Annotated in this window: 55 protein-coding genes and 1 pseudogene; 34 read left to right on the top strand and 22 right to left on the bottom strand. The window is 69.5% G+C overall.

The genetic code is table 11. The features are described 5' to 3' along the window. The 4 genes and pseudogenes from EIZ45_RS43110 to EIZ45_RS43095 form a co-directional block, all read left to right on the top strand. A pseudogene (locus EIZ45_RS43110) lies at positions 1 to 1,160 on the top strand (RNA polymerase subunit sigma); the annotation flags it as partial. A 10-nt stretch (positions 1,161 to 1,170) separates the two neighbouring features. Continuing rightward, the gene (locus EIZ45_RS43105) at positions 1,171 to 1,671 is read left to right on the top strand and encodes a GtrA family protein (RefSeq protein WP_134669369.1); all 501 of its coding nucleotides are present in this window, start codon (positions 1,171 to 1,173) and stop codon (positions 1,669 to 1,671) included. A 37-nt stretch (positions 1,672 to 1,708) separates the two neighbouring features. Continuing rightward, positions 1,709 to 2,233 carry a GtrA family protein gene (locus EIZ45_RS43100; RefSeq protein ID WP_037816006.1) on the top strand — a complete coding sequence of 175 codons (525 nt, stop codon included), beginning with the start codon at positions 1,709 to 1,711 and terminating at the stop codon, positions 2,231 to 2,233. Next, a complete protein-coding gene (locus EIZ45_RS43095) occupies positions 2,230 to 2,934 on the top strand; it encodes an HAD family hydrolase (protein WP_167756714.1) in 705 nt (234 codons plus the stop codon). The genes EIZ45_RS43100 and EIZ45_RS43095 overlap by 4 nt, the downstream gene beginning before the upstream one ends. Here the strand turns inward: EIZ45_RS43095 and EIZ45_RS43090 are convergent. Together EIZ45_RS43090 and EIZ45_RS43085 are read right to left on the bottom strand one after the other, a co-directional pair. Continuing rightward, the gene (locus EIZ45_RS43090; RefSeq protein WP_037816408.1) at positions 2,858 to 4,141 is read right to left on the bottom strand and encodes an ATP-binding protein; all 1,284 of its coding nucleotides are present in this window, start codon (positions 4,139 to 4,141) and stop codon (positions 2,858 to 2,860) included. The two genes, EIZ45_RS43095 and EIZ45_RS43090, sit on opposite strands and share 77 nt — an antisense overlap. A gap of 12 nt (positions 4,142 to 4,153) precedes the next feature. Continuing rightward, positions 4,154 to 4,855 carry a response regulator transcription factor gene (locus EIZ45_RS43085; RefSeq protein ID WP_009072764.1) on the bottom strand — a complete coding sequence of 234 codons (702 nt, stop codon included), beginning with the start codon at positions 4,853 to 4,855 and terminating at the stop codon, positions 4,154 to 4,156. 42 nt (positions 4,856 to 4,897) lie between these two features. Here EIZ45_RS43085 and hisN point away from each other — a divergent pair, with 42 nt between their 5' ends. After that, entirely contained in the window at positions 4,898 to 5,689 is a 792-nt protein-coding gene (gene hisN / locus EIZ45_RS43080) for a histidinol-phosphatase (RefSeq protein ID WP_037816009.1), read from the top strand. Here hisN and EIZ45_RS43075 read toward each other — a convergent pair. The 6 genes from EIZ45_RS43075 to EIZ45_RS43050 all read right to left on the bottom strand — a co-directional run bounded on the left by EIZ45_RS43075 (position 5,683) and on the right by EIZ45_RS43050 (position 9,802). Next, positions 5,683 to 5,946 (bottom strand): hypothetical protein, encoded by a 264-nt coding sequence (locus tag EIZ45_RS43075; protein ID WP_037816012.1) that lies wholly within the window; start codon positions 5,944 to 5,946, stop codon positions 5,683 to 5,685. The genes hisN and EIZ45_RS43075 overlap by 7 nt on opposite strands. Beyond that, entirely contained in the window at positions 5,943 to 6,752 is an 810-nt protein-coding gene (locus EIZ45_RS43070; protein ID WP_238608550.1) for a TNT domain-containing protein, read from the bottom strand. The genes EIZ45_RS43075 and EIZ45_RS43070 overlap by 4 nt, the downstream gene beginning before the upstream one ends. Positions 6,753 to 6,834: 82 nt before the next feature. Next, positions 6,835 to 7,362, bottom strand: a complete 528-nt coding sequence (locus EIZ45_RS43065; RefSeq protein ID WP_238608551.1) for a GNAT family N-acetyltransferase — start codon at positions 7,360 to 7,362, stop codon at positions 6,835 to 6,837. A gap of 40 nt (positions 7,363 to 7,402) precedes the next feature. Then, a complete protein-coding gene (locus tag EIZ45_RS43060) occupies positions 7,403 to 8,332 on the bottom strand; it encodes a hydroxymethylglutaryl-CoA lyase (protein WP_037816016.1) in 930 nt (309 codons plus the stop codon). A gap of 1 nt (position 8,333) precedes the next feature. Continuing rightward, entirely contained in the window at positions 8,334 to 8,909 is a 576-nt protein-coding gene (locus EIZ45_RS43055; RefSeq protein ID WP_037816017.1) for a PH domain-containing protein, read from the bottom strand. An 83-nt stretch (positions 8,910 to 8,992) separates the two neighbouring features. Further along, positions 8,993 to 9,802: a biotin--[acetyl-CoA-carboxylase] ligase gene (locus EIZ45_RS43050; protein WP_037816018.1), complete on the bottom strand. Its 810-nt coding sequence runs from the start codon at positions 9,800 to 9,802 to the stop codon at positions 8,993 to 8,995. Positions 9,803 to 9,882: 80 nt separating this feature from the next. Between EIZ45_RS43050 and EIZ45_RS43045 the strand changes: the two genes are divergently transcribed. Both EIZ45_RS43045 and EIZ45_RS43040 read left to right on the top strand, forming a co-directional pair. Beyond that, positions 9,883 to 10,989, top strand: a complete 1,107-nt coding sequence (locus EIZ45_RS43045; RefSeq protein WP_037816020.1) for a C40 family peptidase — start codon at positions 9,883 to 9,885, stop codon at positions 10,987 to 10,989. A 130-nt stretch (positions 10,990 to 11,119) separates the two neighbouring features. Then, positions 11,120 to 11,623 (top strand): hypothetical protein, encoded by a 504-nt coding sequence (locus EIZ45_RS43040; protein ID WP_238608552.1) that lies wholly within the window; start codon positions 11,120 to 11,122, stop codon positions 11,621 to 11,623. On the opposite strand, the gene EIZ45_RS43035 is transcribed toward EIZ45_RS43040, so the two are convergent. Beyond that, a complete protein-coding gene (locus tag EIZ45_RS43035) occupies positions 11,583 to 14,510 on the bottom strand; it encodes a BTAD domain-containing putative transcriptional regulator (protein ID WP_134669362.1) in 2,928 nt (975 codons plus the stop codon). The genes EIZ45_RS43040 and EIZ45_RS43035 overlap by 41 nt on opposite strands. A 70-nt stretch (positions 14,511 to 14,580) precedes the next feature. Between EIZ45_RS43035 and EIZ45_RS43030 the strand changes: the two genes are divergently transcribed. The 3 genes from EIZ45_RS43030 to EIZ45_RS43020 all read left to right on the top strand — a co-directional run bounded on the left by EIZ45_RS43030 (position 14,581) and on the right by EIZ45_RS43020 (position 17,351). After that, positions 14,581 to 15,441 (top strand): alpha/beta fold hydrolase, encoded by an 861-nt coding sequence (locus EIZ45_RS43030; protein ID WP_134669360.1) that lies wholly within the window; start codon positions 14,581 to 14,583, stop codon positions 15,439 to 15,441. A 134-nt stretch (positions 15,442 to 15,575) separates the two neighbouring features. Next, positions 15,576 to 16,412 carry an alkaline phosphatase family protein gene (locus tag EIZ45_RS43025; RefSeq protein WP_134669358.1) on the top strand — a complete coding sequence of 279 codons (837 nt, stop codon included), beginning with the start codon at positions 15,576 to 15,578 and terminating at the stop codon, positions 16,410 to 16,412. A 111-nt stretch (positions 16,413 to 16,523) separates the two neighbouring features. Further along, positions 16,524 to 17,351 (top strand): NBR1-Ig-like domain-containing protein, encoded by an 828-nt coding sequence (locus tag EIZ45_RS43020; protein ID WP_134669356.1) that lies wholly within the window; start codon positions 16,524 to 16,526, stop codon positions 17,349 to 17,351. Between the two features lie 126 nt (positions 17,352 to 17,477). Here EIZ45_RS43020 and EIZ45_RS43015 read toward each other — a convergent pair whose 3' ends face one another. Beyond that, positions 17,478 to 18,461 carry a GlxA family transcriptional regulator gene (locus EIZ45_RS43015; protein WP_106961292.1) on the bottom strand — a complete coding sequence of 328 codons (984 nt, stop codon included), beginning with the start codon at positions 18,459 to 18,461 and terminating at the stop codon, positions 17,478 to 17,480. Positions 18,462 to 18,531: 70 nt separating this feature from the next. On the opposite strand from EIZ45_RS43015, the gene EIZ45_RS43010 reads away from it, so the two are divergent. Together EIZ45_RS43010 and EIZ45_RS43005 are read left to right on the top strand one after the other, a co-directional pair. After that, complete coding sequence (locus EIZ45_RS43010; RefSeq protein ID WP_134669354.1) at positions 18,532 to 19,233, top strand: NAD(P)H-dependent oxidoreductase; 702 nt, start codon at positions 18,532 to 18,534, stop codon at positions 19,231 to 19,233. A 31-nt stretch (positions 19,234 to 19,264) separates the two neighbouring features. Continuing rightward, the gene (locus EIZ45_RS43005) at positions 19,265 to 20,140 is read left to right on the top strand and encodes an SRPBCC domain-containing protein (RefSeq protein ID WP_134669351.1); all 876 of its coding nucleotides are present in this window, start codon (positions 19,265 to 19,267) and stop codon (positions 20,138 to 20,140) included. Here EIZ45_RS43005 and EIZ45_RS43000 read toward each other — a convergent pair. Then, positions 20,137 to 20,955 (bottom strand): GNAT family N-acetyltransferase, encoded by an 819-nt coding sequence (locus tag EIZ45_RS43000; protein WP_240690927.1) that lies wholly within the window; start codon positions 20,953 to 20,955, stop codon positions 20,137 to 20,139. The genes EIZ45_RS43005 and EIZ45_RS43000 overlap by 4 nt on opposite strands. A gap of 83 nt (positions 20,956 to 21,038) precedes the next feature. Here EIZ45_RS43000 and EIZ45_RS42995 point away from each other — a divergent pair, with 83 nt between their 5' ends. The 6 genes from EIZ45_RS42995 to EIZ45_RS42970 all read left to right on the top strand — a co-directional run bounded on the left by EIZ45_RS42995 (position 21,039) and on the right by EIZ45_RS42970 (position 26,673). After that, complete coding sequence (locus EIZ45_RS42995; protein WP_134669347.1) at positions 21,039 to 22,592, top strand: hypothetical protein; 1,554 nt, start codon at positions 21,039 to 21,041, stop codon at positions 22,590 to 22,592. A 14-nt stretch (positions 22,593 to 22,606) separates the two neighbouring features. Further along, complete coding sequence (locus EIZ45_RS42990; protein WP_043831873.1) at positions 22,607 to 24,244, top strand: acyl-CoA carboxylase subunit beta; 1,638 nt, start codon at positions 22,607 to 22,609, stop codon at positions 24,242 to 24,244. 7 nt (positions 24,245 to 24,251) lie between these two features. Further along, positions 24,252 to 24,464 (top strand): acyl-CoA carboxylase epsilon subunit, encoded by a 213-nt coding sequence (locus tag EIZ45_RS42985; protein WP_134669344.1) that lies wholly within the window; start codon positions 24,252 to 24,254, stop codon positions 24,462 to 24,464. A 97-nt stretch (positions 24,465 to 24,561) separates the two neighbouring features. After that, positions 24,562 to 25,167: a transcriptional regulator gene (locus tag EIZ45_RS42980; protein WP_240690926.1), complete on the top strand. Its 606-nt coding sequence runs from the start codon at positions 24,562 to 24,564 to the stop codon at positions 25,165 to 25,167. 8 nt (positions 25,168 to 25,175) lie between these two features. Further along, complete coding sequence (locus EIZ45_RS42975) at positions 25,176 to 25,559, top strand: RidA family protein (RefSeq protein ID WP_134669342.1); 384 nt, start codon at positions 25,176 to 25,178, stop codon at positions 25,557 to 25,559. Then, a complete protein-coding gene (locus tag EIZ45_RS42970) occupies positions 25,546 to 26,673 on the top strand; it encodes an alanine racemase (protein WP_240690925.1) in 1,128 nt (375 codons plus the stop codon). Before EIZ45_RS42975 ends, EIZ45_RS42970 begins: the two co-directional genes overlap by 14 nt. A 1-nt stretch (position 26,674) precedes the next feature. Here EIZ45_RS42970 and EIZ45_RS42965 read toward each other — a convergent pair whose 3' ends face one another. Both EIZ45_RS42965 and EIZ45_RS42960 read right to left on the bottom strand, forming a co-directional pair. Next, on the bottom strand, positions 26,675 to 27,079 hold the full coding sequence (locus EIZ45_RS42965; protein ID WP_037816039.1) for a hypothetical protein: 405 nt from the start codon (positions 27,077 to 27,079) through the stop codon (positions 26,675 to 26,677). 12 nt (positions 27,080 to 27,091) lie between these two features. Next, positions 27,092 to 27,703: a TetR/AcrR family transcriptional regulator gene (locus EIZ45_RS42960; protein WP_134669338.1), complete on the bottom strand. Its 612-nt coding sequence runs from the start codon at positions 27,701 to 27,703 to the stop codon at positions 27,092 to 27,094. A gap of 73 nt (positions 27,704 to 27,776) precedes the next feature. Between EIZ45_RS42960 and EIZ45_RS42955 the strand changes: the two genes are divergently transcribed. Beyond that, the gene (locus EIZ45_RS42955) at positions 27,777 to 29,081 is read left to right on the top strand and encodes an MFS transporter (protein WP_134669336.1); all 1,305 of its coding nucleotides are present in this window, start codon (positions 27,777 to 27,779) and stop codon (positions 29,079 to 29,081) included. On the opposite strand, the gene EIZ45_RS42950 is transcribed toward EIZ45_RS42955, so the two are convergent. Both EIZ45_RS42950 and EIZ45_RS42945 read right to left on the bottom strand, forming a co-directional pair. Beyond that, a complete protein-coding gene (locus tag EIZ45_RS42950; protein WP_134669334.1) occupies positions 29,071 to 29,775 on the bottom strand; it encodes a tyrosine-protein phosphatase in 705 nt (234 codons plus the stop codon). The two genes, EIZ45_RS42955 and EIZ45_RS42950, sit on opposite strands and share 11 nt — an antisense overlap. A 40-nt stretch (positions 29,776 to 29,815) precedes the next feature. After that, positions 29,816 to 30,727 carry a LysR family transcriptional regulator gene (locus EIZ45_RS42945; protein WP_037816045.1) on the bottom strand — a complete coding sequence of 304 codons (912 nt, stop codon included), beginning with the start codon at positions 30,725 to 30,727 and terminating at the stop codon, positions 29,816 to 29,818. Between the two features lie 132 nt (positions 30,728 to 30,859). Between EIZ45_RS42945 and EIZ45_RS42940 the strand changes: the two genes are divergently transcribed. From EIZ45_RS42940 to EIZ45_RS42915, 6 genes are all read left to right on the top strand, one after another. Continuing rightward, the gene (locus EIZ45_RS42940) at positions 30,860 to 31,459 is read left to right on the top strand and encodes a hypothetical protein (RefSeq protein WP_037816047.1); all 600 of its coding nucleotides are present in this window, start codon (positions 30,860 to 30,862) and stop codon (positions 31,457 to 31,459) included. Beyond that, positions 31,456 to 32,232, top strand: a complete 777-nt coding sequence (locus EIZ45_RS42935; RefSeq protein ID WP_134669332.1) for an SDR family NAD(P)-dependent oxidoreductase — start codon at positions 31,456 to 31,458, stop codon at positions 32,230 to 32,232. The genes EIZ45_RS42940 and EIZ45_RS42935 overlap by 4 nt, the downstream gene beginning before the upstream one ends. Positions 32,233 to 32,564: 332 nt before the next feature. Further along, positions 32,565 to 33,173, top strand: a complete 609-nt coding sequence (locus tag EIZ45_RS42930) for a PadR family transcriptional regulator (RefSeq protein WP_134669330.1) — start codon at positions 32,565 to 32,567, stop codon at positions 33,171 to 33,173. Beyond that, entirely contained in the window at positions 33,154 to 34,773 is a 1,620-nt protein-coding gene (locus tag EIZ45_RS42925) for a DHA2 family efflux MFS transporter permease subunit (protein WP_134669328.1), read from the top strand. Before EIZ45_RS42930 ends, EIZ45_RS42925 begins: the two co-directional genes overlap by 20 nt. Positions 34,774 to 35,153: 380 nt before the next feature. Beyond that, positions 35,154 to 35,765, top strand: coding sequence for a nucleoside triphosphate pyrophosphatase (locus EIZ45_RS42920; RefSeq protein ID WP_134669326.1), 612 nt, complete (start codon positions 35,154 to 35,156; stop codon positions 35,763 to 35,765). A 103-nt stretch (positions 35,766 to 35,868) separates the two neighbouring features. Next, positions 35,869 to 37,215, top strand: coding sequence for a dicarboxylate/amino acid:cation symporter (locus EIZ45_RS42915; RefSeq protein WP_167756713.1), 1,347 nt, complete (start codon positions 35,869 to 35,871; stop codon positions 37,213 to 37,215). 3 nt (positions 37,216 to 37,218) lie between these two features. Here EIZ45_RS42915 and EIZ45_RS42910 read toward each other — a convergent pair whose 3' ends face one another. Then, a complete protein-coding gene (locus EIZ45_RS42910; RefSeq protein WP_037816055.1) occupies positions 37,219 to 37,938 on the bottom strand; it encodes a hypothetical protein in 720 nt (239 codons plus the stop codon). 29 nt (positions 37,939 to 37,967) lie between these two features. Here EIZ45_RS42910 and EIZ45_RS42905 point away from each other — a divergent pair, with 29 nt between their 5' ends. The 6 genes from EIZ45_RS42905 (at position 37,968) to EIZ45_RS42880 (ending at position 43,150) form a co-directional block, all read left to right on the top strand. After that, positions 37,968 to 38,288: an SAV_915 family protein gene (locus EIZ45_RS42905; RefSeq protein ID WP_106961290.1), complete on the top strand. Its 321-nt coding sequence runs from the start codon at positions 37,968 to 37,970 to the stop codon at positions 38,286 to 38,288. A gap of 102 nt (positions 38,289 to 38,390) precedes the next feature. After that, positions 38,391 to 40,184 carry an acetyl/propionyl/methylcrotonyl-CoA carboxylase subunit alpha gene (locus EIZ45_RS42900; protein WP_134669324.1) on the top strand — a complete coding sequence of 598 codons (1,794 nt, stop codon included), beginning with the start codon at positions 38,391 to 38,393 and terminating at the stop codon, positions 40,182 to 40,184. 54 nt (positions 40,185 to 40,238) lie between these two features. Further along, positions 40,239 to 40,793, top strand: a complete 555-nt coding sequence (locus tag EIZ45_RS42895; RefSeq protein WP_037816059.1) for a DUF1707 domain-containing protein — start codon at positions 40,239 to 40,241, stop codon at positions 40,791 to 40,793. An 8-nt stretch (positions 40,794 to 40,801) separates the two neighbouring features. After that, on the top strand, positions 40,802 to 41,182 hold the full coding sequence (locus tag EIZ45_RS42890) for a DUF1707 domain-containing protein (RefSeq protein ID WP_067589759.1): 381 nt from the start codon (positions 40,802 to 40,804) through the stop codon (positions 41,180 to 41,182). After that, entirely contained in the window at positions 41,167 to 42,444 is a 1,278-nt protein-coding gene (locus tag EIZ45_RS42885) for a sensor histidine kinase (RefSeq protein WP_134669322.1), read from the top strand. The genes EIZ45_RS42890 and EIZ45_RS42885 overlap by 16 nt, the downstream gene beginning before the upstream one ends. Before the next feature lie 172 nt (positions 42,445 to 42,616). Continuing rightward, a complete protein-coding gene (locus tag EIZ45_RS42880; RefSeq protein WP_205670288.1) occupies positions 42,617 to 43,150 on the top strand; it encodes a GNAT family N-acetyltransferase in 534 nt (177 codons plus the stop codon). A 33-nt stretch (positions 43,151 to 43,183) separates the two neighbouring features. On the opposite strand, the gene EIZ45_RS42875 is transcribed toward EIZ45_RS42880, so the two are convergent. Then, the gene (locus EIZ45_RS42875) at positions 43,184 to 44,953 is read right to left on the bottom strand and encodes a glycerol-3-phosphate dehydrogenase/oxidase (RefSeq protein WP_106961289.1); all 1,770 of its coding nucleotides are present in this window, start codon (positions 44,951 to 44,953) and stop codon (positions 43,184 to 43,186) included. A 201-nt stretch (positions 44,954 to 45,154) separates the two neighbouring features. Here EIZ45_RS42875 and EIZ45_RS42870 point away from each other — a divergent pair, with 201 nt between their 5' ends. Next, positions 45,155 to 45,904 (top strand): MIP/aquaporin family protein, encoded by a 750-nt coding sequence (locus EIZ45_RS42870; RefSeq protein WP_037816065.1) that lies wholly within the window; start codon positions 45,155 to 45,157, stop codon positions 45,902 to 45,904. 22 nt (positions 45,905 to 45,926) lie between these two features. Further along, positions 45,927 to 47,435, top strand: coding sequence for a glycerol kinase GlpK (glpK, locus tag EIZ45_RS42865; RefSeq protein ID WP_134669320.1), 1,509 nt, complete (start codon positions 45,927 to 45,929; stop codon positions 47,433 to 47,435). A 754-nt stretch (positions 47,436 to 48,189) separates the two neighbouring features. Here glpK and EIZ45_RS42860 read toward each other — a convergent pair. From EIZ45_RS42860 to EIZ45_RS42840, 5 genes are all read right to left on the bottom strand, one after another. After that, the gene (locus tag EIZ45_RS42860) at positions 48,190 to 48,987 is read right to left on the bottom strand and encodes a VOC family protein (protein ID WP_134669318.1); all 798 of its coding nucleotides are present in this window, start codon (positions 48,985 to 48,987) and stop codon (positions 48,190 to 48,192) included. An 84-nt stretch (positions 48,988 to 49,071) separates the two neighbouring features. After that, complete coding sequence (locus tag EIZ45_RS42855) at positions 49,072 to 49,662, bottom strand: class F sortase (RefSeq protein WP_134669316.1); 591 nt, start codon at positions 49,660 to 49,662, stop codon at positions 49,072 to 49,074. Positions 49,663 to 49,724: 62 nt separating this feature from the next. Further along, a complete protein-coding gene (locus EIZ45_RS42850) occupies positions 49,725 to 50,366 on the bottom strand; it encodes a hypothetical protein (RefSeq protein ID WP_205670287.1) in 642 nt (213 codons plus the stop codon). Between the two features lie 198 nt (positions 50,367 to 50,564). Further along, positions 50,565 to 51,017, bottom strand: a complete 453-nt coding sequence (locus tag EIZ45_RS42845; protein ID WP_043831840.1) for a hypothetical protein — start codon at positions 51,015 to 51,017, stop codon at positions 50,565 to 50,567. Positions 51,018 to 51,095: 78 nt separating this feature from the next. Then, complete coding sequence (locus tag EIZ45_RS42840) at positions 51,096 to 52,499, bottom strand: NAD(P)H-quinone dehydrogenase (RefSeq protein ID WP_134669312.1); 1,404 nt, start codon at positions 52,497 to 52,499, stop codon at positions 51,096 to 51,098. Between the two features lie 131 nt (positions 52,500 to 52,630). Here EIZ45_RS42840 and EIZ45_RS42835 point away from each other — a divergent pair, with 131 nt between their 5' ends. Further along, entirely contained in the window at positions 52,631 to 53,083 is a 453-nt protein-coding gene (locus EIZ45_RS42835; protein WP_183124553.1) for a gamma-glutamylcyclotransferase, read from the top strand. Positions 53,084 to 53,182 lie beyond the last annotated feature (99 nt).

Genomic DNA, 53,182 nt, shown 5'->3' with positions numbered 1-53,182 from the left:
CTGCCCAGCCCGCGCCTCCGGCTGTGCCGCCGCCCGCGGCACCACCGGCCGCTCCGCCGGCGCAGCCGCCTGCCCAGAACCCGCCTGCCGCGCCGCCGCAGCTGTCCGCGTCCATGCCGCCGAGCGGGGTCGAACTCCAGCCGGGCGGCGGACCGGTCGCGCTGCCGATCACCGTGCGCAACAACGGTGGTTCCGTGTCCGAACCGGTCCAGGCGACGCTGAACCTGCCGCCTGGTGTCCGAGCCGTTCAGGCGAACGGCGGCGGCGCGGCTGGCGCGTACTCCAGCGAGGCGGCCGCGCAGTCGGGGCCGATGCAGGTCGCGTGCCCGGGTGGAGAGGGCACGGTCACCTGCAAGACTGGCAGCGGATTGCAGCCTGGGCAATCTGCGGTGCTGATGTTCCGCTTGCAGGCGGACGACAGCGCCAAGGGCGGCGAGGTGACCGGTTCGGTCACTGCGGGTGCTTCGGTCAACGTCAACGTCACCGTGCAGGTGAAGGTCAAGGCCCCGAAGGACGCTCTGTCGCTGTCGGCCAAGGCAATCGGAGGGATGTGGCGGCTGCAGCCGCTCATCGACGCTGAGGTGCAGAACACCGGGGAGAGCACGAAACCCGTGACCATCACCTTTGACCACCGCGTCGAGGGACAGGTCAGCTTCAAGCAGTTCAAGTGCACGTCCGGCGCTTCGAGCACGAGCTGCACCAGCGCCAAACCGCTGGCTCCCGGCGAGCAGGCGTCGCTGTGGGTGCTCGTGAACCGCAAGCCGTTCGACGGTCCGCTCACCGTCACGGTCAACGCCTCGCTCGGCAGCGCCTCGGCGCAACCGGTCGCGGTGGAGCTCGGCTGCTGGTGGAACATGTGCCACGACCCGACGCTCGGGCCGATGTCGTCCACGTCGGTGCCGACGCTGCCGACGCCGTCGATCCCGACCTCGAAGAGCCACCCGCCGAACTCGTCCAAGCACCCGAAGCCGAGCACCACCCTGCCGACTTCGACATCGCCTGACGACGAGACCCCGGACCCGACGTCGAGCAGCCCGGCCGCCACCACGAGCGCGCCGCCGAACCCCGGTTCGGACAGCAAGCCGGGCAAACCCGATAACCACGGCAAACGTCCGCCGTCGGTCGAGCCCCGGGGGTTCTTCGGCTGGGTCACGGAGTAGCGTCCACGAGGTGCGCGAACTCGTGGCGAAGCACCGCGAACTGGTCCGCTTCGCCCTGGTCGGCGGGACGAGCTTCGTCATCACGATGACGATCACGTACGCACTGAAGTTCACCGTGCTGCGGACCCATCCGGTCACGGCGCTGATCGTCGGTGTGCTGATCGCCACGATCTTCTCCTACGTCGCGAATCGCGAATGGTCGTTCCGCACCCGTGGCGGCCGTGAACGTTCCCACGAGGCGGCGCTGTTCTTCCTGCTCAGCGGGGTCGCGCTCGCGCTGAACGCGTTGCCGCAGTGGGTTTCGCGCTACGTGCTGCAGTTGCAGGTGCCGCACGTGAGCCTGGTCGGGCAGGAGACGGCCGACTTCGTCAGCGGGATGATCATCGGCACTCTGCTCGGGACGCTGTTCCGCTGGTGGGCCTTCAAGAAGTGGGTGTTCCCTACGGAGGGCGCCCGGACGGAACCAGCGCGGAATGACAATCCGGATATTCCGGACCGTAAGGCCGCCTGAGACCTGCCGTGACCTCGAATTCTCTAGACTGCGTTACGTGACCGTCGTCGAAACCGTGCTCGCCCGCACGCCCGAGCCGTTGCGCTCCGTGCTCGTGAGGCACCGGGAGCTGCTGAAGTTCGCGATCGTGGGCGGCACGACCTTCCTGGTCGACAACGGCGTCTGGTACCTGCTGAAGCTCAGCGTGCTGGAGTCGAAACCGACCACGGCGAAGGCGATCGCGATCATCGTCGCGACGATCGTGTCGTACGTGCTCAACCGCGAATGGTCGTTCCGCACCCGCGGCGGCCGCGAACGCGCCCACGAGGCCACGCTGTTCTTCGTGATCAGCGGGGTCGCGGTGGTGGTGAACCTGATTCCGCTGCTGATCTCGCGCTACTGGCTGCACCTGGAAGTGCCGCACGTGTCGCGGTTCGTGCAGGAGGTCGCGGACTTCGCGAGCGGGTCGATCATCGGCATGCTGCTGGCGATGGTGTTCCGGTTCTGGGGCTTCAAGAAGTGGGTGTTCCCGGACGAGCTGGGGGAACGGCGGAAGGACGGGGTCACCCGGCTTCCCCGGTGACCCGGCTGGCGCTGGTCGATCTGGACGACACGCTGACCGATCTCAGCGGCGCGTTTTCCCGCTGGGCGGCGGAATTCGCCTCCCAGCACCGGCTTCCCGAGGACGCGGCGGCCTGGCTGATCTCGGCGCGGCGCGGCGGGCCGATGGACCGGTTCTTCGCGGAGGTCCAGCAGCGATTCGACCTGGCCGAGCCCGCTGAACAGCTGTGGGCGAGTTACCGCACGAGGATTCCGCAGTTGGTGCAGCTCTACCCCGGCGTGCTGGACGATCTCGGCACCCTGCGCGCCGCGGGATGGCGAATCGGCATCGTCACCAACGGCATGCAGGACAACCAGCTGGCAAAACTCCACCGAACCGGCCTCGCCAACGCAGTCGACGGTTATTGCATTTCCGCCGCTGTCGGCCTGCGCAAGCCCGATCCGCGCATCTTCCAGCTCGCCGCGCAAAACTGCGGAACCACGCTGACCCCCGACGATTGGGTCATCGGCGACAGCCCTGATCTGGACATCGCGGGCGGGCATAACGCCGGACTGCGCACACTCTGGATCAGCCACCACCGCACGTGGCCGCAAGGTCAACCACCGCACCGGATCGCGGCTGACCTGCGGGAAGCTGTCCAGATCCTCAGCGAGGAACCGGCTCCGCGGGCCACCGCAATTCGCCCACCTCGTCCGGGCGCGGCACCTTCAGGAACAGACTGAAAATCGCCGGACGCTTATTCGACAGTTCCAGCCGTCCGCCGTCCGCCTCGACCAGTGCGCGGGCCAGAGCCAAACCCACGCCGGTCGAACCGCCGCCCGAAAAACCGCGTTCGAAAATGTGCGGCGCGATTTCGTCCGGCACTCCGGATCCGGTGTCCGCGACCTCGATCACCACAGTCCCCTCCGCGTCACCGCGGCGGGCGGACAGCGTGACCGTCCCCGCTCCGTGGCGGAGGGCGTTGTCCAGCAGCACGCCGATCACCTCGCGCAGCCGCGCCGGAGTCACGCGCACCATCAAGCCGTCCGCGACCTTCAGACGCAAATTCCGTCCCTCGACGCGCAGCAGCTGACGCCATTCCTCCGCGACAGCGGGCAACGCCACCGGCAGATCGACCGGTTCGGCGTCTACCTCGCGGGCAGCGCGCGCGGCGGCCAGCAGTTCGTCCAGGGCCTGCGCCAGGCGGTCGGCTTGTTCCTGCGCGGCTCGGGACTCCTCGACGACATCCGGGTCCTCGTGGCCGGTCAAGGGCTCCAGCCGCAGCTGCAGCGCGGTCAACCGGCTGCGCAGCTGGTGCGAGACATCCCCGACCAGCTGTCGTTCCCGCTGCACGAGCTGCGCCAAGGCGGACCCCGACGTGTCCAGGGCTTCCGCGACCATGTCCAGTTCGGCCACGCGGTAGCGGCTCGGATCCGGCCGGAAATCGCCGCCGCCCAGGCGGGACGCGCGGTCTGCGACGTGCCGGAGCGGTTTCGCCAGGCGGCGCGCGGTCACTGTCGCCACCACGGTGCCGGTGCCGACCGACAGGACCACCAGCAGCACGACCAGCAGCGTCACCTGCGTCTGCTTCGTGCGGACCGGACCGCTGGGGATCGCCAGCATCACCGTGCCGCTTCGCGCGGTCGGCACCGATTCGACCACCGGGTCCGGGCCGGGGTTCGCGCCGAGGTGTTTTTCGCTGAAGCCCTCGGCGCGCACGATCAGCATGCCGCCCTCGGGAACGCCGACCCGGAACTGCTCCAGGTCGATCTCCTGGCCGTTCGCGACCTGCGTGTCGACCGTCGCGGCGATGTTGCGCGCCCGTTCGGCCAGGCTTTCCCGGTTGAGGTTCTCCACCAGCCGCCACGCGGTGACGCCGAGCGGGATGCCCAGCACGGCCGCGGTGACCAGCACGGCGAGGAGGATCGCCAGCAGGATCCGGCGGCGCATGCTCATCGGCGGCTACTCGACATTGAACCGGAACCCGACGCCGCGCACGGTCGCGATGCGCCGTTCGGCGTCGGAGTGCGCGGGCTTCGCTTGCCTGCCCGCCGCCTCGTCGGCGGCGACCGCGAGTTTGCGGCGCAGCCAGGACATGTGCATGTCGAGGGTCTTCGACGTCTTGGACTCGAGGTCGTTCCACACCTCGGCGAGGATCTCGTCGCGGCTGACGACCTGCCCGGCCCGGCTCATCAGCACGCGCAGCAGCTCGAACTCCTTGTTCGCCAGCTGCACCTCGTGCGAGTCCACAGTGACCAGTCGCGCGCCGAGGTCCATCCGGACGCCGCCGGCCTCCAGCACCTCCGGCACCCGGCGGCGCAGCAGCGCGCGGATCCGCGCGAGCAGTTCGGCCAGCCGGAACGGCTTGGCCACGTAATCGTCCGCGCCCGCGTCGAGGCCGACGACGAAATCGACCTCGTCGGTGCGCGCGGTGAGCATCAGCACCGGCAGTTCGGTGCCGCTCGCGCGCAGTCTGCGGCACACCTCCAGCCCGTCCATCCCGGGCAGCCCGAGATCGAGCACGAGCAGGTCGACCCGGTGCGCGGCGGTCGCGGCCAGCACCGCCGGGCCGTCGGTCACGACCTCGATCTCGTACCCCTCCCGGTGCAGCGCGCGGGACAGCGGCTCGGCGATGGCCGGATCGTCTTCGGCAAGTAGGACCATGCTCACCTGGCCAACCTTACGGCGAACGGGCGTGAAACCATCGTGACCGTGCCTGCCTACTCGGATGACCTCGTTCTCGCCACCCGGCTGGCGGACGCCGCCGACGCGCTGACCACTGCCCGTTTCCGTGCGCTCGACCTCGCGGTGTCCGCGAAACCGGACCGCACGCCGGTGACCGACGCCGACACCGCGGTCGAGGACGCGATCCGCGAAATCCTCGCCGCGCAGCGGCCCGGCGACACGGTCGCGGGCGAGGAACGCGGCGGCTCGGCGGGCAGCGAGGGCCGGGCGTGGGTGATCGACCCGATCGACGGGACCAAGAACTTCCTGCGCGGACTCCCGGTGTGGGCGACGCTGATCGCGCTGGTCGAGGACGGCACGCCGGTGGTCGGCATGATCAGCGCGCCGTTGCTGGGCCGGCGCTGGTGGGCGGCTCGCGGCGAGGGCGCGCACCTGCGCGACGCGGCGGGCGAACGGCGCATGTCGGTGTCGAAGGTAGCGACGCTCGGCGACGCCTATCTGTCCACGACGGACTTGAACAGCTGGACCGAGTACCACTCCCGCGAGAAGTACCTGGCGCTCACCGAGGCGTGCTGGGAGTCCCGCGCGTTCGGTGATTTCTGGAGCCACTGCCTCGTCGCCGAAGGCGCGATGGACGTCGCGGCCGAGTGCATCGTGAACCCGTGGGACGTCGCCGCCGCGCAGGTGATCGTCACCGAGGCGGGCGGGCGGTTCACCGATCTTTCCGGTGCGGAGACCTACGAGGGCGGCTCAGCGCTGTCCACGAACGGCCTCCTGCACGACGAAGCGCTGGCCGTGCTCCGCCGTCAGTGAGCGCCGGGCAGCACGCCGACCGCGCCGCGCGCCACCTGTGACCAGGTCAGCCTGCCGAAGAGGTAGTGGCAGGCGACCTGCTCGGAGGTGAACGCGGCCCAGTCGTAGCGGTTGCCCTGCTCGCGCCAGAACACTTCCCAGCCGCCGTCCGCGGTCGGCAGCAGGCACCACGTGTTGTCCGCTTCCCGGCCGATCGACACGACTTCCCCGGGCACTCCGATGACGTCCAGCCATTTGCGAATCGACTGGGTGTTCATCGTGCCTCCCGCGTGACGTCGACCAGGAATCCCAGCGTGACCAGTTCGTCCGCGGAGAGCACCGCACGGTAGCGGATTCCGCCGCCTGGCCCGTCGAACCACTCCGCCGACGTGGTTTGCCACACCGGCATCGGCTTCAGCACGCGATACCGGCGGTAGCCCGACCGCAGCGCGGCGGGCGGCAGCGCGCGTTCCGCGAACGGCGTGCCGTCCGGCGCGAACACGCGGCCGTGGTCGCTGCCGAAACGGTCCAGCAGCGTGTTTTCCGGCAGTACCACCGGATTCGGCTCTTCGACGCCGCCCTCCGCGGGCGGCCACACGTACTCGGCGCCGACCACGAACCGGCTCTCCCACTCGGGACCCTCCGGCGCGACATAGCCTTCGACGACCGCCTCGGGCGGCTCCGGGTCCACCGGCGGCGCGGGCGAACGCCGGAAGCCCTGCTTGACGTATCCGAGCACCGCGGAGTCGTCCAGCAACGCCGATTCCGGATGGTCGAACAACGGACGCCGCGCGCCCTCGGCGCCCGCGTCCGCGGGCAGCGGCAACTGCCGGTCCGGACGGTCCGCCGCCACCGGCAAATGCCCGAGCGGGAACATGTGGACGGCGAACAGCGCCAGCACGCTTTCCCGGTCGGTGCGCGGAGAACCGACCGGCGGACGGCTGTGCGCGGGCAGCACGCCGGTGCCCGAAGGCGGGGTGGGCACCTCGTCGAAGCCGCGGTGCAGCAGCCCGCCGTATTGGGCGGGCACGCGCACCGGGCCGGTGGCGACGTCGGTGTCTGCCGGTTCGGGCTGGTCGGACACTGGCACCCTCTTCTCGGTCGTGCCGGCACCGGGTCGGACGCTCGCTCGCACCAGGAGGTTCCGGGCGAACGGGAAGCCCACCTTATCGGGCGATCGCGATGCGCCGCCGCACCAACGCGCGGGCCGCGCCGCGCTTCTCGACCACCTCGAACCCCGCGTCGGCGAACATGCCGGCAGTGCCGTGATAGAGGTCCGAGGAGGTCGACCGAGGGCCGACCTCCACCGGATACCCCTCGACAGTTTCCGCGCCCTGTTCGGCGGCGTAGTCCACGGCAGCCCGCAGCAACGCCGACGCCAGCCCGCGACGGCGGCCACGACGGTGGATGTAGAAGCAGGTCACCGACCAGACCGCGCCGGGTTCGTCCGACGCCATCACGCGCGACCGCGCCAGCCGCGGATTGTCCTTCCGCGGCGACACGGCCACCCAGCCCAGCGGCTCGCCGTCGACGATGCCCAAGAGCCCCAACGGTTTCCCGTCCTGGGCCTCGCCTCGGACATGCTCCTTGCGACCGTCGCGACCGGCGGCCTTGTAGTCCGGACCGCTGAGCCGGAAGAACGTGCACCAGCAGCCGCCCTGTACCCCGCCGGGGCCGAAGAGCCGCTCGAACAACGGCCATGTCTCCGCGCTGAGCGGAACGAATTCGGGAGCGCTATCCGGCAAGCGCGTTCACGACCCGCGACGGCGACGGACGGCCGAGCTGCCCTGCCATCCACACGCTGGTCTCCACCAGCTTGCCGAGATCGACACCGTGCTCCACGCCCAGCCCTTCCAGCAGCCAGACCAGATCCTCGGTCGCCAGGTTGCCGGTCGCCGACTCGGCGTACGGGCAGCCGCCGAGACCGCCGGCCGACGAGTCCACAGTGGACACACCGGCGCGGAGCGCGGCCTCGGTGTTGGCCAGCGCCTGGCCGTAGGTGTCGTGGAAGTGCACGGCGAGCGCCGAAGTGTCCCCGAACGCCTCGATCAGCCGGGTGACCTGGTTCGTGGTCGCGACGCCGATGGTGTCGCCGAGCGAAAGCTGCGAGCAGCCGAAGTCGAGCAGCCGCTTGCCCGCGCGCACAACCTGCTCCACGTCGACCACGCCTTCCCACGGGTCGCCGAAGCACATCGACAGGTACCCGCGGACCTCGAGGCCCTCCTTGCGGGCCCGAGTGACGACCGGTTCGAACATGCCGAACTGGTCGTCGAAGGTCGAGTTCAGGTTGCGCTGGGCGAAGGTCTCGGTGGCGCTGGCGAAGATCGCGATGTGGTCGACGCCCGCGTCGAGCGCGCGGTTGAGGCCGCGGTCGTTCGGGACCAGCACCGGGTAGCGGACGCCGTCGTGGCGGTCGAGCCCGGCGAGCAGCTGTTCGGCGTCGGCGAGCTGCGGCACCCACTTCGGGTGCACGAAGCTGGTCGCCTCGAGGGTGGTCAGCCCGGCGCCGGCGAGCCGGTCCAGGAATTCGAGCTTGACCTCGACCGGCACGACCGAGCTCTCGTTCTGCAGCCCGTCGCGCGCCCCGACCTCCCAGATCTCGACCCGCGGCGGCAACCCGCCCGCGGGGACCCGTTCCGGCAGGCCGACCTCTCGAGCACCCACGTCAGCGTCTCCTTCCGCGCGGTTCCCGGCCGCGCGGGGGCAGAGGTTCGGTGTCCTGCGGACCGGGCGCGCCGTGGTAGTCGTCGTAGGGATTGTCGTTGACTTCGCGGTAAATGACCGTGTGCACGTGCTCGACGTGGGGAATGTCATCGAAGCGCAGCGGCTCGTCCGAGGCCGATTCGATGATGAGCGTGCCGCAGCCGAAGATCCGGTCGAGCAGGCCGTGCTCGAACTGCACGCTGTTGATCCGCGACAGCGGGATGTCGATGCCGGTGCGCTTGAGCACGCCCTCGCGCGCGATCAGCCGGTCGGTCGTCACGATGAAGTGCGTCGTGCGCCAGCGGACGAGCGGTGCGAGGAACAGCCACACCACCAGGACGAGCGCCACCACCGCGATCGCGATCATCGACACGTTGTTCCACGGACCGGCGAGGTCCCGCGTGACCACGAGCAGCCACACCGCGGCGCCGACGGTGATCACGAACGCCAGGAACGGGAAGATCAGCATCTTGAAATGCGGGTGGCTGTGCACCACCACGCGTTCGTTCTGGCTGAGCAAATCGTCCGGATAGGCCACGGCGGGCGCTCCCCTGCGAATGTGTGCCGATGTGGTGGATCCACCGTACCGGCGCGGGCCTCGCGCGGGCGCGCCCGTTCCGGTCAAGCAGGGCGGACGTGCACCACATCACCGGCGAAGACGGTCAGCCGCCGCCCGTCGGGAACGTCGACCTGCAACTGGCCGGACGCGTCCAGGTCCGCGGCGCGGCCGGTGAGCGTCGACCCGTCCGGCAGCTGCACCTGGACGTCCTGGCCGAGCGTCGCGCAGCGGGCGCGGTAGTCGCCGAGCAGACCGGCCTCGGTGAGGTCGCCGCCCGCCGTCCGCCAGCGGCGTTCGAGGTCGTCGAACCTGGTCAGCAGGCCGAGCGCGATCTCGGTGCGGTCGGTGGTCGTCGCGCCCTGCTCGGCGAGCGAGGTCGCGGGAAGACCGCCCGGACCGGCCGGGACGTCGTCGCCGAGCGGCAGGACGTTCAGCCCGATGCCGAGCACCACGGCCGCGTCGTCGGCGCCGACGGCCTCGGCGAGGATGCCCGCGCACTTGGCCCGGTCCGGCCCGGCGAGCACGTCGTTAGGCCATTTGAGGGCGACGTCGACGCCCAGATCGGTGGCGAGCGCGTGCACCGCGAGCCCAGCGACCACGGACAGTGAACCGAGCGCGGAGAACGGCACGCCCGCCGGGCGCAGCGCGATGCTCAGGTAGAGCCCGGCGCCCTTCGGCGAACTCCACGAACGAGCCCGCCGTCCGACCCCGGCCGTCTGGTGTTCGGCCAGCAAAACGGTCCGGTCCGCCGCTCCCGCGACGAGCGCTTCCCGCAGGTCAGCATTGGTGGAACCGGTCGTCTCCACGACGTCGAGGCGGGCGTAGCGGCCGCCGAGTCCGTCCCGCAGCCGCGCCGCGTCGAGTTCAGCCATGTGCCCACAATATGAGAGTCCCCCTAACGTGCAAGCCGTTCGCTCGTTACCCAGAGGTGCGCTCTTCTAGATTGGACGCCGTGACGCCGGAGACCCCCACCGCCGACGCGCCGCCGAAGCCCGCTTGGGCTCGCGGCGCGCTGTATCGCGGGCTCGTGGCGTTGCCGCTGGTCGCCGGCCTCGCCACCGCGGGCTGGCTGGTCGCCGGACGCGACCAGCCCGCTCCCGTTCCGGCGCAGGCCGCGCTCACCGCGCCGGTGCCCACCCAGACCGTCAGCGGTCCGTCGGTGCTGCAGGCGAGCGCTCCGGTGCAAGCGCAGGAACCGGCGCAGGGCGCGGCGGGCGGAGGCGGTGGTCCGGCCCCGCTGCAGAAGTGGGCGGATTCGCTCGCCGGGCCGCTGGACATCCCGGCCCCCGTTTTGCTCGGGTACGCCAACGGCGAGCTGACCATGCGCAAGGAACGCCCGGACTGCCACCTGTCGTGGGTCACGCTGGCGGGCCTCGGCGTCGCCGGCAATAACCACGGCCGCGGCGACGGCGAGCCGATGGGGCTTTCGACGCAGCAGTGGAAGAAGTACGGCGCGCAGATCCCCGGCATCGCGAATCCGGCGCTGTCCGACCCGTCGGCCGCGTCCGTCGCGGCGGGACGCGCGCTGTGCGCGAGCGGCGTCGATCTGTCCGCGGGCAACGGCTGGTGGAAGGCCGTGGCCGGTTACGAGAACGGCAGCGGCATGGAGCTGTTCCGGCAGCGCGTGCTCGGCTACGCCCAGCTGTACGCGACGCTCTCCCTGGACCCGGCGAAGGCGAACGCGCCGTCGGTGCGCGCCACACGATTCGCGCTCGGACAGCTCGGCCTGCCGTACGTGTGGGGCGGCAACGGCCCCGACGCGGGCGCGGCCGGATTCGACTGCTCGGGTCTCACCAAGGCTTCCTACGACAGCGCCGGGGTTTCCTTGCCGCGCACGGCGGACAGCCAGTTCCGCTCGATGCCGCCGGTTCCGGCCGGGCAGGAACCGCAGCTGGGCGACCTCGTCTTCTACGGCAGCCAGGCGCACATCCACCACGTGGGGCTGTACCTGGGGAACGGCCTGATGATCAACGCGCCGACCGAGGGCCAGGCGATCCAGATCCACACGTTCCACCGGCCCGGCGACGACTACGCCGGGGCGGGGCATCCGGCGAACTGACGTCGAACCTCAGGATCAGCGGCAACTTTCCCGTTTCCGCACGCAGCGCCCGTCTGTCGCTTATGCTCCGGAGCATTCTTCCTGACGGGAAAGGCACGCCATGTCCGCTCGTATGCTCCCCTTTCTCGCCGTGGGCGCTGCCCTCCTGATCAGCAGTTGCTCCGGCGAAAGCGGCGGCACCGCGGCTCCCGCTCCCTCCGCGCCCTCGAGCGCACCCGCGTCTTCCTCAGCCGCGCAGCCGTCGCCGTCGACCTCGGCGGCACCGCCGTCGTCCTCCTCCGCGGCCGAGTCGACCGGCGGCGACGCGGTCGAGCGGTACGAAGCCTTCATGCACGCGGCGGGCAGGCAGGACCTCGCGACGGTGTGCGAGATCGCCGGTCCGGCCGCCAAGCAGGCGGAAGACCAGGGCATGGGACCGTGCGAGAAGACCATGCCGATGGCGTTCCAGCTGATCTCCCCGGCGCAGAAGAAGGCCCTGCAGACGGCCACGGTCGACCGGTCCAAGATCAAGGAAGGGGCCAAGCGGGTCGAGATCCCGGCGCGCGCGGTGAAGGCTTCCGTCAAGTTCACCGACAGCGACCTCGGCGACGCCGTCATGGAGAATCGCGGCGGGAAATGGTACGTAGTCGACTGACCCAGTGCGCGGCACCCGCGCGGCGGGCCACTTCGGCGGCCTTGCGGTAGTGCTCGTCGGGCGGCAATCCCAGCCGGACAGCCAGTTCGCCCAGGTAGTAGGCGACCGGGCCGAGCGTCACCACACCGGAACCGGCACCGGCCAGCTCGTTCTCCGCGGGAGCCAGTCGCGCATACAGCTCGCGTGCGTCGCCGGTCGAAACGGTAAGGCACGCCCGGAGTTCCAGGAACAGGTCCGGGCGATCCGGCGGCAGCGTGAAGTCCACTGTGGACTCCAGGCCGTGCTGGACGTAAAGGCAATGCCGGGCCAGCGGCAGCAGCCCGCGGTCCACTCCGGACATTCCGCTGCCGGACAACCGGGCCGCGGCACTGCGGTAAGCGGCTTCCGCGGCGGCGACCGGGCCGGTGACGGCCAGGCGGAGCGCGCGGTACCAGTCGGTGAACACGCTGACGAGCGGGAGGTCGTACTGCTCCCCCAGCCGGTCCGCCGCGATCGCGTGGGTGTCGGCGGCGGCGAAATCGGCCAGCGCTGAGCGGGCCTGCATCAGCACCAGGTGACCGAGCACCTCGAACGTCACCAACCGGTGCCGGGCGGCCAGTTCGACCAGTTCCTCGCCGATCCGGGCGCGTTCCGGGGCCAGACCGGCGCGGGTGAAGGTCTGCGTCCAGCGTGCGTTCAACGCCAACGCCAGCAGCGCCGGATCCTCGGCGGACCGCGCCAGTTTCTCCGCCTCGACAGCCGCGTCGTGGGCGCGTTGACCGCCTTCGTTGCGCAGTTCCAACGCGATGGTCGCCAGCAGCCGGGCGCGTACGAGCGGATCGGTGGTGTGCACACGTTCGGCGGCGTCGGCGATGCGGCGGGCCAGGACGGGATCGTCGTTCTCGGTCCAGATTCCCGGGACGTCGAAGGCGGTCAAAACGCGGATGGTCAACGCGGAATCGTCGCCGGCGAGGTCCAGCGCCTCGGCGCGGTAGCGGCGCGCGGCGGCCAGGGAGCCGGTGAACGCGGACGTCCGGGCGAGGCCCATCAGCAATTCCACCGTACGCGGACCTTGCGCCAAAGCGGCTTGCCAGAGCCGAAGTGCTTCGTGCGGCGCGAAATCTCGTTCGGCGCGTTCCGCGGCTGCTTGCGCATAGGCGGTGCCGCGGTCGTCTCCGGCGAGCAAGAAATGGTGCGCCAGCAGGGAAATCGCGGACGGTCGACGACTCGCCAACGCCTCGCCGACTTCGCGATGCAGCTGTGCGCGTCGAGCGAGCGAAAGGTCATCGTAGACAGCGTCGCGGACGAGCGCGTGCGCGAACCGGAACGCCCTCGGTCCGCTTTCGACCAGAAAACCTGCCTGCACAGCGGTTTCCAGCTCGTCGAGGACGTCACCGAGCAGGCCGAGGTCGACGTCCGCGCCGATCACCGCGGCCTTCCCCAGCACCGCGCGTACGTGGTCGGGCAACGCGGCGATCCGGTTCCGGACGACGTCGCGCACTCCGTCCGGCAGGTCGCCTTCGGCATCCAGCGCGCGGGCGAGTTCCTTGACGAAGAACGGGTTTCCGCCAGAACGCCGGTGAATCACCGCGGCCGACTCGGGCCCGACCAATTCGGCGACAGCCTCGACCGAAAGTCCGCCCAGATACAGCCGAACCGGGTCGGCGCGCGCGAGTCTGCCCAACGCCGCGGTCAGTTCTGCGGAGACCTCGGTGGTCCGATACGTCGCGACCAGCAGCACCGGAGCCGCGGTCATCGACGTCAGCAGTGCCAGGGTTTCCTCGCCAGCCCACTGCAAATCGTCCAGAACAAGCAGCAGCGGGCCCCGGCGAGCTACCTCGGAAATCCGTGCCGTCATCGCCTGATGCCATTCGAAGCGCGCGACCGCCGGATCGCCCCCGGTCGCCCGCGGCGGAACCGGTTCGCCCAACGCAGCAAGAATCCGTGTCCACGGCCAGGCGGGCGGCACTCCGGCACCGTCCGGATTGAGGCCCCACGCCGTGGTCCAGCCGAGCCGCGCGGCGAATTCCTCGACGAGGGCCGTCTTGCCCGCACCCGCCTCACCGGACACCAGCACGAGGCGGAAACGCTTGCGGTCAGCCACTTCCGCCGTGACCTCGGCGAGCCGCGCCAGCTCCGGATCCCGCCCGGCCAGCCGACCGGGAACAGCCGGGGCCAACTGCGGAGCCTGCGCCAGGATGTCCTGCTCCACCTGCCGCAACGCCGGGCCGGGATCGACCCCCAGCTCCGCCGCCAACCCGGCCCGCGCCCGACGCAAGGCAGCAAGCGCGTCCCCCTGACGGCCGGCGCGGTACAACGCGAGCGCCAGCAGTCGCCACGCTTCCTCGCGCAGCGGATGAGCGTCCACAAGGGACTCCAGGTCCGGCACGGCTTCGGCAGCACGGCCGAGATCCAGCAGACCAGCCGCCCGCCGCTCCAGCGCGAGCAGCCGCAGTTCGTCCAGCCGAGCCCGTTCGGCCCGCGCCCACGGCTCGTCCGCGAACTCCGCGTACGGCTCGCCCCGCCACCAGCCGAGCGCCTCGTCCAGCTGCGCGACCGACGGCGTCCCGCGCAGCAACGCCTCGAACCGCCACGCGTCGACCTGCTCCGGTTCCGCCCGCAGCGCATACCCCGGCCCGGCAGTGACCAGCAGTTTCGCGGGCGTCCGCGGCGGACGGTCCGGTTCGAGTGAACGCCGCAGCGCGCCGACGAACGTCTGCACCGCACCGACCGCACCCGCGCGCGGCTCGGTCCACAACGCGTCGACCAGCGCGTCCGTCGACACCACCTGCCCGCGAGCGACGAGCAGGCGCGCGAGCACCGCGCGATGGCGCGGCCCGGGCAACGCCACCGGCCCGCGTGCGTCGCAGGCCGCCAGGGGGCCGAGCACCGAGAACGAGATGGTCATCAGTTCCGTACTGTAATCAGCTCGGTCGTTGCTGATCGGTTGCTGATAGGCCCGGCGCACGCTGGGTCGCATGAACTTCGACTACCAGCGGGTGCCCGTCGCCGACGGCGTATCCCTCAACGTGGCGGTCGCGGGCTCCGGCTCGCCCGTCGTCCTGCTGCACGGCTTCCCGCAGACCCACCTGATGTGGCGGCACGTCGCCGCCGACCTGGCCGCCGACCACACCGTGCTGTGCCCTGACCTGCGCGGCTACGGCGACAGCGACAAGCCAGCCGACGACGGCGAGACCTACTCGAAGCGCACGATGGCCGCCGACGTCGTCGCCCTCGCGCGCGCCTTCGGCCACGAAAAGTTCGCGCTCGCCGGGCACGACCGCGGCGCGCTCGTCGCCATCCGCGCCGGCCTCGACCACCCGGACCACGTGTCCCACCTGGCCATCCTCGACGTGCTGCCGACGCTGGACATGTGGGAGGTGCTGCACGGCGTCAGCGCGTCCGTCGCCTTCCACCTCTACCTGATGGCGCAGCCGCCCGGCCTGCCCGAGCAGCTGATCAGCGGCGCGCCGGACGCGTTCTTCAGCTACTTCCTCGACCAGTGGGGCGCCGACCCGGAGTCCATCCCGGCCGACATCCGCGCCCGGTACCTCGAAGCGAGCCGCAACGCCGTCCCGTCGATCGTCGCCGACTACCGCGCCTCCGCGGGCATCGACATCGACCACGACCGCGCCGACCGCGACGCGGGCAACCAGCTGAAGATGCCGACTACGGTGCTACAGCAGGGCTGGGGCGACGCGCTGGGCTTCGACGCGACCGCGCTCTGGCGCGCGTGGGCACCGGACCTTGTGCACGAAACCGTGCACAGTGGACATTTCATGGCCGAGACTTCCCCTGCCGGCGTTACGAAATCGCTGCGGGACCTGCTCGCGCGCTGACCCGCCGAAAGTCGTGCCCCGGACGAGTGGTCGCCAGTTATTCACCCACCGATCGCTCTCCGGGACGCCTTCGCCGTGGCACGGTCTATGCCGCTCCCACCTGAGCGCATTTCCCGACCGATCTTGGAGGACCTGTGTTCCGCAAGCGGATCGTGGCAGCCGTCGCGACGGCGATTCTCGGTGCGGCGACCGCCGCCCAACCCGCCTCAGCAGCGGCGTCCGTGCCCACCTTCGACCACATCGTGCTCGTCATGTTCGAGAACGAATCGTCGACGTCGATCGACTCGACCACCGCGCCCTACTTCGCCTCGCTCGCCGCGCAGGGCGCGAACTTCACCGACTCCCACGCGATCACGCACCCGAGCCAGCCGAACTACGTCGCACTGTTCTCAGGCGACACCCAGGGCGTCACCGACGACAGCTGCCCGCAAAACCTCGGCGCGAAGGACAACCTCGGATCGCAGCTCGCCGGCGCGGGGAAGACCTTCACCGGCTACTCGGAGTCCATGCCGTCCGACGGCTACACCGGCTGCTCCTCCGGCGAGTACCGGCGCAAGCACAACAGCTGGGTCGACTTCTCGAACGTGCCCGCGTCGAGCAACCTGCGCTACTCCCGGTTCCCGACGGACTACTCGCAGCTGCCCAGCGTCGCGTTCGTGACCCCGAACATGTGCAACGACATGCACGACTGCTCGGTCGGCACCGGAGACACCTGGCTGAAGAACAACCTCGACGGCTACGCACAGTGGGCCAAGACGCACAACAGCCTGCTGATCGTGACGTTCGACGAGGACGAAGGCACCTCGACCAACCAGATCTACACGTCGTTCACCGGCGCGCACGTGAAACAGGGCGACTACGCGGAGACGATCAACCACTACACCGTCCTGCGCACCATGGAGGCCGCCAACGGTCTCCCCGGCCTCGGCAACGCGGCTGGCGAGACGCCGATCACCGACGCCTGGCAGTGACGCGCACCGGTCGCGGCCGCCTCGCCGTGGCCGCGGCCGGGGTGCGCCCCGCTGTGCCGAACTGGAATGTCAGACTGGTCCGACCAGCGGATCTGACAACCAGGGAGAGCGATGGGCGACGGGCAATCTGCCGCCGAGGTGCTCTCCGCGGAACTGGCCGCACTGCGCGCGCGGGCCGGGAATCCGTCGTTCCGCAAGATGGCCGACCGCTCCGGGCGGATCTCGCACACCACGCTGCACGAGGCGGTCCGCGGCACCCGGTTCCCGTCGTGGGACACCACGCGCGAGTTCGTCCGGGCGTGCGACGCGGACGAACAACAGTGGCGGCGACGCTGGGAAGAGCTGAAGGGCGTCCCTCCGGAGCCCGCGGTTCCCGTCGTCGAAGCGACCGAGGCCGACATCGTCAAAACGGCGGCGGAGCCAGTGCTGATCAGCGCGGAACCAGCCGTCCCGGAGAAGCCCCGGCGGCGTCGTAAGTACGCGCTGGCCGCGGTCGCGTCCGTCGTGGTGCTCGTCGCCGCGGTCGGCGCGATCGTGGTGCCGAAGCTGAAGAGCGGCAGCCTGGTCGACGTCGGTGCGCGCGTCGCCGGCGACAACTCGAAGTTCGTCGGCGACGTGACCGTGCCCGACGGCACCGTGATCCACGTCGGCGAGACCGTCCAGAAGGTGTGGGAGCTGCAGAACACCGGATCGGTCGCCTGGCATCAGCGCTACCTGCAGCGGATGGACCTGCCGCCGAGCCCGGGAAGCTGCCGCACCCCGGACCGGGTGCTCGTCGGCGACACCCCGCCGGGCGATCACGTGATGGTGAGCGTTCCGCTGACCGCTTCGCCCGCGCCGGGGCGCTGCTGGATCGGCTGGAAGATGGTCGACGCGAACGGCAAGGAGTTCTTCTCCACCCGCCGTCCGGTGTACGTACTGGTGACGGTCGTCTCCTGACGCGTGTCAGATTCTGTAAGACCTGGTCACCGGGGTACCGAACACCCTGGTCCGCTCGCAAGGATGAGTGCCGCTGGGGGTCGGTCCGTGGCAGCCCGCGAACAGCGCTGCCACGGACCGCCGCGTTCAGGCCGGACGCCGGAAGGTGGTCCGGTACGCGCTCGGCGACACCCCGAGCGCGGCCTGCAGGTGCTGGCGCAGCGACGCCGCCGTCCCGAATCCGCACGCCGCGGCGACCCGGTCGACCGGCAGCTCCGACTCCTCCAGCAACTGCCGCGCGCGCTCCACCCGCTGCTGGGTCAGCCACTGCAGCGCGGACATCCCGACCTCGTCCCGGAACCGCCGGGTGAACGTCCGCGTGCTCATCGACTCGCGCACCGCGAGGTCGCGCAGCGTGATCGGCTGGTCGAGATGCTCCAGCGCCCATGCCCGCGCGGCCGAGGTGGACGACGACCGCGGCTCCGGCACCGGACGGCGGATGAACTGGGCCTGCCCGCCCTCGCGATGCGGCGAAACGACCGTGCCGCGAGCGACCTCGTTGGCGACTGCCGCGCCGAAATCGCGCCGGATCAGGTGCAGGCAGAGATCGATGCCGGACGCGACGCCCGCCGAGGTGAAGACGTTGCCGTCCTCGGTGTAGAGCACGTCCGGGTCGAGCTGCACGCGCGGGTATTCGAGCTGGAACTCGCACGCCGAACGCCAGTGCGTGGTCGCGCGACGGCCGTCGAGCAGGCCCATCGCGGCGAGCACGTACGCGCCGGTGCAGATCGAGGCGATCCGGCTGTCCGGGCACACCAGGCTCATCGCGTGCTTGAGCTGCGGAGTCAGCTGCCGTCCGGTGGGCTCGTACTCGAGCGACGACGCGGGAACGATCACCGTGTCCGCCTCGGCCACGGCCTCCGGGCCCTGCGCGACCGGGATGGTGAAGTCCGAATCGGTGCGGATGTCGCCGGGCTCCGGCGTGCAGGTGACGACCTCGTACAACCGCTCGCCGTCCGCGGATCTGGCCTGGCCGAACAGCCGGTGGACGATGCCGAGTTCCATCACGAGCATGCCGTGCCGCACCAGCACGGCGACCTTGTGCCGCTCCGGATGCCGAAAAACAGCCATGGCCCGATTCTTGCACAAGGTGGCCATCGGGCCACTGTTTTGGGCGTTTCGCCGGTTGCACCCTGGCCTCATGAACGTCTTGTGGATCTACGCCCACCCCGACCCCGCCTCGCTCAACGGCGCGCTTCGCGACGAGGGCGTCACGACCCTGCGCGATCTCGGCCATGATGTGCGCGAATCCGACCTCTACGCGATGCGCTGGAACCCGATCGTCGACGAGATCGCGACCGTGCCCGAGGACGTCCGGATCGAGCACGAAAAACTCGACTGGGCGGACACGGTCGTCGTCCAGTTCCCGCTCTGGTGGGCGGACACCCCGGCCATCCTGAAGGGCTGGTTCGACCGCGTTTTCGTGCAGGGATACGGCTACGACTACCGCGACGAAACCGGCCACACCCTGCGCTACGGCAATGGCGTCCTGGCCGGGAAACGCGCGATGGTCATCGTCACCGCCGGCGCGCACGAGGACAGCCTCGGCCCGCGCGGCGCGCACGGTTCGCTGGATGATCTGCTGTTCAACGTCCAGCACGCCACGCTCTTCTACACCGGCATGACGGTCCTGCCGCCGCTCAAGGTGACCGGCACGAACCGGATGACGCCGGAGAAGTTCGACTGCGTCGTCGAGCAGCTGCGCAAACGTTTGCACTCCCTGGAAACGACCGATCCGCTGCCGTACCGCACGCAGGACGGCGGCGACTACGACCGGCGGCTCGTCCTGCTTCCCGAAGTCGCCCCAGGTCAGACCGGGTACGGCGTGCATCTGACCGCTTGACCCGTATATACCTCCATGGTTATATACGGGCATGGCGATCCTGCGAACCACTCCTGGCGGACGACCGAGCGTCACCCTCGAACGGACCCTGGCGCATCCGCCGGAGAAGGTGTGGCGCGCGGTCACCTCGCCGGAAGAGCTGGCGCACTGGTTCCCCGCCGCGGTCACGCTGCCGGACGCCCCGGCGCCGGGCGGGAAAATCACGTTCACCTTCACCGAAACCGGGGACGTCAGCGAGGGCGAGATCGTCGGCTACCAGCCGCCGGAGGTCTTCGAGTTCACCTGGAACTCGGACCTGATCCGGATCGAGGTTTCGGCCGACGGCACGGGCAGCAAGCTCGCCTTCACCCACGTCTTCAACCGCGGCGAACCCGACATCGCCCTGCTCGGCGCGGGACGGCACGTCACCGGCTGGGTCGCTTGCCTCGATTCCCTCGAAGCCACGCTGGACGACCGGACGCCGGAGATGCCGACCGACTGGCACGCGCGGATGGTGCACTACCTCGAGGAATTCGGCCTGGAGGACGGCGAAGTCCTGGACGGCGGGACGATTCGGTTCCGCCGGGACCTGGTCTGGCCGCCCGCCGAGGACGTCTGGAAGCGGCTGCCCCAGCCGGAAACCGGGGCGGAGGTGCTGGAGTCGCGGTCGCCGGAGGTGCTGGCCTACACGTGGCTGCACGACGGGAAACCGGCCGGGGAGGTCCGGTGGGAAGTCACGGCGGACCCGCTGGACGGGGTGCGGGTGGAGCTGGCCCAGACCGTTCCGGCGGAGCTGAAGGAACAACTGCCGGATCTGCTGACCGCACGGCATGAGCAGCTGAACGCGTTGTTCGCCGGGACGTTCAAGGTGGACCTGGAGCCGTGGTCGGCCGAGCGGAAGGCCGAGGTTCGGAAGCGGTACAGCTAGCCGAGCGCGGTGTTGTACGGCGAAAACCGCACCTCGGCCGGTCCCGGCAGCGCTTTTCCGTGGAGCACCAGCCGTGGCGCGGGGCCGTGCACCGCCAGCCCGCGCGCCTCGCACCACGCCGACAGCTCCGGAAACCGATGGTCCACCGCCAGCCGGAGATCACCCGACGCGAGGCGGGCGATGCCGCGGATCAGCGCACGAGCCTGGTCCTCGTCCGCGGCCACCACCGGACCGATCACCAGCACCCCGCCTTGCGCGGTGCCGAGCGCGTAACCGTCGTCGGTCACGTGGACGTGCTCGGCCTCGAACAGCATGCGATTCAACAACTCCCGCCGCGCGAAGCCTTGGGACGCACTGTCCAATTCGTACACTCGCACCACGTCCGCCGGACCGATCGGCCGCGACGTCGGACCGCCGTCGTCAGCGAAGCGGCCGCGATGGTCATTGCAGCCGCCGTCGAACACGAAGCCCATCGATTCGTACAGCGGACGCGCGTTTTCCGTGGTGTGCAAGGACACTACCGCGTCACCGGCCGCGTCGAGCGCCTCCGCCATCACCCGACGACCGAGTCCTTGCCGCGCGAATCGCTCCGCCACAACCACCATCGACACTGACGCGGTCGGCCCGGTCCGGGTCAGCACCGCCGCCGCGGCGAGACCGCCATCCGGGGCGTCAATGCCGAATCCGCGGCCGACGTCCAGCAGCATCGCCCATTTCCGTTCCTCGCGCGGCCACCCGCGATCGGTTCCGAGGTCGAGGCAAGCGGACAGGTCGGCAGGCCCGAGCGAGCGGACCGAGGCGTCGGCGAGCAGCACGTTGCCCACCCTAGGCCCGGCAGCGGCCGCAGTGGTCGGCTCGACGCCGAAAATTCAACTGACGCCCGGCATAGGCTTCGCTGGTGACCGACTCCGAAATGCTGACCGTCCAGCAGGTTCTCGGCGGCGGCCGATTCGCCGAAGTCGGCGAGGTGCGGCTGACCGAGACCGATTCCCGTACGGGCTATGTGGCCGTCGGGGGTTCGCTGGGACGTCCGCTGTGGGCCGGGCACAGCGTGTCGGATTCGTCCGAGCCGACCGCCTGGAACCGCGTCGGGGTCTATCGCGCCGACACGCTCGAATGCGTTCACCTCGTGCGCCTGCATTGGCCGGTCAACGCTTTGGCGTTCCATCCGGAGCTGCCGATCCTGGCCATCGGTTCCGGGTCGTACGACGGCGGCTATTTCTACGAAGGCGAGCTGACGGTCCTCGACCTCGAAACCGGCCGCGCGACCTCCTTGCTGCGCGAACGCCGTGAGGTCACTGAACTTCGCTGGCGCGATCACCAGACTCTCGAAGCGAAAGTGTCCGTGTTCGACGAGAACGAGGAAGAAGAGCGCGGCTTCTCCACAATGGCCGTTGCCATCGCCGTGCCGGACTGGCGAGCCGTGGAGGCCCGTTCGCTGGAGGTCGACGGGCCCGCGACCGAACCCGCCGAACCGCTCGCCGCGGTTGCCGGCGGAAACCACCGACGACAGGTGTGGGCAGTCGCCGCACTGAACGACGGACGGATTCTCGCCAGCCTTGAACACGTCGCCGTGGAGTGCTGGTCGGCCACCGGCGAACGCGAATGGTCCGTGCCCACGTCGGGCGTCGGCTGCCAGCTTTACGTCGACCCCGACGAGAGCACCGACGTCTTCACCAACTCGTGGGCGGGCTGGACCCGCTCCGGCTCGACCATCGAACGCGTCCAGCTCGCCGACGGATACTCCGAAGCGCTCCGGACCTTCGACCACCCCGCCGTGCTCAGCACCGACGAAACCGGGCGGCTCGCCATCCGTCCGCGTTCCGGGCCGACTGAGGTGCTGCCGTCGGAAAGCCGCGTCGACCTCGGTGGCTACGACCTGATCAACCACTTCTTCGACATCCGCCGCGCACCCGCGCTGCTGTTCCTGCAAGGCATGGGCCCGCGAGCGCACGAGGACAAATGGGTCGTCGCCTTCAATCCCCGGCGGCGGCGAACCGAGCGCTTGTTTCCCCTCGAATGGGACGCGGCCCAAGGCAGGCACCTCTTCGGCGGCCCCGGAGTGTTCGTCGACGGCTCGCTCGTCCACGCGACCGCGATCCACCACGGCGCCGGACTCCTGCCGGGCAACTCCTGCGTCGTCCGCCGCTCCTATCCCGGCGGAAAAGCCGAGTGGGTGCACACCGGCGACCACCAGGTCACCGCGATGGACACCATCGGGTACACCGTCTACGTCGCCGACAACTCCGGCGAGATCGTCGCGCTCGACGCCACCGACGGCCGCGAACTCGGACGGCAACACCTGCAGGTCAACGGCCATCCCGTCGTCCCGCTCTCGCTGAGCGTCCGAGCCCCGGACCGGCTCGTCGTCGGCACGCTCGACGGCCGCGTGCTCGTCTGCGACACCGCGCGGAGGGAGTCCTACGCCACACGCGCGGCAACCGCGCAGTAGCTAAGCTCCGCCACATGAGCAGTGCGACGCAGCCGCTCGGGACGCCGCCCGAGGGAGAACCGGACATCCACACGACGGCCGGCAAGCTCGCGGATCTCTACCGCCGCTACGACGAGGCCGTGCACGCCGGTTCGGCGCGCGCGATCGAGAAACAGCACGCCAAGGGCAAGAAAACCGCCCGCGAGCGGATCGATCTGCTGCTCGACGAGGGCTCGTTCGTCGAGCTGGACGAGCTGGCGCGGCACCGCTCCACGAACTTCGGGCTGGAGAAGAACCGCCCGTACGGCGACGGCGTCGTCACCGGCTACGGCACCGTCGACGGACGTCCGGTGTGCGTGTTCAGCCAGGACGTGACGGTGTTCGGCGGCGCGCTCGGCGAGGTCTACGGCGAGAAGATCGTCAAGGTGATGGACCTGGCGATCAAGACCGGCCGCCCGATCATCGGCATCAACGAGGGCGGCGGCGCGCGGATCCAGGAGGGCGTCGTCTCGCTCGGCCTGTACGGCGAGATCTTCCGCCGCAACACCATGGCCTCCGGCGTGATCCCGCAGATCTCGCTGATCATGGGCGCGAACGCGGGCGGGCACGTCTACTCCCCCGCGCTCACCGACTTCGTCGTGATGGTGGACGAGACGTCGCAGATGTTCATCACCGGACCGGACGTCGTGAAGACGGTGACCGGCGAGGACGTCACCTTCGAGGAACTCGGCGGTGGGCGCACGCACAACACCAAGTCGGGCGTCGCGCACTACCTCGGTTCCGACGACGAGGACGCCATCGCCTACGTCAAGGAACTGCTCTCCTACCTGCCGCAGAACAACCTGTCCGAGCCGCCGGAGTTCGACGCGAACCAGCCGCCCGCCGGCTTCTTCGAGAACGTCACCGACACCGACCGCGAGCTCGACACGCTCATCCCGGACTCGCCGAACACGCCGTACGACATGCACGAGGTCGTCACCCGCGTGCTCGACGACGGCGAATTCCTCGAGGTGCACGAGCTGTTCGCGCCCAACATCCTGGTCGGCTTCGGCCGGGTCGACGGGCAGAGCGTCGGCGTCGTGGCGAACCAGCCGACGCAGTTCGCCGGCTGCCTCGACATCGACGCGTCCGAGAAGGCCGCCCGGTTCGTGCGGACCTGCGACGCGTTCAACATCCCGGTGCTGACCTTTGTGGACGTTCCCGGCTTCCTTCCCGGCACCGACCAGGAGTGGAACGGCATCATCCGCCGCGGCGCGAAGCTGATCTACGCGTACGCGGAGGCGACTGTCCCGCTGATCACGGTGATCACGCGCAAGGCGTACGGCGGCGCGTACGACGTGATGGGCTCCAAGCACCTCGGCGCGGACGTCAACCTGGCCTGGCCCACCGCGCAGGTCGCGGTGATGGGCGCGCAGGGCGCGGCGAACATCGTGCACCGCAAGACGCTGGCCAACGCGGCAGCGGAGGGTCGCGATGTTGACGCGTTGCGCGCGGACCTGATCCAGGAGTACGAGGACACGCTGCTCAACCCGTACGCGGCGGCCGAACGCGGCTACGTCGACTCGGTGATCGTGCCCGCGCACACCCGCGGCCACGTCGCCAAGGCGCTGAGCCTGCTACGCACCAAGCGCGAATCGCTGCCGCCCAAGAAGCACGGCAACATCCCCCTGTGAGGCCGCGATGACGGACACTCCCCTGCTCCGCGTAGTCCGCGGCAACCCGGACGACGCCGAACTCGCCGCGCTCACCGCGGTGGTCGCCACTGCCGCGGCCGCGTCGGCACCCGCTCCGCCACGGCGTCGCACGTCGTGGTGGGGCGACCGGGCGGCCGCGGTGCACGCGCCGATCGCCGCTGGTGACGGGGCCTGGCGCGCCTCGTCGTTGCCTCGCTGAAGTCCCCTGTTGATCCCGGTTCGAGAGCCGGGATCACCTTTTTGCCCACCTGCTAGACTCATTTTCTAAAGTTGGACAATGAGTCAAAGGCGGTGGCGTGGACGAGCACCTCATCCGGGAAACCGAGAAGATCGCCGTCGCGATCGGCCGGATGTTCCCCGGTCTGTGCGAGGTCGTGCTGCACGACCTGCGGGATCCGGACCACGCGATCCGCGCGATCGAGAACAACCTGTCCGGCCGCGAGGTCGGCGATCCGGCCACCGAACTGGGGTTGCGGCGGATCAGCGACCCGGACTACCCGAGCGTCCTGCAGAACTACGCGAACCAGTTCCCGGACGGACGGCCGGTCAAGAGCACGTCGATCGGCATCAAGAACGCCGACGGCGAGTACGTCGCTGCGCTGTGCCTGAACCTCGACGTCTCGGTGCTTTCGCCGCTCACGCACACGCTGACCAGCCTGGTCGCCACTGACGCTGCGCAGCCCGGGGTCGTCGAAGACCTGCGTTCCCGTACGTCGCGTGAACTGCGGGAAAGGATCGAACGTGCGGCAGGCGGCAGCCCGCGTTCCCTTTCCCGCGAAGCCAAACGCGACCTGGTCCGCCGGCTGCGCGACGAGGGGTACTTCGAATCCCGCGACGCCGCCCAGATCATCGCCGACCTGCTCGGCGTATCCCGGGCGACTGTCTACAACTACGCGAAATGAGCACGTCGATGACCGAAATCGTCCTGCGCGACAGCCCTGAACTGTCCGCGCCCGGCGGGTATTACTCGCACACCGCGCAGTACGGCGGGATGCTGTTCGTCTCCGGGCAACTGCCCATCACCAGCGACGGGACCCGGCTGGTGGACGAGCCGTTTTCCGTACAGGTCAAGCAAGTTCTGGCCAACCTCGACGCGTGCCTCGCCACCGCGGGCACGAGCCGCGATCGGCTGTTGTCGGTCACCGTCTACGTGACCGACATGGGCGGCTGGCCGGAGTTCGACCGGATTTACCGTGCCTGGATTGGCGACCACCGCCCGGCGCGCGCGGTCGCCGGGTCCAGCACCCTCCACTTTGGAGCGAAGGTCGAGGTGCAGGCAATTGCCGCCGTCTGAGGAAACCCTGGCTGACCCGGACACTCCGTTTGCCGTCGTCGAGCTTTCGCGCGCGCGGCGGAACGCCGAACGGCTCGCTCAGCGGATGCGCGCACTCGGCGTTTCCCTGCGCCCCCATACGAAAACGGCGAAGGCATTACCCGCGACCGCGTTGATGCACGGTGGAAAGCCAGGTCCGATCACAGCGTCGACGCTGGCCGAGGCAGAAGCCTTCGCCGACGGCGGCTACACCGACATCACGTACGCCGTCGGCATCGATCCGCACAAGCTCCCGCGCGTGCTTACGTTGCTGCGACGGGGAATCACCGTGCGCGTGCTGCTGGACAGTGTCGCGCAAGCCTCTGCGATAAGCGCTGCGGCGCGCAAAGCCGGCGTACGGATTCCGTCGCTGATCGAGGTCGACTGCGACGGTCACCGTGGCGGCGTACTTCCCGAAGACCCCGCGTTGCTCACCATCGGACGACAGCTGCACGACTGTCTCGACGGTGTCCTCGTACACGCTGGCGAGTCCTACTTCGCGACAACCCCTGCAGCGCAACGCGAAGCCGCCGCACACGAACGTGAGGTCGCTGTCGCTGCAGCACAACGCCTTCGCGACGAAGGCCTGTACGCAGGCACAGTCAGCGTCGGCTCGACTCCCACCGCACACGCAGCCGACGACCTCACCGGCGTCACCGAAGTCCGCGCTGGCAACTACGTCTTCTTCGACTTGGTGATGGTCGGGCTGGGCGTATGCCGCACCGAAGACCTTGCGCTGTCCGTAGTTGTCACCGTGATCGGACACCGCCCCGAGCACGGCTGGATCCTCACGGACGGCGGCTGGATGGCGTTGTCGCGCGACCGAGGCACCGCGAACCAAGCCGTCGACCAGGGATACGGCCTGGTCGCCGACCTCGACGGCGCCCTGGTGCCGGGTCTCGTGGTGACCGGCGCGAGCCAGGAACACGGAATCCTCACCGCCCGCGAGGGACATCCGCTGCCTGACCTGCCGATCGGCACCCGCCTGCGCATCCTGCCGAACCACGCCTGTGCCACCGCCGCACAGCACAGCGGCTACCGAATCCTGGAGAACGGCCGCCTCGTCGACACCTGGCAGCGGATCAGCGGCTGGTGAATCAACGCCCGCGCTGAGCCCAATCCGGCGCATCGGCACCCGCATGCGCCAGCAGCTCTTCCCGGGTGATCGATCCGAGCGGTCCGACGCCCCGGAGCAGCAGGTAATCGCCCGCGTCGGCCTGATCGTGCTCGATCTCGACGTCCTCGGCGTGGTAGCTGTCCGTCCAGACGATCCGGACCTGGCAGCCGCCGTTCTGGGTGAGCGCGTGCACCTGCTGGACGGTCGCGAGCCGCGCCATCGGTTCCGATTCCCACTGCTGCTGCAGGAATCGCCACCGCGAGGCCTGTTCAGCCGCCCGCAATCGCTGGTCGAGCCCGCCGGCCCGGTCCCGGAAAACCCAGGCGATCCCGGCCACGACCGCGGCGGCGACAGCCAGCCCGACCAGCCACAAGACCGTTCCCATGTCTGCAGGAGCCTACCCGGGCGGATGCTCCCGGAGGAATCGCTCGACCAGGCCATTCGTGAACTCCGGCGGCACCGGCGCGCCGGTGACCAGCACGCGGTAGTGGATCGGCCCGACGAGGTGCTCGACCGCGCTGTCCAGGTCGACCTCTGACGACAACTCGCCGCGCGCGACGGCACGTTCGAGCGGCAACCGGTCGCGCGCATGCTGGGCACGGAGGTGCACCTCGCGCAGATGCCGCGCCAGGTCCGGGTCGTGCTGGGCCTGGCCGAGCAGCGTGCGTAACACCGCTCCGGCGTCGGCGGTGGTCAGGAAGGACGCGATCGCGGCGAGGTGCGCGCGGAGGTCCTTGCGCAGCTCGCCGGAATCGGGCGGGGAGAGTTCCTCGACGAGGTCGTCGCCGAGCGCCTCGAGCAGAATGTCCACTTTGGACGGCCACCAGCGGTAGACGGTCTGCTTCCCGACCCCAGCCCGTGCCGCGATGCCCTCCATGGTGAGCCGGGCGAACCCGACCTCCACCAGCAGATCGTCGACCGCGTGCAGAACCGCGCGGCGCGCGTTCTCGCTGCGCCCGTACCGATTCCCGTGATGCCGGCGCTCGCCGGGCTGAGTGACGTCGCCCACGTGCCGAAGTCTAGCCAAGACGCAACGTCTCGTCTAGCGTTACGAGCACCAGCTCACTAGGGGGTTCTCAGTCATGTGTTCCGCGTGCGGGGTGCCGACGCACCAACCCGAATCCGGGGTCGCCGCCGCAGCCCCGCGCAAATTCGCGGCGCTGTACAACAAGGACTGCCGTCCGTATCTGATCGGCACCGGCCTGGCGATGATGGCCGACAACATCGAGCACGTCATCACGTACTGGGTGCTGTGGGAGAAATTCCAGTCGCCCGCGCTGACCGGGTTCGAGGTGATCAGCCACTGGGTGCCGTTCCTGCTGTTCTCGGTGTACTTCGGCGGACTGGCCGACCGGCACGACTGCCGCCGGATCATCCAGGCCGCGCAGGTGCTGTTCATGGCGGTGTCCGCGGCGTGGGGCGTGCTGATCCTCACCGACACGCTCGAGGTGTGGAGTGCCTGCGTACTGCTGATTTTGCACGGCTGCGCGGGCGCGATCTGGGGTCCGGGCGAGCAGTTGATGCTGCACGATTTCGTCGGCCCCGCCGAATTGCCGAGCGCGGTCCGGCTCAACGCCACCTTCCGCAGCCTGGGCATCCTCTTCGGCCCGGTCGTCGGTTCGGCGCTGCTGCTCGGGCTCGGTCCGGTGGCGGGCATTTTCGTGAACGTCGCGTTCTACCTGCCGCTGACCGTGTTCCTGTTCCGCACCAAGTTCACCGGACACACGCGAGACGGCGGAATCATCCGTCGGCCACGGGTCGGGCTGATGGATTCGGTGCGGATCCTCAAGGAAATCAGCGGGAATCCGACGATGGTCGGGATGATCATCCTCGCCGGGCTCGGCGCGTTCTTCGTCGGAGCCTCGATGCAGAGTTCGATGCCGATCTTCGCGCAGGACCTCGGCGCGGGCAGCGCCGGAACCGCGTACGGCGTGCTGCTGTTCGCCAACGGCGCGGGCGGCGTGATCGGCGGGATCCTGCTGGAAGCGACCGGAAAGATCAAACCGAACGTGCCCGCGGCGGTGATCAGCACGGCGATCTACGGGCTCTCGAGCCTGTTCTTCGCGATGACCGCCAGCTATCCGATCGCGGTGGCACTGCTGGTGATCGGCGGCGTGGCGAACCTGGCGTCGATGTCGATCGGCCAGACCGTCGTGCAGTTGCTGGCGAAACCGGAGGAACGCGGCCGGGTGATCGGCGTGTACAGCGTGTCCGCCAACGGTCTCCGCGCGGGCAGCGGATTCACCGTGGGGCTGCTCGGTTCCGCGGTCGGGGTGCATTGGTCGCTGGGCATCAGCGCGGCCGCGCTCACCGTCGGCACCGGGATCGCCGGGTGGTATTCGCTGGGCAGCCGCCGGGCCCGGAAGCTGCACCAGGTCACCGACTGAGCCGGTCTACCTCGTCCGCGGCCATCCCGGCGCGGACGAGGTAGTCACGGACATCGAAGCCGTCGAGGGTGGCCAGGACGGCTTCCCTGATGGTGGTTTGACGGCGGGCCAAAGCTGCTTCGAGCAGCGCGGTTTGGTCTTCGACGCCTAGCGCCCGGTACAGCGGTAGGACAGCTTTGGTGGAGAGAGCGTAATCGGCGGCGATGGTTTCCGGGTCGACGTCGGCGAGGGCGAGCAGAAGGAGCGAGATGAGGCCGGTGCGGTCTCGGCCGGAAGTGCAATGGAAGAGCACACCGCTTTCGGCCCGGGCCAGCGCTTTCAGGACTGCTGCGCAGCGTTCTGCTTTGCGGTCAAGGAAAACGCGGTAATACAGCGGGGTGCCGTCGAGTTGCTCGTCGGCGATGTATTGCCAGAACTCGGTGTCTTCGACGTCGTCCAGCGGGACTTCGAGACGCGTCATCCCGGCTGGCACGGTGACCGCGTAGGTGCTGATCTCGGCGGGGTTTCGCAGGTCGATGATGGTGCGGAGGCCGGATTCCCGCGCCTGAGCCCAGCCGGTGCCGGTGACAAACCGGAGGCTGGCGGACCGATAGAACCGCGCGGATCGGGTGACGCCGCCGGATCGGGTCGGGAGACCGCCGAGGTCTCGGGTGTTGAAGAAGCCTTCCCATCCCACTGCCCGGTTCTCGCCCATCAGCCGATCCTGGCCCGGCTCTCTCGCTGCGGGCAACCAGTCAGTTGTCGACGCCGTCCGTCTGCGGAGGACGCAGTGCGCGTGCTGCATTGCGCAATGCTCCGACGAGCGGCGAGGTGTCGGCGGCCCGGGTGCACAGGGAGATCGGGCAAGGTTCGGCGTCGATGATCGGGACGAACGCGACGTGCGGGTGGCGATAGCCGTCAGCGACGAAGCTGCCGGTGATCACGATGGCCTGCCCTCCCGCGACGGCCTCGAGCATCTCGTCCATGGTGCGGACCGACGGGCCGTAGCGGACGGGAATGCCGCTGGGGCGGGGATCGCAGGCCCACCAGCGCACCCAGGCGGGGTCGGCGTCGTCGTCGGTGAGGTGGATTTCGCCGTCGAGGTCGGCGAGTTCGACCGCGTCCCTCGAGGCGAGGCGATGGGTGACCGGCAGCGCCACGACCCGGGGTTCATGGTGCACGACGTCGAGGCGGAGACCCGTAGCGTCGGCAATGGGAGGCCGGACCAAAGCGGCGTCGACTTCACCGTCGCGCACCGTCGTGGCCTGCTGCGACCACGGCAGCTCCACCATCCGGATCGACAGTCCGGGCTCCTCGCGCCGTGCCGTGTCGACGATGTTCCGGACGAGCGGGCCCGCCGAGGCGCTCATGAAGCCGACCCGCAGCGTGGCGGCGAGTTCCCGGCGGTGGGCCTCGACGGCGGCGACGGCACGGTCGGCCGCGGCCAGTGCTTGCCGTGCCTCGTCGAGGAAACGGCGGCCGACCGGGGTGGGACGGACGGGGTGGGCGGAACGGTCCAGCAGTTCGGCGCCGAGCGTGCGTTCCAGTTTGCGGATCTGCTGGCTCAACGCCGGGGCGCTGACGTAGAGCTTGTCCGCCGCGCGGCCGAAGTGCCCCTCGTCGACGACCGCGACCAGGTAGCGCACGAGATGCAGGTTGAGGTCCACGCCGACTCCTCGGGACGGTGACCTGCGAGGTTAACCGATGAGTTCACGGGAGGCGACAGGCTTGTCATGGACCTTCCCGTGCGGCGCGCCCAGGGTTGGGGCTACCCCGAACCGACTCGACGAGGAGCAACGGTGAGCCGTTACGAGCACGACTTCCAGAACATGTTCGCAAGCCTGGAGAAGCAGATCGCGGAAACCGACAACCCGCGCCACCGCGCGATCCTGAAGAACTACCGCTTGCACGCCCTGCTGGAGGTGTCGGGACGCTACGAGGAGTTGCTGGCGCCGACCATGACCGTGGAGCACCCGCATTACCGCATCCACGAGTCCGGCACCTCGCTGATCCTGGACGGGATGGCCGAGGTCAAGGCGTTCTACCAGTCTCTGATCGAGGCGAACGCACTGGTCATGTGGGTCAGCAACCAGGACATCGCGGTCAACGACCGCGGATTCTCCGGCGAGCTGGAGTTCTTCGAGTTCGTGCCCGGCGCGATGCTCGGCGACACCGTCTTCGGTTCGGTGCGGGCCGGGGACGATCCCGGGGACATGCACCTGCTCAAGCGCACGCTCGCGTTCCACTGGCCCTATGACGAAAACTGCAGGCTGATCGGCGAGCACGTCTACGAGGACACCGCCTCGCGGGAGATCATCCCGCTCGAACCGGCCGACATCATCACCGCGGCGCGGGCCGCCGAACTGCTCGCCCCGGAGATCGAGAAGGTCCTGCCGTGAGCGTCGCACTGGTCACCGGGGCCGCGGGCGGTCTCGGCGCCGCCATCGCCGCCCGGCTGGTCGAGGAGCACGCGGTCCTGCTCACCGACATCGATTCCGGCCGTCTCGCCGAGACCGCGGCGAAGCTGGCCGTCGGCGGTGCCAGAGTCGCCCACGCCGTTTGCGACGTCAGTGACCACGCGTCGGTGCGAGCCGCGTTCTCCCTTGCCGAAGAACAACTCGGCGAGGTCACCGCGCTGGCCAACGTCGCGGGCGTCGGCGGCGTGCTGACCCCGTTCACCGAGCTGACCGTGCGGCAATGGGATCGCACGTTCGCGATCAACACTCGCGGGACTTTCCTGACGTGCCAGGAACTTCTCCGCCGCCGCGCCGGCCGCCCCGGCGCGATCGTCAACATCGCTTCGATCGGCGCCCGCCTCGGAATGGAGACGATCGCCGACTACGGCGCGTCCAAGGCCGCGGTCCTCGAAATGACGCACGCGGTGGCCCGGGCCGGCGCTCCCACCGGGCTGCGGGCCAACGCGGTCATGCCCGGTCTGATCTGGACTGACATGTGGCGGAGCGCCACCGAGCAGATGGTCGCGAACGATCCCGCCGCGGCCGGCGCCACTCCGGAACAGCTCTTCGCCGGGTTCGTCGACCGGATGGTCCCGATGAAACGCCCGCAGACCCCGGCCGACATCGCCGAGACGGTCGGGTTCCTGCTCTCGAACAAGGCAGCCAACATCACCGGTCAGACCATCGCGGTCGACGGCGGTGCGGTCATGTCCTGAACCACAACAGCACACAGGGAGCGGCGGGCCGCGGCGTCAGGAGAGGACGCCGCGGCCCGCCGCTTTGGTCGTGCTGCCAACTGCGGTGAACGCGGATCGGCGGCGTTCGATCAGGTTCCGCGACGGGTCGGAAAACGGCGGTCGAACAGGCGATCGCCGGTTTTTGTCGGTGGTCGCGGTTACGCTCGCCCCATCACGCACCACCCGTCACCGTCAGCGACAAGCTGCTCACCAGCGCGGATCACACTGGACCGCAGCTTGCTCCACACCGTATAGTCCACGTGGAATAACCCACGTTGGGTCACTCGATTGGATCTTCTGGAGGAACCGTCATGGTCGCGGCCAAGCTCACGGCACTGGGCGTCGCCGTGCTCGAGCTGCTGCACGAGCGGCCGATGCACCCGTACGAAATGGCCCAGCTGATGCGGGAACGGCACGTCGAAAACCGCGTGAAGCTCAAGGCCGGTTCGCTCTACCACACCGTGGATCGGTTGCAGCGCAACGGGTTCGTCGATGTGGTCGAAACCCAGCGGGACGGCAAACGGCCGGAGCGCACGGTGTATGCAATGACGGCCGCGGGCAAAGACGCCTTCCAGGAACGCGCCCGGCAAATGCTGGGCGACGTGGTGCCGGACTACAGCGACGTGCTCAGCGGGCTCGCCGTGATCGACGACCTCGGACGCGACGTCGCGCTGCTCGAACTGGAGCACCGGATCACCCGGCTGCGCGCGGGCGTGGCCGCTGACCAGGTGATCCTCGAGCGGCTGGAAGCCGACGGCACCCCCGAAATCTATTGGCTCGACTTCCGGTTCAGCGCGGCGCAGCGGAAGTTCGAGCTCGCGTGGATCGAGCAGCTGTTCGCGGACCTCGACAGCGGCCGGATCCCTTTCCAGGACAAGAAACTCAAGCTCAAGGAAAACCATGAACGCAAGACCGGTTAACCCGTGGGCCGCGCTCAGCGCGCTCTGCATCGGGTTCTTCATGATCCTGCTGGACACCACGATCGTGTCCATCGCGGTGCCCGCCATGCTGCAGCACCTCGACGCCGGGCTGAACTCGGTGGTGTGGGTGATCAGCGTCTACCTGCTCACCTACGCCGTGCCGATGCTGTTCACCAGCCGCCTCGGCGACCGCTTCGGCCCGAAGCGCGTGTTCGTCGCCGGGCTCGTGGTGTTCACCGCTTCGTCGCTGTGGTGCGGTCTCTCCGGCAACGTCGAGATGCTGATCGCCGCCCGTGCCGTGCAAGGCCTTGGCGCCGCACTGATGACGCCGCAGACGCTGGCGTTCATCAGCCACCTGTTCCCGCCCGCGAAGCGCGGCGCGGCGATGGGCGCGTGGGGCGGTGTCGCCGGCCTGGCCACGATCACCGGCCCGCTGCTGGGCGGCGTGCTGGTGCAGCACCTCGGCTGGGAGTGGATCTTCTACGTGAACGTGCCGATCGGCGTCGTCGCGATCGCGCTGACGCTGTGGCTGGTGCCGGACTGGCAGCCGAAGCACTCGCATTCGTTCGACCTGATCGGCATCCTGCTGTCCGCGGCCGGACTGTTCTGCGTCGTCTTCGGTGTCCAAAATGGACAGCAGTACGACTGGGGCACGGTGTTCGGCGGCATCACAGTCTTCGAAATCATCGGCGCCGGCGTGGTCCTGCTGATCGCTTTCGTGCTGTGGCAGCACTACAACCGCCGCGAACCGCTGGTCCCGCTGCAGGTGTTCGCGAACCGCAACTTCTCCGCGGGCACGCTCACCGCGACCACGGTCGGCTTCACGATGACCGGCATGTTCCTGCCGCTGATCATCTACATCCAGACGGTCCTCGGCCTCTCCCCCACCATGGCAGGCCTGCTCACCGCCCCGATGTCGCTGCTGTCCGGCGTGATCGCGCCCTTCGTCGGCCGCGCTTCGGACAAAATCAACGGCAAGTACCTGGTGATGGGCGGCCTGGCCCTGCTGGCCGCGGGCGTCGGCATCATCGCGCTGCAAGCACGACCGGACACGAGCCCGTGGGCACTGATCCCGGCCCTGCTGGTGTGCGGCCTCGGCGTCGGCTGCATCTTCTCCCCCATGAGCAACCTGACGATGGCGTCGGTAGAACCGCGGCTCACCGGCACCGCCTCGGGCATCTTCAACACCGCCCGCCAGGTAGGCGGCGTCCTGGGCAGCGCCGCGATCGGCGTGCTCCTGCAAGCGAGGATCAGCGCGTCGATCACGAGCGAGGCCGCCACCGCGGCCGCGAAACTGCCGGAGCAGTACCGCGCCCCCTTCACCGAAGGCATCGCCCACGCCGCGGCGTCCACCGGCGAATTCGGCTCCTCCGGCGGCCCCGCCTCCATCCCGGGCCTCCCGGCGGACATCGCCGCCCAAGCGGGCCGCCTCGCCAGCGAGGTTGTCCACAATGGACTCACCGACGCCGCCCGCGCGACACTGATCCTGCCGATCGCGGTGCTGATACTGGGAGTTTTGTCAGCAGCGGCATTGCGCCGGGTGGCCCCTAGGCCGCACACCCCCGCGCGGACCGCCCCGACCCCAGAACCAGCGCGATGACGAGCTGACCCCGGGCCCCGGCTGGCTCGCTCCAGCCGGGGCCCGGGAGGCGGCGAGAGACAATCCACGCGACTCTCGTCCCACAGCAGCGGTGTTGGCTCCCGACGCAATTTCTCGCGCGGCGGCCACCGCGGCGGCGAGGTCTGCCGATGCACAGAAAGCCCGGGCGTGCCAGGCACGTTCCTCGCCCAGCAACCACCGGCTCGGCATCCCCGCGCACGCCCCGCCGGGATCCCGGCTCAATGCCAGACCTCGCGCCCGGCTCGCGACCCGGTGCCACGACGCCCGCCCCCGCGAATCCGGCCACGAAACCCGCGGCACCAAATCACCGCCCCCTGGGCCACACCCCCAACCCCGCCCCGTCGAGGTAGCGTTCGCCTGTGCGTCTAGTCCTCGCCTCCCAGTCCCCCGCCCGCCTCGCCGTCCTGCGCAGTGCCGGTCTCGACCCGGCCGTTGTCGTGTCCGGTGTCGACGAGGATGCCGTCGCGGCGGCGCTCACCGATCCCGAACCCGCCGAACTCGTCCTGGCTCTCGCGAAGGCCAAGGCCAACGCCGTAGTCGAGATGGTCTCCGAGCCGGACGCCGTGATCGTCGCCTGTGATTCCATGCTTTCCATCGGCGGCGAGATGGTCGGCAAGCCCGCGACCGCCGAGCTCGCGAAGCAGCGGTGGGCTCGGATGGCGGGCGGCTCCGGCGTCCTGCTCACCGGGCACGCCGTGGTCCGGCTCGACGGCGGGCAGCGCACCAAGGAAGCTTCCGGCACCCGCTCCACCACCGTGCACTTCGCCAACCCCAGCCAGGCCGAGATCGACGCCTACGTCGCCACTGGCGAACCGCTGCACGTCGCGGGGGCGTTCACGCTCGACGCGCTCGGCGGGTGGTTTGTCGAGGGGGTCGAAGGGGACCCGTCGAGTGTGATCGGGATCAGTCTTCCGCTGCTGCGCCAACTGCTCGCCGAGGTGGGCGTCAGCGTGACCGAAATGTGGAACTAGTTCACATATTGGGACGATGTGTCACTCGGTCGAGTGATCAGGGAAAGTCGATTCCGGCCCGCACCCGGGTCAGCGGAAACTCTCGACCTCTCTGGGGTGGCACATGTCCTTCGCAAGGACGTACACAAAGCCGCGCGTGTTCGCCGCGGCCGTGCTCGGTTCGCTTGTCGTGGGCGCCGGACTCGGCGTGCTCGCGCGGACGACTGAAGCCGGCTGGCTGACCGACACCCTCGACCACATCGGCACGATCTTCACGACCCTGCTGCAGATCGCGGTGATCCCGCTGGTCTTCACCGCGATCGTGGTCGGCATCAACAGCCTCCGCGGCCTCGGCGGCGGCCGCACCGCCGCGCGGCTCGGCGGCAAGACCGTGCTGTGGTTCGCGATCACGTCGTTCATCGCCTCGCTGATCGGGATCGCGATCGGCAAGCTGTTCAACCCCGGCTCCGGCGGGCTCGGCGAGGGGGTCGCGGCCACCGCGAAGAACGCCGACAAGGCTGCGAAGAGCATGAGCCACTGGGGTTCCTGGGACGCCTTCATCAAGGGCCTGCTGCCGGAGAACTTCTTCTCCGCCTTCGCCGAGGGCAGCACGCTCCAGGTGCTGTTCCTCGCCGTCGTGATCGGCGCCGCCGCCTACAGCCTCGGCGACAAGGCGAAGCCGTTCGTCGACTTCACCACGAGCGTCTTCGAAATCGTCCAGCGCTACCTCGGCTGGATCGTGCGCCTCGCGCCCATCGGCATCATCGGCCTGATCGGCGCCGCCGTCTCCAACTACGGCGACGCGCTGTTCCGTCCGCTGCTGTCGACCACGATCGCGGTGTACGTCGGCTGCCTGCTGATCCTGTTCGTCGTCTACCCGATCCTGCTGCAGTTCGTCGCGAAAGTGAACCCGCTGACGTTCTTCGCCAAGGCGGGCACCGCGATCCAGTTCGCGTTCGCGTCGCAGTCGAGTTCGGCCACGCTGCCGCTGACCCGGCAGTCCGCGGTGAACCTCGGCGTCGACCCCGGATACGCCGCCTTCGCCACCCCGCTCGCCAGCGCGACCAAAATGGACGGTTGCGCCGCGGTGTTCCCGGCGATCGGCGCGATCTTCATCGCCAACCTCGCCGGGGTGCCGCTGAGCTTCGGCCAGTACGTCGGCATCGTGGTCGTCGCCGTGGTCGGCGCGCTGGCCACCGCGGGCACCACCGGCTGGCTGACCGCGCTCACCCTGACCACCGCGTTCATCGGACTCGACGCCAAGCAGGTCGCGCTCGGCATCGCGCTGATCTACTCGGTGAACCCGATCATGGACATGATGCGCACCGCCACGAACGTCGCGGGCCAGATCGTGATCCCGACGATCGTCGCACGCAGCGAAGGCCTGCTCGACGACGAAATCCTCAACACCCAGACCGCTCGCCCGAACCACCGTGACGAGGGCGGTGCCGCCCGGCCCGCGACCGCCTGAGTCTCAGGAGTTGCCGGAACAGCGCCGCAGCTGGGTTTTCTTCAGCTCGACGTCCGGCCAGCCGCGGAAATCCGACGGCGAGGTGACGGTGCTCGTGCAGCCCATCACCTCGCCGTCGAGTTCGTACACCTCCGCGACCACCGGAGCCGCCTGGCAGCGCGGGGTGCCGGACACCGCCTTCGGGCATTCGTGCCGGACGACGATCACGTCCGCCCGGCCGTCCTGGCTCACGTCGTAGAGCGACAGCGAGCCGGCGTCAGAGAAATACGGCTTGCCGTAGTCGCGCCACACGCCGCCGGACTCGGTCAGCAATTCACCGTACGAACCGCCTGCCGCGTCGCCGCGGATCAGGCACGCGGCGGTCGATCCGTCGATACAGCGCAGGGAAGTCGCGGTCAGCTTCGCGCCCAGGTTCGTGATCGCCAGTTCGAACGGCTGCTGTCCGACCTGGACCCGGCCCGATCCGCCCGAAGCATCCGCCTGCAACACGACCGGGGTACCGCCGACGCTCACCGCCGCCAGCTGCTTGCACGGACCGTTTCCGCAGGTCGAGGACGGTGCTTCGACCGGAGCCGCGGCGGGCTCGCTCGGCGCCATGGTCTCCGCGCCGTCCGGCTTCGGGCGCATCGTGACGACCACGACGAGCGCCGCCGCCGTGACCACCGCCGCGAGAACGGCGGTGAGCAGCGCGGATCGCGGGACGCGCTTCGGCCAAGTCCGCATATCCGAGACTGTAAGCGACCTTGCGCACCGTGTCCGTCTATGTTGTCGGAGTGACGAACCCCAATTTGCCCCCGGCCCTTTACCTGCCCACCGGCCCCACCGGCCCGACCACCGACGGCCAGACCGGAGCCAACGTCGAACTGCGCCGCACCCCCGACGGCCGCACCGCGCTGGTCGCCTTCACCGCGCTCGACCGGCTCGTCGACTGCTGCGGCGAGCACCAGCCGTGGATCCTGGTCAACACCGAAAACCTGGCGCTCGTGCACCAGGTCAACCCCTACGACGTCATCGTGCTCGACTCCGAACTACCGGCCGAACTGCGGCATCAGGCCCCGGCCGGACGGGTATAAACAGGACCGAACTGGGTGGTCCACCTCTCAATCCAGGCCCGGTCCTGGTCCGTAGACTCCCGGTTGACCAGCAGCTCGGCGACGGGGCACGGGAGGTATGTGGTGAGCGAGCAGGACACCGCGAGCACAGGCGGTCCGGTGACCAAGGTCCTGGTCGCGAACCGGGGCGAGATCGCGGTTCGCGTGATCCGGGCCGCGAAGGACGCCGGTCTGCAGAGCGTGGCCGTGTACGCGGACCCGGACCGCGACGCTCCGCACGTGCGCCTCGCCGACGAGGCGTTCGCCCTCGGCGGGAACACCGCGGCCGAGAGCTACCTCGCGATCGACAAGATCCTCGACGCCGCCAAGCGGTCCGGCGCCGATTCGGTCCACCCCGGTTACGGCTTCCTTTCCGAGAACGCCGAGTTCGCCCAGGCCGTCCTCGACGCGGGCCTGACCTGGATCGGGCCGAGCCCGCAGTCGATCCGCGACCTCGGCGACAAGGTGACCGCGCGGCACATCGCGATGCGCGCGGGCGCGCCGCTGGTGCCCGGCACCAAGGAGCCGGTGAAGGACGCCGACGAGATCATCGCGTTCGCCGACGAGCACGGCCTGCCGGTCGCGATCAAGGCGGCGTTCGGCGGCGGCGGCCGCGGTCTGAAGGTCGCCCGTACCCGGGAGGAAATCCCCGAGCTGTTCGAGTCCGCGACGCGCGAGGCGGTGGCCGCGTTCGGTCGCGGCGAATGCTTCGTGGAGCGCTACCTGGACAAGCCGCGGCACGTCGAGGCGCAGGTGCTGGCCGACCAGCACGGCAACGCGATCGTCGTCGGCACCCGCGACTGCTCGCTGCAGCGCCGCCACCAGAAGCTGGTGGAAGAGGCCCCCGCGCCGTACCTGTCCGACGACCAGCGCGCCCGGATCCACGAGTCCGCCAAGGCCATCTGCAAGGAGGCCGGCTACTACGGCGCGGGCACCGTCGAATACCTCGTCGCGGTCGACGGCACCATTTCCTTCCTCGAGGTGAACACCCGACTGCAGGTCGAGCACCCGGTTTCGGAGGAGACCACCGGCATCGACCTGGTCCGCGAGATGTTCCGGATCGCCCGCGGCGAAAAGCTGCGGATCACCGAGGACCCGACGCCGCGCGGCCACTCGATCGAGTTCCGCATCAACGGCGAGGACGCCGGCCGCGGCTTCCTGCCCGCGCCGGGCACCGTCACCAAGTTCGTCGCCCCGTCCGGTCCGGGCGTGCGCGTCGATTCCGGCGTCGAATCCGGCAGCGTGATCGGCGGCCAGTTCGACTCGATGCTCGCCAAGCTCATCGTCACCGGTTCGGACCGGGAGAACGCGCTTGAGCGCAGCCGCCGCGCGCTGGCCGAGTTCGAGGTCGAGGGCATGGCCACGGTGCTGCCGTTCGACCGCGTGATCGTGAACGACCCGGCGTTCATCGGCGACGAAAACGGCTTCAGCGTGCACACCCGCTGGATCGAGACCGAGTTCGACAACCAGATCGAGCCGTTCGTCGCGCCGGACGTCGAGGCCGAGGAAGAGGCGCCGCGGCAGAACGTCGTGGTCGAGGTCGGTGGACGCCGGCTCGAGGTGTCGCTGCCGGGCGGGTTCGCCCTCGAAGGCGGCGGCGCGCCCGCGGCGACGAAAGCCAAGCCGCGCAAGCGGGCAGGCGGCGCGAAGGCAGCGGTGAGTGGCGACGCGGTCACCGCGCCGATGCAGGGCACCATCGTGAAGATCGCGGTCGAGGAAGGCCAGCACGTCGAAGCGGGCGAGCTGATCGTGGTGCTCGAGGCGATGAAGATGGAAAACCCGGTAACCGCGCACAAAGCGGGCACCGTCACCGGGCTTTCGGTCGAGATCGGCTCCGCGGTCACGCAGGGAACGCAACTCTTGGAGCTCAAGGACTGAAGTTGTACTGAATGTCGTGGGTGCCGCGCGCTCGCGCGGCCTACCATCGACTACGTGACTGAGGTTCCGTCTCCGCAGCTGCGGATCAGCGACCAGGAGCGAGAGTCCGCGCTGCATGCGCTCGGTGAGCACATGAGTGCGGGACGGATCGACATCGACGAGTTCGGCGAACGATCCGCCCGGATCACCGCGGCTAAAACCCGGGGCGAACTGGGCGAGCTGTTCACCGATCTTCCGGTGCCGCATCCGGTGTTCGGCGCGGGCGCGACCGCCGCGCCGGAACCAGCGGCACCGCCGCCGATGCCCGTGCCGCAGCCCGCGGCGTCCGGCGAGGTGGCCGCGCGACAGCCGGAGTGGTCGGCAGGGCAACGCGCCGTCGCCGCCTTGGTGCCGCTGGTGTGGATCGCGGCGATCGCCCTGATCGCCACCGGCACCGCGGGATGGCCGGTGATCTTCGCGCCGATCGCGCTCACCGCGGTCGGCCGCGCGCTCTGGGGCAAGGGTTTCGAGCACCATGACCAGCACCACCACGACCGGCACCGGGAACGCCGCGAGGAGTTCCGCGCGATGCGCGACGAGCACCGGCGGCAGCGCCGGCTGGACCGCTGAGGCGGACCATGGCTGACCTGCGGCTGAGCGACGCCGAACGCCAGGACGCGCTCGATGTCCTCTCCGAGCACGTCCGCACCGGACGCCTCGACATCGACGAGTACGGCAGCCGCTCGGCGAAGGTCACGTCAGCCAAGCTGGTCAGCGAACTGGTGCCGCTGTTCGACGACCTGCCCTCGCCGCGGCCGAGCGCGCTGCTGGCCACGGCCCGGCCGGAACCGGTCGTGCCCGCGGGCAACGGCAAGCTGGGCGCGTTCGTGTGGCGGTATTCGGTGCCGCTTTCCATCGCCTTGGCGGTCGTCGTGCTCATCGTGACTCGCGGACGGTTGCTGATCGTCTTCGCGCTGCCGTTGCTGCTGATCCTGTTCAGCGGATGGCGGCGGCGCTGAGCCCGCCGGAACGCACGCGGCCGAGTCCGATGATCGGGCTGCGGCCGGGCTCGGTCGATCCGAAGGCCGAGCGATGGGCAGGCCCGCTGTTCGCCGGGATCGGGATTCTGGCGCTCGCGGTGTGCACGATCATCGCCGCCGGTCAGCCACACGGTGATCCCGTGCAATGGCGCACCACGCTGCTTCTCACCGCGGCGAGCGGACTGTGGCTGCTGGTGCTGATCCCGGTTTTCCCGAGGCGCACGCGGAAACCGTGGCTGGCCATCGGGTTTTTCGTCGTGCTGCTGGCTGGCGCGACCGTGCTCACCTCGCGAGTGGATCCGTTCACCGCTTTCGCTTCGATCGGTTACCCGATCGCGTTCGTGTTGTTCCCGACCCGCTGGAGCATCTTCGCGGCGGCCGCGACGGCAGTGGTTCCGTTGCTGGCCAAGGGAATTTGGGAGCCGTCGCCGCCATGGATCACCGCGGTGTCGATCGTCGGGCCGATTCTGTACGTGGCGTGGTTCGTCGGCGCGGAGAACGAACAACGCCGTCGCACCAACGAAAAACTCGCCCAGTCGAACGCGCGGCTGGAAACGGCGCTGACGGAAAACGCGGCGCTGCACGCACAACTGCTCACCCAAGCACGCGAGGCGGGCGTGCTCGACGAGCGACAGCGCATGGCTCGCGAAATCCACGACACTGTCGCCCAGGGACTGACCGGCATCGTCACCCAGCTGCAGGCCGCCGACCGTGCCACCGAAGCAGCGGATCGACAACGGCATCTCGACCACGTGCACACGCTGGCGAAGGACAGTCTCACCGAGGCGCGCCGAGCGGTTCAGGCGTTGCGACCGGAACCATTAGCGGACTCGCATCTGCCGGAAGCGTTGGCAGGCTTGGCAAATCGAGTGTCCGGCACTTCCGGTGCCAAGGTGACCGCCGATGTGGCAGGCGATGCCCAGCCGTTGTTGCCGGAGCTGGAGGTCGCGCTGTACCGGGTGGCGCAGGAAGCGTTGGCCAACGCGGAAAAACACGCACATGCCACCCGGATCGGCATCACGCTCACCTACACGAGCGACCTGGTCATGCTCGACGTCCGGGACGACGGAAGAGGTTTCGCCTCCGGTGACCGCGGCGACGGCACCGGCTTCGGCCTGGAAGCCATGCGCCAGCGGGTGCAACGGGTGGCGGGTTCGCTGACTATCGAATCCGCGCGTGGGGAAGGGACCGCCGTGCACGCGGAGTTCCCGGCGATCCCTTCGCCCGCTCAAGCCAGCTGACCGCCCTCGGCGCTGCCGCGACACCTGCCATGTCCGTTGCGCGGCAACGCTTCCAGCCAGCGCGCGATGTCGTGTCCCCGCCTCGCTGATCGCGGCTGCCCGCCCCTTCGGGTGACCTGGCCGTGACGCGGCACGCAGCCATTTCCCGCCTCCGGACGGCTAGGCTCGTGTCGTGGAACCCGTGGAAATCAACGCGGGCGCGTACTACCTGCGCCAGCTGCGCGCGGACCGGCATCTCGACGACCGGCCCGCGCTGATGGAGGCGTTCGCGGACCCGCAGCATCGGCGGTACGTGCTGAACTACCGGTTGCGCACCCCCGACGAGGCCACCGAGTACGTGACGCTGCGCGCCGCTCAGTGGGCGTGCGACGAGCGCTGCTCGTGGGCCGTCGCCGAGCCGGAGACCGGCCGCCTGCTCGGCGAGGTCGGGCTGCGCGACCTGGACCTCAACTTCGGCACCGCCGAGGCGTCGGTGTGGACGCATCCGGCCGAACGAGGCAAAGGCATTGCGGCAGTGGGGCTTTCGGCCGCGATCCAGTTCGGGTTCGCCCGGCTGGGCCTGCACGAGATCGCTTATCGGCACGACGAAAGCAACACCGCGTCCGAGATCGTCGCGCGGCGGGCCGGGTTCAGCCGGGTCGGGCCCGAAGACCGGCCCTCGCCCAGCGGGGAAACGCTCATTCGCTGGGTGCTCAAGCCCTCGTGAGTGCCGGTTCTGCCCGGCACTCACGAGGAAAGCTCAGCTGACCGGCTCGATCAGCCCCGCGCGAGCCTCCGGCGCGGCCGCCCGCAACGCGTCCGCCGACTCGTCCGTCGGCTGCAGCTGCGAATCCCGCTCCGCCTCGACCCGCGCCCGGTAGACCTCGACCTCGCGCTTGGTCTCCTCTTCCGACCAGCCCAGCACGCCAGCCACCAGCTGCGCGACCTGCTCGGCGCAGTCGACGCCGCGGTGGGCGTACTCGATGGAGATCCGCGTGCGCCGGGCGAGGACGTCCTCCAGGTGCAGCGCACCCTCGTGGCTGGCCGCGTACACGACCTCCACGCCCAGGTAATCCGGCGCCGACTCGATCGGCTTGAGCAGCTCCGGCCGGTCCGCCGCGAGCGCAAGCACCTCGTGCACCAGCGAGCCGTAGCGGTCGAGCAGGTGCCGCACGCGGTACGGGTGCAGCCCGTGCTCCGCGGCCAGGTGATCGGCCTGGTTGACCAGCGCGTGGTAGCCGTCCGCGCCGAGCAGCGGGACCTTGTCGGTGATGGACGACGGCGGGCGGCCCGGCAGGTCGACCACCGCGGCGTCGACGGCGTCGGCCGCCATCACCCGGTACGTCGTGTACTTGCCGCCCGCGATCGCCACCAGACCCGGCGCGACCCGCGCGACCGCGTGCTCGCGCGACAGCTTCGACGTCTCTTCGCTCTCGCCGGCCAGCAGCGGACGCAGGCCCGCGTACACGCCTTCGATGTCGTCGTGCGTCAGCGGCGTCGCGAGCACCGAGTTCACGTGTTCGAGCAGGTAGTCGATGTCGTGCTTGGTGGCCGCCGGATGCGCCAGGTCGAGGTTCCAGTCGGTGTCGGTGGTGCCGACGATCCAGTGGTTGCGCCACGGGATGACGAACAGCACCGACTTCTCGGTGCGCAGGATCATGCCCGACTCCGACACGATCCGGTCGCGCGGAACCACGATGTGCACGCCCTTGCTGGCGCGCACGCGGAACCGGCCGCGGCCGCCGGACAGCCGCTGCAGTTCGTCGGTCCACACGCCGGTGCAGTTGACCACCGCGCCGGCCTGGATCTCGGTCTCGCGGCCGTCCTCGACGTCGCGCACGCGCACGCCGGAAATCCGGTCCGCCTCGCGCAGGAAGCCGACGACCTGGGTGGAGGTCCGGACCACCGCGCCGTAATGCGCGGCGGTGCGCGCGACGGTCATCGTGTGCCGGGCGTCGTCCGACTGCGCGTCGTAGTACCGGATGCCGCCGATCAGCGCCGACCGCTTGAGCGCGGGGACCATTCGGAGGGCACCCGCGCGGGTGAGATGTTTCTGGCCCGGCACCGACCGGGCGCCGCCCATCGTGTCGTACATCAGCAGCCCGGCGGCGGTGTACGGACGCTCCCAGATCCGGTGCGTCAGCGGGTACAGGAAGCTCACCGGCTTGACCAGGTGCGGCGCGATCTTCGTCAGCATCAGCTCGCGCTCGTGCAGCGCCTCGCGCACCAGGCCGAACTCGAGCTGTTCGAGATAACGCAGGCCGCCGTGGAAGAGCTTGCTCGACCGGCTGGACGTGCCGGACGCCAGGTCGCGGGCCTCGACGAGAGCCACCCGCAGGCCGCGGGTCGCCGCGTCGAGCGCGGTGCCCGCGCCGACGACGCCGCCGCCGATCACGACCAGGTCGAAGGTCTCGTCGCCGAAACGCCGCCAGGATTCCTCCCGGCCCGCCGGACCCAGCTGGGCCGGGTCGCTGCCGTTGCGCGGATTCGTCACCACTCGTTCCTCCTCGTGCTCCACCTTCCCCAGCATCGCACGCTTGCGTGATCGTCTGCTGACCCCGAGGTGACACGTGTGGCGGAACCCATGACGATCATGGTCACATTGGTTCGCCCGGCTTATGGATTGCACGCGTACGCGACGGTAACGTGCCGCGGACTGGGGTCGGCGACGAGGCTGTGGCCGGACGTGATCGGCCCTGCACAGACTGTCCAGTGTGGAGGTGCGGAGAGCGTGAGTCCGGGTGCGATCATCGTCTGGGAACTGTTGGGCACGGCAGTGCTCCTGTTGCTGGGCAACGGCGTTGTGGCCAACGTCGTGCTGCGAAAGAACAACGGCTTTCAAGCCGGAACCCTGTTCATCACCTTCGGGTGGGCCTTCGGCGTGTTCGCCGGCGCCAGCCTCGCCGCGCCGACCGGCGCGCACCTGAACCCGGCGGTCACCCTCGGGCTGGCCATTTCGGGCAAGGTTTCGTGGGCGGACGTGCCGTTCTACCTGATCGGCGAAATGCTCGGCGCGATTCTCGGCGCCGTGCTGTGCTGGCTGACCTACAAACTGCAGTTCGACGACCATCCGAATCCGGAGGAGACGCTCGGCATTTTCTCCACCGCCCCGCAGATCCGGAACAAGGCGTGGAACCTGGTGACCGAGGTCATCGGCACCTTCGTGCTGGTCGGCTGGATCCTGCTGACGCCGGCGTTCAAGACCGCGTCGGACGGGACGCCGACCTTCGGCAACACCGCGCTCGGCTACGCCGGGGTGTCGTTCGTCGTGCTGGTGATCGGTATTTCTCTCGGCGGGCCGACCGGCTACGCCATCAACCCGGCCCGCGACCTCGGCCCGCGGATCGCGTACGCGTTCCTGCTGCCGATCAAGGGCAAGCGCGACCCGGACTGGAACTACTCGTGGGTGCCGGTCCTCGGTCCGCTCCTCGGCGCCGCGCTGGCGGCGCTGGTGTACCTGGCCGTGCACAACCTGACCTGATCCAGCTTTCCGGAGGGAATCCATGACTTCGTATGTCGCCGCGATCGACCAGGGCACCACGTCGACGCGTTGCATGATCTTCGACCACTCCGGCCGTGTCGTCGCGGTCGACCAGCGCGAGCACGAGCAGATCTTCCCGAAGGCGGGCTGGGTCGAGCACAACGCCGAGGAGATCTGGGAAAACACCCGGGCGGTCGCGGCGGGCGCGCTCGCCAAGGCCGACCTGCGGCCGACCGACATCGCCGCGGTGGGCATCACCAACCAGCGCGAGACGGCGCTCGTGTGGGACCGCAAGACCGGGAAGCCGGTGTACAACGCGATTGTCTGGCAGGACACGCGCACCGACAAGATCGCCGGCGAACTGGGCGCGCTCGGCGGCGGCCAGGAGCGCTACCGCGAGAAGACCGGGCTCCCGCTCGCGACGTACTTCTCCGGCCCGAAGATCAAGTGGATCCTCGACAACGTCGAGGGCGCGCGGGCCAAGGCCGAGGCGGGCGATCTGGTGTTCGGCAACATGGACACCTGGGTGCTGTGGAACATGACCGGCGGCACCGACGGCGGCGTGCACGTGACGGACCCGACGAACGCGTCGCGCACGCTGCTGATGGACCTCGACACCCTGCAGTGGGACGAGGACATCGCGGCGGAGATGGGGATCCCGCTGTCGATGCTGCCGGAGATCCGGTCGTCGTCGGAGGTGTACGGCAAGGTCCGCCCGCGCGGGGCCCTCGCGGAAGTGCCGATCGCGGGCATCCTCGGCGACCAGCAGGCGGCGACGTTCGGCCAGGCGTGCCTTTCGCCGGGCGAGGCCAAGAACACCTACGGCACCGGCAACTTCGTGCTGCTGAACACCGGCACGGAGAAGGTCCTGTCGGAAAACGGCCTGCTCACGACGGTCTGCTACAAGATCGGCTCGAACGACACGGTGTACGCACTGGAGGGTTCGGTCGCGGTCACCGGTTCGCTCGTGCAGTGGCTGCGGGACAACCTGGGGTTGATCTCGTCGGCGGCCCAGATCGAGGAATTCGCCCGAACGGTCGACGACAACGGCGGCGCGTACTTCGTGCCCGCGTTCTCGGGCCTGTTCGCCCCGTACTGGCGCTCCGACGCCCGCGGCGCGATCGTCGGCCTGACCCGGTTCGTGAACAAGGGCCACATCTCGCGCGCGGTCCTGGAGGCGACGGCGTTCCAGTCGCGAGAGGTGATCGACGCGATGAACGCCGACTCGGGTGTCCCGCTGAAGTCCCTGAAGGTCGACGGCGGGATGGTCGTGAACGAACTGCTGATGCAGTTCCAGGCGGACATCCTGGGCGTGCCGGTGATCCGCCCGGTGGTGAACGAAACGACGGCCCTGGGTGCGGCTTATGCGGCGGGGCTGGCGGTCGGGTTCTGGGAGTCGGAGGACGACATCCGGACCAACTGGGCGAAGGACAAGCAGTGGGACCCGTCGATGGACGAGTCGCGGCGGGAGAAGGAATACCGGAACTGGAAGAAGGCGGTGACGAAGACCTTCGACTGGGTGGAGGACTGATCCCTCCGGTCGGGTCTGCGGTGGGCCGCGGTTGAGCTTTCCGGTGGGCTCCGCCGCCGCAACGGTGTGCGGTTTGGCTGGCCGATGGTCGTGAGGGGAACCCTGGGGGAATCTGATTCCGTCAGGGTTCCCCTCATGTACTTCTGGCCCGCGCTGCCGACTCCACCGGACGCGCCGACCTCGCCACCGATCCCGCCGCGAATAGGCACAGCGCAGCCCGACACCGCCGAACTCAGCTCAGGCTGGCACCGGGCAGAGTCCGGCCCGACAACCGCAAGCCGCACCAAACCGGCTCGCCCAACTCAGCGCAGCCACACGACCCTGCCCAGCTTGACAGCACGGCCTACCGCCGCACAGCCACAAGGCCCCGCCGAGTCCGGCAACACGGCCTGACACCGCACAGCCACACGGCCCTGTCCGCCGGACAACACGGCCCAGCGCAGCACAAGCCACGCGGCTCTGCCCAGTCCGGCAACACGCCTGCCACCACACAGCCGCACGGCCGTGCCCGCCGGACAACACGGACCAGCGCAGCACAGCCACACCGCCCGGCCCGGCAACACGGCCGCGCACCGCACAGCCACACGGCCATGCCCGCCGGACAACACGGCCCAGCGCAGCACAGCCACACCGCGCGGTCCGGCGACACGGCCCAGCGCCGCAAAGTCCGCCGCCCGCCGATCCGCCGCCCCGCCGGTCAGCCAACTCGCCCAACCAGCCTCGGCGAGGGCTCACATCACCTTGGCCCCAACCGTCACCCCCACCCCTCCTGGGTCCCGGACTGCGAGTTCGGCGCCATCAGCGAAAACCCCGCCCCTTGGTCATCCACCGCGATCACCATCCGGCCGTGCGGGGTGTCCGTTGGCGGGTTCACCACCGTCCCGCCGAGGTCCGGGATCCGCGCTGCGGCCTCGTCCGCGTCGGCGGTCCAGAAGTACGTCACCCAACCAGGCGATGCCTGGCTGTCCGCGGCCAGCTCGCCAAGACCACCGACCGGCCGGCCGTCGACGTCCAGCGTTGCGTACGTGAAGCCTGGCCCGGACATGTCGCCGAAGCCGTATCCGAACACGTCGCCGTAGAACTGCTTGGCCGCGGCGAAATCCCGGGTCATGCATTCGTTCCACGCGGGAGCCCCTGGCGTCAGCGTCGCCTGCGTGCCGGAGTGCCTGCCTGGCTGCCACAGGCCGAACGTCGCTCCGGTCGGGTCGGTCGCGATGGCCATCCTGCCTTCGGTCAGGACGTCCATCGGCGGTGCGATGACCTGACCGCCCGCCTCGGCGATCGCGGCTACCGTCTTGTCCACATCGGACACTGACAGGTACGTCGTCCACATCGGCGGCATGCCTGCCTGCTCCGGCGGGATCTGCCCGATGCCCGCGACCGGCTTGCCGTCGATCTGCGCCATTCCGTAATAGCCGGTCTCCGGGCCGCCGGATTCGACTGTCCAGCCGAGCAGCGACTCGTAGAACGTGACCGCCTTGTCGCGGTCAGGCACCATCAAGTCGCCCCAGCACGGTGTGCCCGCGGGCCACGGTTCTGTCCTGGTGATCATGCGTGCCTCCCAGAATTGTGCCAACCGCCACAGTGTCGCACCGGGCACCGACAAAATCGGGGGCGTCTTGTTCAATGCGCGGGGTCACTGCCCGCCGTTCACCAGATGGGCGTACACGATGATGTTGTCCACATAGCTGTGCTCGGCCCGGTCGAACGCGCCGCCGCAGGTGATCAAACGCAGTTCCGGGTCCGAAGTGTCCCCGTAGACCGCGTCGGTCGGGAAGACGTCCTTCGGCACCTGGTCCACTTTGGTCACCTCGAAGTGCGCGGTGGTGCCGTCGCGGCGGGCGATATCGACGTCGTCTCCCGGCTTCATTTCCTTGAGCCGGTAGAAGATCCCCTTGTGCTTGTTCCCGTCGACGTGTCCGAGCACGACCGCGGGGCCGACCTCACCGGGCGTCGGGCCGTTTTCGTACCAACCGGCCTGCAAGGGTTTGCTGACCGGCGGGACCTGTACCGAATTGTCGGGATTGAGGCCGAGCGGCACGAGACTGGAATGCGCGTCGATGCTCGGGATGTCCAGCGACACCGGCTCCGATTTCGGCATCGCCGCCGACGCAATCGAGGAAACCGGCGGAGCGCTGGAAGCGGGTGCGGCGGTCGTCGCGCCGACCGAGCAGCTGGCCAGCAGCGCGGCGAGCGCGACGGACGCCGCGGCGAGTGTCTTCCTCATCGTCTTTCCCCCGATCCGCCCGGGCCTGGCCGCGGGAAAAGCAGCCAGGCCCAGGAGACTAGTCAGCCACGCTGGCGACGACGCGCCACCACGAGCCCGGTGCCGCCGAGGGCCAGCACGCCCATCGCGCCCGCCGCGAGCGGGAGGCCGAGGTCGGACTGGTTGTCCGCGACCGGCCCGTCCGTGCCGCCGGTCTGCGGCGCGCCGGACGGGACCTTGCTGACCTGCTTGGGCGCGGGCGTGGGCGTCGGCTTCGGGACGGGCTTCGCGCCCAGCACGGTGAACTTCGTGGCGATGTCGCCGCTGCCGCAGGAGAACGACACCTGGTACGTACCGGGCTTCACGCCGTTGCGAACGGTCGCGGTGCCCTGCGAGACCGGAGCCTTCGACGGGTCGCCCTGCGGACCGACCGGGTGCAGCTTGCCGAACTGCAGCGCGGCCGAGCTCAGGTTCTTGATTTGCGAGGCCTCGCAGCCGACGCGCACCGTGACGCGGTCCCCGGGGTGGCCGGACGACGGCAGCACCCGGATGAAGGCCTTCGGCACGCCGCCGCTGTCGCCAGGCGGTTCCTCCGGCGTGGAGGAAGGCGGAGCGGTGGTGGTGCTCGACGGAGGCGGCGTGGTGGACGTTTCAGCGGCGAAAGCCGGTGCGGCCGAAAGCATTCCGGCGGCGACCAGAGCGGAGAAAACAACGGTACGCTTCATGACACTCCCCTTGATGAAAATACGATTCCCGCCGCGCACGGGCAGCGGCGAATCCGCGTCCGGCCGGCAGTTCCCCCTGCGGTCCGGGCGTTTTCGTTCCGACAACCACCAAGACGCCTCCGCCCGGCCCGGGGTTGCCCCGGATACGAAAAAACCGCCGGAAACAATTTTCCGGCGGTTTTCTCGAAGCATGGATGATTAGCCGGCGAGGCTCCCGTCGCCCGCTTTCGCCGCGCCCTGGGGCACCCGCGACACCTGCGCGGCGGGCACGGTGAACGTCGCGTTGTACTGCTTCCCGGCGCACGTGACGGTGAGCGGATAACTGCCGGGTTTGGTGCCCGGCACTAGGTTCGCGTGCGCGCTCATCGTGGCCTTCACGCCGACCATCTCGCCGTAGAAGTACTGAGAGAACTGCAGCGCGGGCGAGCTGAACGCCGCCGTGCCCGCCTTGGCACCCGGGCAGTAGGCGAACGCCACGTTCGGGTCCGAGCCGCGCTGGTAGGCGTTCACCTGGCCGTGCAGCACCGCGGTGTCCTGGTTCAGCTGCACCGTCACCGGATCGGGGGCCGGACCGTCCGCCGCCACCGCCGGGACCGCCGTCCCGGCCAAACCGATCGCCGCCGCCACCGCGAAAATCGCGCTCTTGCGCACCCTTGTTCCTTCCCCGTGCCACACGTCCTCAACCCGCTAGACGCGGTGTGCGGCACGGGGTTGCCCGGCTGGGAAAAATCAGTCCAGATCGTCGTGCCGCATGAGCTGACGGCCCGCTTCGGTGATCGATCCGGACAGCGACGGGTACACCGAGAACGTGAGCGCCAGGTGGTCCACCGTCAGCTGGTTCTGCACGGCCAGCGCGATGGGCAGGATCAGCTCGCTCGCCGACGGCGCGACCACGACACCGCCGACCACCACACCGGTAGCCGGGCGGCAGAACAGCTTCACGAAACCGCGCCGCAGGCCTTCCATCTTCGCGCGCGCGTTGGTCGCCAGCGGCAGCATGATCGTGCGCGCGGGCACCTCGCCGGAGTCGATCGCCTGCTGGCTGATGCCGACGGTCGCGATCTCCGGGTGGGTGAACACGTTCGCCGCGACCGTCTTGAGCTTGATCGGCGCGACGCCCTCGCCCAGCGCGTGCCACATCGCGATGCGGCCCTGCATGCTCGCCACGGACGCGAGCATCAGCACGCCGGTGCAGTCGCCCGCCGCGTACACGCCGGGGACGCTCGTGCGCGACACCCGGTCCACCGCGATGAAGCCGCCGGGCCCGGGCTCGATGCCGACGCGGTCGAGACCGATGTCGGCGGTGTTCGGGATGGACCCGACGGTCATCAGCGCGTGGCTCGCCTCGATCACGCGACCGTCGGCCAGGTGAACTTCGACGCCCTTCTCAGTGCGCTCGACGCGTTCCGCACGGGCCTGCTTGGCCACCGTGGTGCCGCGCTGGGAGAAGACCTCTTCGAGCACCGCGGCGGCGTCAGCGTCCTCGTGCGGCAGCACGCGGTCGCGGCTGGACACGACGGTGACCTTCACGCCCATCTCGGTGTACGCGGACGCGAACTCGGCGCCGGTGACGCCGGACCCGATCACCGCGAGGTGTTCGGGCAGCTCCGTGAGGTCGTACAGCTGACGCCAGTCCAGGATCCGCTCGCCGTCCGGCACCGCGCCGGGCAGCACGCGCGGGGTCGCGCCGGTGGCGATCAGCACGACGTCGGCGGACAGCGATTCGACCGTGCCGTCGGAGTGCGTGACTTCCACCGTGTGGGTGGCCAGACCCGGCTCGTCGTCGGCGAAGCGAGCTTCCGCGGTGATCACGCGGACGCCCTCGCGCTGCACGCGGGCACGGATGTCGGCCGACTGCGCGAGCGCCAGCCCTTTCACTCGCCCGTGGACAGTCGGCAGGTCGACAGTGGTGTCCGCCATGTCGGTGTTGATGCCGAGCTCGCCGAGGTCGTGCATCTTCGCGAGCGCGCCGGACGAGGCGATGAACGTCTTCGAGGGCACGCAGTCGTAAAGGACACAGGCGCCGCCCAGGCCGTCCCGCTCGACGATCGTCACGTCGGCGCCGTGCTGCGCCGCGACCAAGGCGGCTTCGTAGCCCGCCGGGCCGCCACCCATGATCACGATCCTGGTCACCGGGGTCCTCCTAGGTACGCGTGCTTGGCGGTGGTCCTGACCCTACGCGGCGAACCTGACCGGCAAGCGAAGTGCCCGGACACGGCATGTGCATCCGATCGTGCGACGGATGGGTCGCTAGGCTGTGCCGCGTGCCGTTGTATGCCGCTTACGGATCCAACATGGAGCCCGCCCAGATGCTGGAGCGCGCCCCGCACTCGCCCATGGCGGGCACCGGCTGGCTGGAAGGCTGGCGGCTGACCTTCGGCGGCGAGGACATCGGGTGGGAAGGCGCGCTGGCCACCATCGTCGAGGACCCGTCGTCGCGGGTGTTCGTGGTGCTCTACGACGTGACCGCGCTCGACGAGGAACGGCTCGACCGCTGGGAAGGCGGCGAGCTGGGGATGCACACGAAGATCCGGCTGCGAGTCCAGACGATGGACGGCTCGGTGCTGGCCTGGCTGTATGTCCTGGACGCTTACGAGGGCGGACTGCCCTCGGCGCGCTATCTCGGGGTGCTGGCGGACGCCGCCGAGGCGGCCGGGGCCCCGGCCGATTACGTGGACGATCTGCGCACCCGGCCGTGCACCGGGATCAGCGGCTGACGCTTTCTTCTTGACGGCCCCCATGCCGCGTCGCCCCGCTGCCCGGCGCACAGGACGCGCCGGGCAAGGCAAACGTACGTGAGGGGAACCCTGAGGGAA

The organism is Amycolatopsis sp. CFH S0740, assembly GCF_004522315.1.
Lineage (GTDB): Bacteria > Actinomycetota > Actinomycetes > Mycobacteriales > Pseudonocardiaceae > Amycolatopsis > Amycolatopsis nivea.
This window is presented reverse-complemented; position numbering and strand designations above follow the sequence as displayed.

Excerpts from the sequence above, each read along its gene's own strand:
- EIZ45_RS43085 (WP_009072764.1), bottom strand. The coding sequence starts at position 4,855 with ATGGTCCTACTTGCCGAAGACGATCCGGCCATCGCCGAGCCGCTGTCC.
- EIZ45_RS43050 (WP_037816018.1), bottom strand. The coding sequence starts at position 9,802 with ATGGCTGAACTCGACGCGGCGCGGCTGCGGGACGGACTCGGCGGCCGC.
- EIZ45_RS42955 (WP_134669336.1), top strand. The coding sequence starts at position 27,777 with ATGTGTTCCGCGTGCGGGGTGCCGACGCACCAACCCGAATCCGGGGTC.
- EIZ45_RS42925 (WP_134669328.1), top strand. The coding sequence starts at position 33,154 with ATGAACGCAAGACCGGTTAACCCGTGGGCCGCGCTCAGCGCGCTCTGC.
- EIZ45_RS43035 (WP_134669362.1), bottom strand. The coding sequence starts at position 14,510 with ATGACCATCTCGTTCTCGGTGCTCGGCCCCCTGGCGGCCTGCGACGCA.
- EIZ45_RS42990 (WP_043831873.1), top strand. The coding sequence starts at position 22,607 with ATGAGCAGTGCGACGCAGCCGCTCGGGACGCCGCCCGAGGGAGAACCG.
- EIZ45_RS42930 (WP_134669330.1), top strand. The coding sequence starts at position 32,565 with ATGGTCGCGGCCAAGCTCACGGCACTGGGCGTCGCCGTGCTCGAGCTG.
- EIZ45_RS43030 (WP_134669360.1), top strand. The coding sequence starts at position 14,581 with ATGAACTTCGACTACCAGCGGGTGCCCGTCGCCGACGGCGTATCCCTC.
- EIZ45_RS42860 (WP_134669318.1), bottom strand. The coding sequence starts at position 48,987 with ATGATCACCAGGACAGAACCGTGGCCCGCGGGCACACCGTGCTGGGGC.
- EIZ45_RS42875 (WP_106961289.1), bottom strand. The coding sequence starts at position 44,953 with ATGCTGGGGAAGGTGGAGCACGAGGAGGAACGAGTGGTGACGAATCCG.
- EIZ45_RS42885 (WP_134669322.1), top strand. The coding sequence starts at position 41,167 with ATGGCGGCGGCGCTGAGCCCGCCGGAACGCACGCGGCCGAGTCCGATG.
- EIZ45_RS42910 (WP_037816055.1), bottom strand. The coding sequence starts at position 37,938 with ATGCGGACTTGGCCGAAGCGCGTCCCGCGATCCGCGCTGCTCACCGCC.
- EIZ45_RS42965 (WP_037816039.1), bottom strand. The coding sequence starts at position 27,079 with ATGGGAACGGTCTTGTGGCTGGTCGGGCTGGCTGTCGCCGCCGCGGTC.
- EIZ45_RS42975 (WP_134669342.1), top strand. The coding sequence starts at position 25,176 with ATGACCGAAATCGTCCTGCGCGACAGCCCTGAACTGTCCGCGCCCGGC.
- EIZ45_RS42855 (WP_134669316.1), bottom strand. The coding sequence starts at position 49,662 with ATGAGGAAGACACTCGCCGCGGCGTCCGTCGCGCTCGCCGCGCTGCTG.
- EIZ45_RS42985 (WP_134669344.1), top strand. The coding sequence starts at position 24,252 with ATGACGGACACTCCCCTGCTCCGCGTAGTCCGCGGCAACCCGGACGAC.
- EIZ45_RS42850 (WP_205670287.1), bottom strand. The coding sequence starts at position 50,366 with ATGAAGCGTACCGTTGTTTTCTCCGCTCTGGTCGCCGCCGGAATGCTT.
- EIZ45_RS42890 (WP_067589759.1), top strand. The coding sequence starts at position 40,802 with ATGGCTGACCTGCGGCTGAGCGACGCCGAACGCCAGGACGCGCTCGAT.
- EIZ45_RS42915 (WP_167756713.1), top strand. The coding sequence starts at position 35,869 with ATGTCCTTCGCAAGGACGTACACAAAGCCGCGCGTGTTCGCCGCGGCC.
- EIZ45_RS43010 (WP_134669354.1), top strand. The coding sequence starts at position 18,532 with ATGAACGTCTTGTGGATCTACGCCCACCCCGACCCCGCCTCGCTCAAC.
- EIZ45_RS43075 (WP_037816012.1), bottom strand. The coding sequence starts at position 5,946 with ATGAACACCCAGTCGATTCGCAAATGGCTGGACGTCATCGGAGTGCCC.
- EIZ45_RS43005 (WP_134669351.1), top strand. The coding sequence starts at position 19,265 with ATGGCGATCCTGCGAACCACTCCTGGCGGACGACCGAGCGTCACCCTC.
- EIZ45_RS43020 (WP_134669356.1), top strand. The coding sequence starts at position 16,524 with ATGGGCGACGGGCAATCTGCCGCCGAGGTGCTCTCCGCGGAACTGGCC.
- EIZ45_RS42950 (WP_134669334.1), bottom strand. The coding sequence starts at position 29,775 with ATGGGCGAGAACCGGGCAGTGGGATGGGAAGGCTTCTTCAACACCCGA.
- glpK (WP_134669320.1), top strand. The coding sequence starts at position 45,927 with ATGACTTCGTATGTCGCCGCGATCGACCAGGGCACCACGTCGACGCGT.
- EIZ45_RS43015 (WP_106961292.1), bottom strand. The coding sequence starts at position 18,461 with ATGGCTGTTTTTCGGCATCCGGAGCGGCACAAGGTCGCCGTGCTGGTG.
- EIZ45_RS43090 (WP_037816408.1), bottom strand. The coding sequence starts at position 4,141 with ATGCGCCGCCGGATCCTGCTGGCGATCCTCCTCGCCGTGCTGGTCACC.